Source organism: Amycolatopsis vastitatis (assembly GCF_002234595.1).
In the GTDB taxonomy this organism is placed as follows: domain Bacteria; phylum Actinomycetota; class Actinomycetes; order Mycobacteriales; family Pseudonocardiaceae; genus Amycolatopsis; species Amycolatopsis vastitatis.
Map to the genome: position 1 here is coordinate 1 of NZ_NMUL01000047.1, position 57671 is coordinate 57671.

Annotated in this window: 45 protein-coding genes and 3 pseudogenes (1 of these 48 running past the window's edge); 19 read left to right on the forward strand and 29 right to left on the reverse strand. The window is 66.8% G+C overall.

The features are described 5' to 3' along the window. Positions 1-149: 149 nt before the first annotated feature. From CF165_RS38325 to CF165_RS38340, 4 genes are all read right to left on the reverse strand, one after another. Entirely contained in the window at positions 150-824 is a 675-nt protein-coding gene (locus CF165_RS38325) for a hypothetical protein (RefSeq protein ID WP_093952501.1), read from the reverse strand. A gap of 300 nt (positions 825-1124) precedes the next feature. After that, a complete protein-coding gene (locus tag CF165_RS38330; RefSeq protein ID WP_093952502.1) occupies positions 1125-1886 on the reverse strand; it encodes a hypothetical protein in 762 nt (253 codons plus the stop codon). Positions 1887-1972: 86 nt separating this feature from the next. Continuing rightward, positions 1973-4765: an NACHT domain-containing protein gene (locus CF165_RS53510; protein WP_158226875.1), complete on the reverse strand. Its 2793-nt coding sequence runs from the start codon at positions 4763-4765 to the stop codon at positions 1973-1975. Positions 4766-5082: 317 nt separating this feature from the next. Beyond that, positions 5083-5355 (reverse strand): hypothetical protein, encoded by a 273-nt coding sequence (locus tag CF165_RS38340; RefSeq protein WP_143268741.1) that lies wholly within the window; start codon positions 5353-5355, stop codon positions 5083-5085. Positions 5356-5912: 557 nt separating this feature from the next. Between CF165_RS38340 and CF165_RS38345 the strand changes: the two genes are divergently transcribed. After that, positions 5913-6176 (forward strand): DUF1883 domain-containing protein, encoded by a 264-nt coding sequence (locus CF165_RS38345; RefSeq protein ID WP_093952505.1) that lies wholly within the window; start codon positions 5913-5915, stop codon positions 6174-6176. 294 nt (positions 6177-6470) lie between these two features. Here CF165_RS38345 and CF165_RS38350 read toward each other — a convergent pair. Together CF165_RS38350 and CF165_RS38355 are read right to left on the reverse strand one after the other, a co-directional pair. Beyond that, positions 6471-6743 (reverse strand): annotated as a pseudogene (locus tag CF165_RS38350) (Lsr2 family DNA-binding protein); the annotation flags it as partial. Positions 6744-6761: 18 nt separating this feature from the next. Next, positions 6762-10601, reverse strand: coding sequence for an nSTAND1 domain-containing NTPase (locus CF165_RS38355; protein WP_240521965.1), 3840 nt, complete (start codon positions 10599-10601; stop codon positions 6762-6764). Positions 10602-11182: 581 nt separating this feature from the next. Between CF165_RS38355 and CF165_RS38360 the strand changes: the two genes are divergently transcribed. Then, a complete protein-coding gene (locus tag CF165_RS38360) occupies positions 11183-11740 on the forward strand; it encodes a hypothetical protein (protein ID WP_158226876.1) in 558 nt (185 codons plus the stop codon). Between the two features lie 510 nt (positions 11741-12250). On the opposite strand, the gene CF165_RS38365 is transcribed toward CF165_RS38360, so the two are convergent. Then, complete coding sequence (locus CF165_RS38365; protein WP_093952508.1) at positions 12251-12655, reverse strand: histone-like nucleoid-structuring protein Lsr2; 405 nt, start codon at positions 12653-12655, stop codon at positions 12251-12253. A gap of 947 nt (positions 12656-13602) precedes the next feature. On the opposite strand from CF165_RS38365, the pseudogene CF165_RS38370 reads away from it, so the two are divergent. The 3 genes and pseudogenes from CF165_RS38370 to CF165_RS38380 all read left to right on the forward strand — a co-directional run. Further along, a pseudogene (locus CF165_RS38370) lies at positions 13603-14406 on the forward strand (IS30 family transposase); the annotation flags it as partial. Continuing rightward, positions 14387-14689 (forward strand): integrase core domain-containing protein, encoded by a 303-nt coding sequence (locus CF165_RS38375; protein ID WP_093952509.1) that lies wholly within the window; start codon positions 14387-14389, stop codon positions 14687-14689. The pseudogene CF165_RS38370 and the gene CF165_RS38375, both read left to right, overlap by 20 nt. A gap of 226 nt (positions 14690-14915) precedes the next feature. Then, positions 14916-15984, forward strand: a pseudogene (locus tag CF165_RS38380) (IS110 family RNA-guided transposase). Positions 15985-16173: 189 nt separating this feature from the next. Here CF165_RS38380 and CF165_RS38385 read toward each other — a convergent pair. From CF165_RS38385 to CF165_RS38395, 3 genes are all read right to left on the reverse strand, one after another. Further along, positions 16174-17037, reverse strand: a complete 864-nt coding sequence (locus CF165_RS38385) for a hypothetical protein (RefSeq protein WP_205661083.1) — start codon at positions 17035-17037, stop codon at positions 16174-16176. A 600-nt stretch (positions 17038-17637) separates the two neighbouring features. Next, entirely contained in the window at positions 17638-21804 is a 4167-nt protein-coding gene (locus tag CF165_RS38390) for a caspase family protein (RefSeq protein WP_143268742.1), read from the reverse strand. Continuing rightward, positions 21794-22513 carry a hypothetical protein gene (locus tag CF165_RS38395; protein WP_093952510.1) on the reverse strand — a complete coding sequence of 240 codons (720 nt, stop codon included), beginning with the start codon at positions 22511-22513 and terminating at the stop codon, positions 21794-21796. Before CF165_RS38395 ends, CF165_RS38390 begins: the two co-directional genes overlap by 11 nt. Before the next feature lie 926 nt (positions 22514-23439). Between CF165_RS38395 and CF165_RS38400 the strand changes: the two genes are divergently transcribed. Then, positions 23440-23916, forward strand: a complete 477-nt coding sequence (locus CF165_RS38400) for a transposase (RefSeq protein WP_158226877.1) — start codon at positions 23440-23442, stop codon at positions 23914-23916. A 223-nt stretch (positions 23917-24139) separates the two neighbouring features. Here CF165_RS38400 and CF165_RS50520 read toward each other — a convergent pair whose 3' ends face one another. The 5 genes from CF165_RS50520 to CF165_RS38420 all read right to left on the reverse strand — a co-directional run bounded on the left by CF165_RS50520 (position 24140) and on the right by CF165_RS38420 (position 29489). Next, on the reverse strand, positions 24140-24766 hold the full coding sequence (locus tag CF165_RS50520; protein ID WP_143268744.1) for a hypothetical protein: 627 nt from the start codon (positions 24764-24766) through the stop codon (positions 24140-24142). Between the two features lie 455 nt (positions 24767-25221). Further along, complete coding sequence (locus CF165_RS38405) at positions 25222-25872, reverse strand: hypothetical protein (protein WP_143268745.1); 651 nt, start codon at positions 25870-25872, stop codon at positions 25222-25224. A 243-nt stretch (positions 25873-26115) separates the two neighbouring features. Next, positions 26116-26934, reverse strand: a complete 819-nt coding sequence (locus tag CF165_RS38410; RefSeq protein WP_093952513.1) for an SAM-dependent methyltransferase — start codon at positions 26932-26934, stop codon at positions 26116-26118. Between the two features lie 547 nt (positions 26935-27481). Next, entirely contained in the window at positions 27482-27763 is a 282-nt protein-coding gene (locus tag CF165_RS38415) for a LexA family transcriptional regulator (protein ID WP_143268747.1), read from the reverse strand. Positions 27764-28034: 271 nt separating this feature from the next. Then, the gene (locus tag CF165_RS38420) at positions 28035-29489 is read right to left on the reverse strand and encodes a serine/threonine-protein kinase (RefSeq protein WP_093952515.1); all 1455 of its coding nucleotides are present in this window, start codon (positions 29487-29489) and stop codon (positions 28035-28037) included. A 732-nt stretch (positions 29490-30221) separates the two neighbouring features. On the opposite strand from CF165_RS38420, the gene CF165_RS38430 reads away from it, so the two are divergent. Then, the gene (locus tag CF165_RS38430) at positions 30222-30401 is read left to right on the forward strand and encodes a hypothetical protein (protein ID WP_093952516.1); all 180 of its coding nucleotides are present in this window, start codon (positions 30222-30224) and stop codon (positions 30399-30401) included. Positions 30402-30739: 338 nt separating this feature from the next. On the opposite strand, the gene CF165_RS50525 is transcribed toward CF165_RS38430, so the two are convergent. Further along, entirely contained in the window at positions 30740-31078 is a 339-nt protein-coding gene (locus CF165_RS50525) for a hypothetical protein (protein ID WP_143268748.1), read from the reverse strand. A gap of 753 nt (positions 31079-31831) precedes the next feature. Between CF165_RS50525 and CF165_RS50530 the strand changes: the two genes are divergently transcribed. Beyond that, positions 31832-32374: an immunity protein CdiI family protein gene (locus CF165_RS50530; RefSeq protein ID WP_143268749.1), complete on the forward strand. Its 543-nt coding sequence runs from the start codon at positions 31832-31834 to the stop codon at positions 32372-32374. A 266-nt stretch (positions 32375-32640) separates the two neighbouring features. Here the strand turns inward: CF165_RS50530 and CF165_RS38445 are convergent, their stop codons facing one another. Both CF165_RS38445 and CF165_RS38450 read right to left on the reverse strand, forming a co-directional pair. Further along, positions 32641-33111 carry a hypothetical protein gene (locus CF165_RS38445; RefSeq protein WP_093952519.1) on the reverse strand — a complete coding sequence of 157 codons (471 nt, stop codon included), beginning with the start codon at positions 33109-33111 and terminating at the stop codon, positions 32641-32643. Beyond that, complete coding sequence (locus tag CF165_RS38450) at positions 33108-34232, reverse strand: S8 family serine peptidase (protein WP_093952520.1); 1125 nt, start codon at positions 34230-34232, stop codon at positions 33108-33110. Before CF165_RS38450 ends, CF165_RS38445 begins: the two co-directional genes overlap by 4 nt. A gap of 401 nt (positions 34233-34633) precedes the next feature. Between CF165_RS38450 and CF165_RS38455 the strand changes: the two genes are divergently transcribed. From CF165_RS38455 to CF165_RS38470, 4 genes are all read left to right on the forward strand, one after another. Beyond that, a complete protein-coding gene (locus CF165_RS38455; protein WP_093952521.1) occupies positions 34634-43981 on the forward strand; it encodes a LamG-like jellyroll fold domain-containing protein in 9348 nt (3115 codons plus the stop codon). Between the two features lie 57 nt (positions 43982-44038). Continuing rightward, positions 44039-44722, forward strand: a complete 684-nt coding sequence (locus tag CF165_RS38460; RefSeq protein WP_158226878.1) for a hypothetical protein — start codon at positions 44039-44041, stop codon at positions 44720-44722. Next, positions 44719-45174 carry a hypothetical protein gene (locus CF165_RS38465; RefSeq protein WP_143268750.1) on the forward strand — a complete coding sequence of 152 codons (456 nt, stop codon included), beginning with the start codon at positions 44719-44721 and terminating at the stop codon, positions 45172-45174. The genes CF165_RS38460 and CF165_RS38465 overlap by 4 nt, the downstream gene beginning before the upstream one ends. Positions 45175-45288: 114 nt before the next feature. Then, the gene (locus CF165_RS38470; RefSeq protein ID WP_093952524.1) at positions 45289-45681 is read left to right on the forward strand and encodes an ankyrin repeat domain-containing protein; all 393 of its coding nucleotides are present in this window, start codon (positions 45289-45291) and stop codon (positions 45679-45681) included. A 259-nt stretch (positions 45682-45940) separates the two neighbouring features. On the opposite strand, the gene CF165_RS53875 is transcribed toward CF165_RS38470, so the two are convergent. Further along, entirely contained in the window at positions 45941-46213 is a 273-nt protein-coding gene (locus CF165_RS53875) for a DNA cytosine methyltransferase (RefSeq protein ID WP_143268767.1), read from the reverse strand. A gap of 727 nt (positions 46214-46940) precedes the next feature. Between CF165_RS53875 and CF165_RS38475 the strand changes: the two genes are divergently transcribed. From CF165_RS38475 to CF165_RS38490, 4 genes are all read left to right on the forward strand, one after another. Then, the gene (locus CF165_RS38475; RefSeq protein WP_143268751.1) at positions 46941-47645 is read left to right on the forward strand and encodes a hypothetical protein; all 705 of its coding nucleotides are present in this window, start codon (positions 46941-46943) and stop codon (positions 47643-47645) included. A 26-nt stretch (positions 47646-47671) separates the two neighbouring features. After that, on the forward strand, positions 47672-48007 hold the full coding sequence (locus CF165_RS38480) for a hypothetical protein (RefSeq protein WP_143268753.1): 336 nt from the start codon (positions 47672-47674) through the stop codon (positions 48005-48007). 2 nt (positions 48008-48009) lie between these two features. Next, the gene (locus tag CF165_RS38485) at positions 48010-48762 is read left to right on the forward strand and encodes a hypothetical protein (RefSeq protein WP_093952527.1); all 753 of its coding nucleotides are present in this window, start codon (positions 48010-48012) and stop codon (positions 48760-48762) included. Between the two features lie 61 nt (positions 48763-48823). Then, complete coding sequence (locus tag CF165_RS38490) at positions 48824-49393, forward strand: hypothetical protein (protein ID WP_093952528.1); 570 nt, start codon at positions 48824-48826, stop codon at positions 49391-49393. Between the two features lie 128 nt (positions 49394-49521). Here the strand turns inward: CF165_RS38490 and CF165_RS38495 are convergent, their stop codons facing one another. The 4 genes from CF165_RS38495 to CF165_RS50540 form a co-directional block, all read right to left on the reverse strand. Then, positions 49522-49923 carry a DNA cytosine methyltransferase gene (locus CF165_RS38495; RefSeq protein WP_093952529.1) on the reverse strand — a complete coding sequence of 134 codons (402 nt, stop codon included), beginning with the start codon at positions 49921-49923 and terminating at the stop codon, positions 49522-49524. Positions 49924-49984: 61 nt separating this feature from the next. Further along, entirely contained in the window at positions 49985-50212 is a 228-nt protein-coding gene (locus CF165_RS51375) for a hypothetical protein (protein ID WP_158226879.1), read from the reverse strand. Between the two features lie 313 nt (positions 50213-50525). Further along, positions 50526-50876 (reverse strand): DNA cytosine methyltransferase, encoded by a 351-nt coding sequence (locus CF165_RS38500; protein ID WP_093952530.1) that lies wholly within the window; start codon positions 50874-50876, stop codon positions 50526-50528. 672 nt (positions 50877-51548) lie between these two features. Next, positions 51549-51797 carry a hypothetical protein gene (locus CF165_RS50540; protein WP_143268754.1) on the reverse strand — a complete coding sequence of 83 codons (249 nt, stop codon included), beginning with the start codon at positions 51795-51797 and terminating at the stop codon, positions 51549-51551. 564 nt (positions 51798-52361) lie between these two features. Here CF165_RS50540 and CF165_RS50545 point away from each other — a divergent pair. Beyond that, positions 52362-52898, forward strand: coding sequence for a hypothetical protein (locus tag CF165_RS50545; protein WP_143268755.1), 537 nt, complete (start codon positions 52362-52364; stop codon positions 52896-52898). Positions 52899-53149: 251 nt separating this feature from the next. On the opposite strand, the gene CF165_RS52155 is transcribed toward CF165_RS50545, so the two are convergent. Next, positions 53150-53581: a hypothetical protein gene (locus tag CF165_RS52155; protein WP_205661084.1), complete on the reverse strand. Its 432-nt coding sequence runs from the start codon at positions 53579-53581 to the stop codon at positions 53150-53152. Positions 53582-53794: 213 nt separating this feature from the next. Here CF165_RS52155 and CF165_RS52160 point away from each other — a divergent pair, with 213 nt between their 5' ends. Continuing rightward, positions 53795-54244, forward strand: coding sequence for a DUF6283 family protein (locus tag CF165_RS52160; RefSeq protein ID WP_205661085.1), 450 nt, complete (start codon positions 53795-53797; stop codon positions 54242-54244). Positions 54245-54251: 7 nt separating this feature from the next. On the opposite strand, the gene CF165_RS38520 is transcribed toward CF165_RS52160, so the two are convergent. From CF165_RS38520 to CF165_RS38530, 3 genes are all read right to left on the reverse strand, one after another. Next, positions 54252-54461, reverse strand: a complete 210-nt coding sequence (locus CF165_RS38520; RefSeq protein WP_093952534.1) for a hypothetical protein — start codon at positions 54459-54461, stop codon at positions 54252-54254. Between the two features lie 324 nt (positions 54462-54785). Beyond that, positions 54786-55238: a peptidoglycan-binding domain-containing protein gene (locus CF165_RS53880; RefSeq protein ID WP_093952535.1), complete on the reverse strand. Its 453-nt coding sequence runs from the start codon at positions 55236-55238 to the stop codon at positions 54786-54788. Between the two features lie 390 nt (positions 55239-55628). After that, a complete protein-coding gene (locus tag CF165_RS38530) occupies positions 55629-56204 on the reverse strand; it encodes a phage portal protein (RefSeq protein ID WP_240521966.1) in 576 nt (191 codons plus the stop codon). A 21-nt stretch (positions 56205-56225) separates the two neighbouring features. Between CF165_RS38530 and CF165_RS50550 the strand changes: the two genes are divergently transcribed. Next, the gene (locus CF165_RS50550; protein ID WP_158226881.1) at positions 56226-56810 is read left to right on the forward strand and encodes a hypothetical protein; all 585 of its coding nucleotides are present in this window, start codon (positions 56226-56228) and stop codon (positions 56808-56810) included. A 68-nt stretch (positions 56811-56878) separates the two neighbouring features. Here the strand turns inward: CF165_RS50550 and CF165_RS38535 are convergent, their stop codons facing one another. Then, positions 56879-57283 (reverse strand): hypothetical protein, encoded by a 405-nt coding sequence (locus CF165_RS38535; protein WP_093952536.1) that lies wholly within the window; start codon positions 57281-57283, stop codon positions 56879-56881. Between the two features lie 352 nt (positions 57284-57635). Then, on the reverse strand, positions 57636-57671 hold the end of the coding sequence (locus CF165_RS38540; RefSeq protein ID WP_143268757.1) for a hypothetical protein. Its footprint extends 252 nt past the window's final position; only the last 36 of its 288 coding nucleotides appear in the window; its start codon lies beyond the right edge, outside the window; it ends in the stop codon at positions 57636-57638.

Below are 57671 nucleotides of genomic sequence, written 5' to 3' on the forward strand. Positions count from 1 at the left end.
TCAGAACCATCGTCGACTACGAAGGACCGAACCCCGTGAACCGCCACGGCACCAGCGGCGACGAGCTGTGGTCGCAGCAAGGTCGGCCAGTTGCGTTCGACGAGCTCACCTGAATGGTGCAATAGTGCGTCAGCACTGGTCACGCGAGATCAGTTGCCATCCTCGTCGCCGCGGTGGCCGTTGACGCAGCTGGTGGGTTTGTCGCGCAGGCACACCTTGCCGCCCGCGACGCGCAGGCCGACGGTGTCGAACGCGGTGACCCAGTTGCTGGCGATGGCCTTCTGGGCGGGGGCGAGCTGGATCAGGCCGGAGCACACGGCCGCGTGCAGCTTGTTCTCGACTGCGTCTTTGGGGTTGGGGATCGTGCCGGGTTCGACCCACAGGTTGCGGGGATCGTCCGGGGCACCGCCGAGTTCGAGGCTGACCAGGTGGTCGTACTCGCTCTTGGCGCCGGGTGTCAGGTTGTAGGAGCGGGCGGACGCGGCCTTCATCGTGCTGGTTTTCGAGGTCGACGGACGTACGGTCTTGGTCCACCCGGTCTGGCAGATCGTGTCCTTGATGGTGTCCTGTCGCACGGCGGGGTTCACGGCGCCGGGGGTGCAGTTCGGGTCGGGCATCGGCTGGCCGTCCCGGCTGCCCAGTTTGCAGGTGCCCGGCCCGGGCATGGCTGCAGCGGAGTCTCCGACCGGCAGGTCACCCGAAGCCGCCGTCGACGTCGTCGGGGCTGGGGTCGCCGCGTCGGATGCGTGACAGCCGGCGACTGTCAGCGCGGCGGCGAGCGTGGCAAGGGCCCATCGGCCTGTGCCGGACTGGGAAGAGGGCACGGAAATCTCCTGCGTGAGCGACTGTGGTGGGGGAGTGAGATCCCGTCTTGGAGTGGACCGAGATCTGACAGCTGTTCAACTTCTACCGGCTGCGTGCGCGTTGATCACACCGCCACGCCGTACCTGCCGGCGGCCGGCCCGTCGAAGGTCGGGATGTTCCGGACGGTGCGGCAGCAACCCGGCGTGGTGAACGGTTTCGCTGTGGCGTCGACATCTCCTGATTTCTTGAGTGTCACGTGTCGTCGTCGACCCCTGCGATCCGCGATAGCGTGTCCGCACCTCATCTGAGTGCGAACTCCGCTAGATACCGTTTGTCACGTCGCGGATGAGCTGAGTGATCTCGGGAGCTGTGGCCACGTGCCGGACGTTCCGCAGGGTGATCGACTTGTCGTCGGATGCGAACGCTTGGTCCGGATGTGACTTGGCGGCAGCGGTGACTGCGTCGTGCATGTCGCTGCCGGTGGTGATGATCAGTCGGCAACGGAGGGCGAGGACGCCGTTGAGGAAGGGCGCGATCGCGTCGGGTTGCCGGTTTGGGGCGATGAGGTGTTGGGCGTTCACCGGCTTGCGGTTGGTCTCCGCCTGGATTGCTCGCCAGATGTCCGGAGCGTCGCCTGAGGAGGTGCTGGCGAGGCAGATGCGAGCGTTGCGCGAGATGTTGGCGTAAGCGATCGCCGCCTGATGGGCACGCCGGCACACCGCGTGCTCGGCGAGGCAGTCGCAGCGCCGGCGACCCGGCGCTCCGACTTCGATCAGCATTCCGCGCCGGCGCAGCCGATCCAGGACGGCCGGGTCGACGAGGGAGGCGATCACGTCGGTCTCGGCCGGTTCGGCCAGTGCGACCAGCCGCACCGCGGACAGCTCGTCCTCGGCCAGGCCGGCGAACCGGTCGCGGACGAACTCGTGCAAGCTCGCGTACTGGCCCGCATCGGTCCGGACCAGGACCACTCGGTGCTGTGCCGGCGCAGCCCGACCGGTCGTGACCAGCTGGTGAACCAGGATCGCAGAGCCCTCGGCGAGGCAGGCCTGCCGTCCCCGGAACGGCCAGTCCTTCGTCTCCACGACGACTCACGACAGCGCTCCGAAGTCGGATAACGAACTGGCCGTTCGGGTACTGCCCTCCGACACGCACCGGCAATTCCGTGCCCTCACGTGGTGGCGAGCACGATCCGCTCGACCGGCGGGGCCTGGCCACCGGCCCGGCGCTGCACCAGCGTGATGCCCGCGGCGATCGCGTGGAACGTCTTGGCCGACTGAACCTGCTCGTGCGCTCGCATCTCGGCCGCGAGGCACACCGCCGCGAGGCGGAGCGCGGTGGCCGCGCTGGACGTCAGGACCTTTTGCCGCGTTAAGACGGGCAGCGACTCCCGCTCGAGGTTCGCGGCGACCCGGCGCGCCCAGGCCGAGCAAGGGACTTCTTCGACTTCGGCCTGGATCCGGCACACGTCGGATTCGAGTTCCTCCGGGGGTTTCGGCGCGGTGGCCTCGGCGATTCCCGCTTTCGCGGCGAGGGCGGCGGCGAGATTCCTCGCCCACGCCGCGGCCGGCGCGCCCGACCGGAGGACTTCGGCCGAAGCGTCGGACAGGGCGCGGCCCATCACCTGGTCGAGGGGCATCGTCCGGATCCGGACGATTTCCGGGGTGAGGAGGTGGACCAGCATGCTGTCGAGCTCCCGGTCGACCTCCAGGCCGAGGTTCGCCGCGAGATCCAGGACCTCGATGTGTTCCACCGCGAGGTCGTGGGCCAGGTCCCGCAGGCCGGCCGGCATCAGGGTGTGGCCGATAGAGCGGACGCGGTCGTTCGGGATCAGCTTGAGCAGCAGGGGCCGCAGCAGGGTCGGGGCCGCCCGTTCGATGTCGTCCCGGACGTAGTCGACGAGCGTCTGCGCGCTGACCAGGTGCGGGTGCGCGGTCCCCGGAGCCAGCCACAGCTCGGTGTCGGCCAGCCAGGCGCACCGGGCGATCGAGCGGCCCACGACCGGATTGTCGAGCTCGGCCCGGCGGGCCAGCCGGTAGACCGGCTCGCCGACGACGACGTCGTTGACCCAGCGGACGAAGGCGGTCGCGTCGCTGCCGCGCACGCCGGTGACGGGAGCGTCCGGAGACGGCGCGGGGCCGTCCGGAGCGGGTGCCCCGGTGTCCAGCCGGTACAGGTCGTAGATGGCACCGGTGATCGGCCGCGCGCAGAGCCGGCTGCCGTTGCCCAGCTGGATCTGCTGGCGCAGGTGGCGAGTGAGCGCGACGGCCGCCCGGAGCCTGCGGTGGTCGGCGTCCTCGCCGGGCTGGGGGGACGGGGCGAGGAACTCGTCGAGCCGGTCCCGCAGGTCGGGCGCGAGCTCGCTGCTCTGCTCCGCGCAGTCGACCGCGAGCGACAACGCGGTGACCTCGCCGATACGCAGGCATGCGCGGACGATCGGGTCGGCGTCGGCCTGGGCGGCGTAGAGCAGGATGGTTTCCCGCCACCACAGATCGTCGACCGCGGCCGTCAGGACACGGACCAGCCCCTTGTCCCGCGCGTGGACGGCGGCGAGGTACTCCTGGAACGTCGGGTGTGCGAAGGAATAGAGGCCGCTTTCCCGCTCGACGAGCAGCCCGTTCGAGCCGACGTCGTCGAGGAACGCTTCCGCGCTGAGATTCCGGGACACCCGCTTCAGCGCCTTGCCGATCTCGGCGACGACGTCGGCGCGTTCGAGATCGCGCACCCGGTTCCGCATCATCGAGAACGCCAGGGCGCGCAGCACCAGCTCCTTCTTGTCGCCGCCCAGCTCGATCGGGAGTTTCTTGGCCTCCTGGCGCCGCCACAGCATCACCTGGCAGATTTCGCTGTAGAGATCGGCGCGGCTGCCCGGCAGGGCCCCGCGGTAGCGGTGCACGTTGGCGATCATGGTCAGGAGCAGGGGGTTGACGGTCAGGTCCCGCAGCGCGACCGCCTGGTCGAGCCGTTCGAGCAGGTCTTCCGTGGCCGCCGCCGCGTGCGCGAGCACGTCCTCGGCGCGGGCGCCGGTGCGGTAGCGCTCCACCGCCTGGTACCAGCCGCCGACGAAGCGTTTCACCTGTTCGTCGGTGAAGCTGCGCACCTGCAGCACCGCCGCGCCGTTGATGCCGGTGGTCCGGTAACCCTGCGGGCGGGACGTGATCACGAAGTCGTTGGTCGGGTGGTGGTGGATCTGCCGCTCGATCCAGTCCGCGACCTTCCGGCGGTCCTCCTGCCGGGCGACTTCGTCCAGCCCGTCCAGGAGCACGACGCAGTTCCCGTCGCGCAGCCGGTGTTCGAACCAGCCGGGTGGTTCTTCGCCGCAGTGGCGTCCGACGGCGCGGCGGACGAGCTCGGCCAGGCCGATTTCGGGCTCCGACACCACGGCGTCGACGTGGTCGCGCAGGTGCAGCAGGATCGGCACCCGCCGGTGGTGACGCCGGTGGTCGAGGCAGATCAGGCGCGCGGTGTGCCGCAGCAGCGTCGTCTTCCCGCTGCCGGGCGCGCCGACGAGGGCCAGGACCACCGGCCGCGGGCGGCACAGGAACTCCTGCAGCGAACGCCGGTCGGCGCCGGTCGGCCGGCGGTCGGGGAGCAGGCTGTCGGTCACGTCCTGCGGCGGGCGGAAGGTGAGGCTGACGTCGACGAAGACCTCGTCCAGCTCGGGGGTGTGGAAGCCGATGGTCGCCAGGCCCTTGAGGTCGATGAAGCGCAGGCTGCCGAGCAGGAAGTCCCGGTAGCGGCGCCCGAACAGCGAAAGCCGCCGGACCAGCCACCGGTCGACGCGGTCCACGATCCGCGCCCGCCACCGTCCGCGAAGCTCCCGCGCGATCTCCCCGGTGACGGCGAGCACCCCGGCGACCAGCGTGTATCCGGCCAGCAGGAGCACCGCCGGCACCGGCCGGCCGGCCCAGGCCGCGACGGCGATGGGCGAGGCCGCCAGCGGTACCAGCACGAGCTTGCCCACCGTACCTGCCCGGCTCCCCATAGTGACATAAAGGATACGGGCCCGGCTGGAGCTTCGCCGCGTTTTCGCCGAAGAAACGGTTCGCCTTGAGGCTGTCGCGATTCTTGACCAGGATTTGTCCGGCATTCCGAAGATCGACGAAAACCCGATTGCCGACGACACGCGGCCGGACGGTCCCACCGGAGCGTCGGTGCGGGCTGCACGGGCAGGGCCCAGGCGTTCCGGCCGGATTCCCCGGTGGGATGCCCGTTGAGGGGTGAAAATCGGTGCTGGCTGCCCGTTGACGCCTCGCTTCTATGGTCGTGTGAGGCCGTGGGTTAGGTGGGTACCGAGGTCGGCGGGCAGCCGTTCCACGGCTCCAGGACGCCGGACCCGGGTGAGGTGGCTACCGCGATCCCGGTGGGCGTTTCGTAGGCGCGGTAGCGGTACTGGTTCGGGACGCGGCCGAGGACCACCGGCCCGCCGAGGCGCCACACAATGACCTCGCCGTTCCCGCCGATCACCCCCGGATTGGCACCGCGGGGCCACAACTGCAGCCAGACGTCGCCCCTCTTCACCGATCGTGGCCGCACGGCGGGCCACTCGGGCACGAAACATGCCTCGCCGGAGCAGGTCAAGGGTGCCCTCGTGCTCGGCGCCGGTAAGGGTGGCGAAGGCGAGCCGGCCGGTGCGGCTGTGGAACGGAGTCTCGACGACGTCTTCCCACTCCGCGAGGGCGATCTGCGGTGGCTGGTCGTGGGCTTCCAGCCGTACGGCTTGATAGGGGCCGCCGGTTTCCCGTGTACCCAGCCGTCACCGGCGGTGGCGATCGTGCCGGACAACGCGTCGGTCGCAGCTCGCCGAGCAGTGCGTGGCCCCACGGCTCCGCTGCGTCGGCGGCATAGCGGTCGCGGATCACCAGCATGCCGTGGTCGGGCGGGTACTCGTCGTCTTCGAGAACCCCCAAGAGCGTCACTGCACCAACATATCGGGCAACACCGACAGAATCCGGCCACACCTGGGTCGCCGGGCCGATGACCGCGATCCCTCCAGGGCAGAGCAACATGACCGCGACCGGAGCGGTCGCGTCCGGTGATTGCGACGCCGTTGCCCCTCCGAACTGCGCGGGCGATTCCGTCGGTGACCGATCGTCGCTACAAATGTTCGTATGGAACACTGGTGGCACGAGATCGGGTCCTGCGCCGGCGGCGCTCGCTTCGAGCTGACGCTGCGCGGCTGCGCCGCGAGGATCTGCCTGATGAACGCCGAGAACTACCAGGCGTACTGCGACGAGGACGAGTACGAGTGCTACTACGGCGGCTTCTGGGACACCAGCCCTGTTGAGCTGGTGTTGCCCCACGACGACTTCTGGTACCTCGTCATCGATAGTTACCCAGGTCGAATCAAGTACTGGCTCACAGGACCTTACTGACCCGGGCGAAAGTTCGTCAGGTCGGCCTCGTTGAACCGGCTGACCTCCACCCGTCGTCCGACTTCGTCTTCGAGGTGGACCAGGCCTTGCCCGCGATGGTCTGCCAGACCGAGACCCTCTTGCCGTCCGCGTCGGTGAAGTCGTCTTCCTCGAGGGCCGTCGCCTAGCGACGCGGCATCGCGTGGAACTACGCGCGACAGACGAACGTCCTCCGTCGATGGCGAGGAAGAACTCTCCTCGCCGCCGACGGAGTAACCATGGCGATCTCTCCCCGGTGATCGGCTGCCATGGGCGTTACTTCTTCGCGGCGGCGACCTTCCTGCGCGGTGCGCGCTTGCGGGCCGGTGCCGGGGCTGGTTCGGCGGCCTGCCGCTGTGCTTCGTCGTAGGCGGTGACGATCTCGGAGGAGAGACGGCCCCGTTCGGAGACCTCGTAGCCGTTGTCGCTGGCCCAGGCGCGGATCGCGCGCGAGCGTTCACGGTCCGTCGTGCCGGCTGTTGACTGGCCGGTCGCGACGCGCAGCTTGCGACCACCGGTCCTGCGGCCTGCGCTAGTACGGACGGCAAGTGCCATCAGAGTCATCTATCAACGGCTTGAGGCTAGATATCTCTGACGTTCTTCGGCGGTGAGGTCTCGGGTGACGTGACGGTTTGCCTGAGCGAGGACTTCTGCGATAGGGCCACAGGCGGGGCATCGCCAGATTCGGATGGTGCCGTCGTCGTGGGCAGTGACGTATCGACCGCCGGTAAGGAAAGCAACAACCAATGCGGCGGCACGGAATCCGTTTAACACCAATGGTTCACTGGTGTCGATTGTTTTCCAGATTCGGACGGTGGCGTCGATGCCGATGGTGGCCAGCTGGCGACCGTCTTGACTGAAAGTCACTTTTGTAACCGCGCCTTGGTGGCGGCCGTGTAACGCGACCGGGCCGGGAACGTTAGCTGGGTCGGCGATGTTCCAGATGTGGACAGTGCCGTCGTCATCTCCGCCGGCGAGGTGGTCATCGTCACGGCTGAAGGCCAGCGTCTTAGTGCGGCTGGCGTCGCCGGGCAACGCGGTGAGGCTGCTCGGGACGTCAAGGTCCCACAGCATGACGGTTTGGTTCATAACGACGGCGATGCGGCGTCCATCGGAGCTCCACCCGACAACAGACGCCGTCCACACTCCAATTGGTGCTTGACCGTCCACCACTACGGCAAGCGGTTCAGCTGATGAGGTCTCGGGTGTGCTCCATATGTACCGCGTCGGTCCCATGTTGATACCGGCGAGTCGATTGCCGTCCGCGCTAAAGGCTACTTGCAGCATCGGATTGCCAGGGTGCGGCTCCCATAGTCGAGTCGGCGCGGCAGGATTGTCGGTTTTCCAGATATTGACGCTCCCGTCTTCGTTGACGGCGGCGACCTGCCGCCCAGTAGGGCTGACGGCCACGTCAACCACCGGTGCCGTGTTGCCGGCCAGGACGATCGGTGCGTGGCTACCAGAGACCTGCCATATTCGAACGGTACCGTCCTGGCCGCCGCTGACCAGACGTCCGTCCGGGCTGGCAGCGACGCTGAGGACCCGTCCTTGATGACCACGCAGCACCGTCAGGTCATCGACCTCGTCGATGTCCCATATCTTGGCTGTTCCGTCGTCGGCCACGCTTGCGACGGACCTCCCGTCGGGGCTGAACGCGGCAGACCAGACAGCACCGCGGTGGCCTCGCAATACCGTCGGAGCGGCAGAGCGGTCGGGATTCCAGATTTCGACCGTGCTGTCGTTGCCGGTGCTGGCGATCGAGTGCCCGTCAAGGCTGTAGGCGACGTCGAGGACGCCGCTGTCGTGTCGGCCGAGCACCACCGCGTCCGCCGTACGGGTGAGATCCCACATCCGGACCGTGCCGTCGGCACCCGCCGACGCCAGGTGGAGGCCGTCCGGACTGAACGCCACGCCTGTCACTGAGCCCTCGTGACCTCGTAGCACAGCCGGACTGCCGCCATCGGCGAGGTTCCAGAGCCGGATCGTGCCGTCCTCTCCGCCGCTGGCCAGCCATTTCCCGTCGCGGCTGAACGCCACACCGTAGACCGATCCGTCGTGGCCGTGGAGCACAGCAGGGTGATCGTCGCCAGCGGGGTTCCAAATACGGACAGTGCCATCGTCGCTGCCACTGGCCACACGTTGACCGTCCGAGCTGAACGCGATCTTGTCCCGCCAATCACCCCTGATCCTGCGCGACATCATCGGCTGTGCTCGGCCAGCCAGGACTTGCTCCCAGTCCCACACCCACAGGCCTTCACTACCGAGCACCGCGATACGACGGCCGTCCGGGCTGAACACCGGATTCCACAGCTTTGTGCCTTTCCACTCAACACGCAGTGTCTGCGTCGCGGGTCCAACACCGTGTTCGGCATCCCAGGCCCGCACTTGGAGCATGCCATCCTCGCCATCGAAATCACTCGTGACGACGTGTTTCCCGTCCGGGCTGAAGGCTGCACCGGTCAGCGCGGCTCTTTCCGCATAGTTAGTGATGGTGCTGCTGCTCTCCGCCAGTGTGGTACGGATGTGTGAGTTGGCGGTGGCTTGCCGGAGCACGGCTTCGGTGTCCTCGGACGGCGCCATGTTGTATGCCTCGCGGGCCAGCAGTAGGCCGAGTTCGGGATCGACTTGGAGCTGCGCGCGGGCGTCGGCGACCAGCTGACGACCCACCGCCAGCTTCCGCTGGTCATCAGCTCGAGTAGCCATGACCAGCGCGACCACCGCGAGCACCGTCACGACGACAACGGCCGTGCTCAACCCACCGACGGTGAACCGGACCCGGCGCCGCCGAGCCCGGCGCTCCCGCTCCGCAGCGTCGCGGCTGGCGGTCAGGAATGTGCGCTCAAGGTCGTTGAGCCGGTCGATCGGGCGCCCTTCCCAGGCATCCAGGCGTGCTCCCCGATACAGCAAGCCGGCCTCCCGCTCGTGTCGGTCCCACTCAGCGGCGGCTTCGGTGAGCCGCCGGTGGAGCCGGTGACCGTCACGATCGTCGGCCAGCCAGGTACGCAACCGAGGCCAGTGCCGGATCAGGGCCTCGTGCGCGATCTCCACACTGTCGTCGCCCAATGTGATCAACCGTGCCCGCGCCAGCGTGTCCAGCACCACGGCGGTGTCGGGGTCGTCGAGGTCGAATTCCTGCCGGGCGGTTCGGCGTTTGGTGTCTTCGGTGCCTTCACCGAGGGCGGTGAGGCGGAGGAAGATCTCGTGGGCGAGGATCTGTTGGCCGGTGTCGAGCGCCTGGTAGGTCTGTTCGGCGGTGCGGGCCAGCGCGTGCTCGATACCGCCTACTGCCTCGTAGCCGGCGACGGTCATGACCGCGCCTTGCCGGCGCAACCACGTCTGCAACAGAGCATGGGACACCAGCGGCAGCATCCCGGCTTGGCGCGCGGCATCCCCGACCAGCCGAGCGACCAAGGCGGTTTCCAGCCGGTATCCGGCCTGCTCGGCAGGCCCGACGATGGCCTGCCGTAGCTCGTCGGTTCTCATCGGGCCGACCAGGACCTGCGTGTCGTACAACGCCGACGCCAGGCGGTGATGGCGCCCGCAGTGCTCGAGAAAGTCCGCCCGGACACCCAGCACCACCCTGGCCCGGCTGGCCGGGTCGGTCGCGGCAGTCACCAGCGCGTCGATGAACCGTGCCCGCTGCGACTCGTCTGCGCACAGGGTGAAGAGTTCCTCGAACTGGTCGACGATCAGCACGACATCGGTTTCGGCAGCGGTGCCGGTCACAGCCTGACGGATCCGCAGATGAAGATTGCGCGGGTCTTCGGAAAACTCATCTCGAAGCGTTCCCGGCGCTGCGCCGAGGAGCTGCGCCAAGTGGACCGCGCATTCCTCGAGCGGGCGGTGTCCGGGAGTGAACACGACGACCGGAGCGTCGTTGTCCTGTTTGTGCTCGGCGGTCAGATGGGCGGCCAGTCCCGCGCGGAGCACCGAGGACTTGCCGCAGCCGGAGGGGCCGAAAACTCCGAGAAACCGGTACTGGTGCACCCTGTTCGCCAGGTCGGCGACCAGTTCATCCCGGCCGAAGAACCGGTCGGCGTCCTCCCGTTCGAACGCGGCCAGCCCCAGATACGGCGCCCGGGCCTGGTCATTCGTGCTGGACGGTTCGGCGTTGGCCGCGGCCAATTCGGCCGCGACCGCCCGCCACCGCGTCGCCCACTCCGCGGTATCGCCGCCGCAGGCGGCAACATAGGCCACGGTGACCGACAGGGTGGGCAGTTTTCGTCCGCCGGCCGCCTCCGACAGCGCCGCCGCGGAGTAGTGCGCGCGGGCCCCGAGCTCCCGATACGTCGGGCGCCCGACCTTCTCCCGCAGTTGCCGCAGGTCACGAGCGAACCGCACCACCACCCCGTCCCCGCCCTCCAGCGGTCGCTCGCCACGCGGCACCGCCACCACCTCCCACGCCATTGTTCAGCGACCGTTGTCCAGAGTCCAGCAGCAGACACTGAACAACCCACACGACGTACACAGGCATGGCAACTACCCGCAAGATTCAGCACGCTCCGTTCGAGGCCGCAGCCGGTTGGCCTGCTCGGAGCCGCCAGGCTTGCGGAATCAGCACTGACAGAACGAACCATGGTGCGGGGAAATGGGGGAGGTGGAGTGCCGGTGACCGGCTCCTGGTCAGCCGGTCACCGGCACTTCCAGCACCAGCGTCGCCCAAGACGGGAAATGTGGTGGGCAATGACCTGGAAGGCGAGGTCCGCGCATCGGGACGTATGCGTGTCGTAGCAGTGCGATCAGCGGGATGGTGGCAAGGATATGGCGGCCTCGCGCCCATTTGGGCAGACCATCGCCTCGTGGTACAGGATGGCGAAGTGATTCACCTGAGCAGAACATTCCCCGGAAAGGCGTACGGCTGTCGATGGCATGACAGCGTCTGGTGACCAACCGGATCAGAGCAACTCGTCAACGCGGACGGGCTGCTTCGTCGCAGGCTGCTTACCGCACTTGTCGGTTCCATCTGAGAAAGGAGAACGATGATCAAAATGAAGATTATTGCAACTGTTGTGAGCGCGGTGATCGCGCTCATCGGCACGGTGCTGATGTCGGTACCCGCCGTCGCGGCAGACGGTCCCGCGGACTTCGTCGCGCAGGGGCAGGCCGCAGGGTTGTCCGCCGGGCAAGCCAGAGGCCTGCAGAACAAGGTCAACGGGTACCTGGCGAAGCTGGGCGGTCAGGCCCACCAAGTCGCGCCGAACCGGATCGAGTCACCGGGGGCGGTGCTGAACGTCACCGTTCCCGGTGAGACCGAACCTCGCGCGCTGGGAGCATCGTGGATCCCGGAGTGCCAGGGCGGGGCGAACTTCGGATGGTTCTGCGCCTACGAGTACGGGTCGTTCGGTGGCGACAACATCGGCTTCTACGACTGCGGCCAGTACAAGGGCATTCCGTGGTACACGACGGGCTCGTGGGAGAACAACCAGACACGCGGCACACAACCGTACGTCTATTACGGCAGCGGATCGGGACGGCTGCCGGGGGCCTACTCCGTGCAGCGCGCGGGCATGAACTGGGGGCCGGTGTACGGGATTGTCGCCTGTTAGTGATCGCGGCTGGCTGCGGCGGGAGCGCCTGGGACGCACGCGACGTCCAGGCGCTCACCGCCGCGCCAGGTACCTCGGCCAGGACACACCGTATTCGCCCAGGAGCCGACGGCCACGCGGTCGCGACTCCAGTCGCCGGCGCTGCCGTGCCCCCAGCATGGCCATCGCCGCGGCGACCTGATCGTCGGCGACGCCCGCCACCGGCCGGTCGGACCGAGCAAAGCGCCGAGCGCGTTGGCGTAGGCGCACAGCGTGTTCGCATTGCCGGCGACCTTCGGGGCCGCAACCGGTTGGTCTGCTCTGGGCCGCCAGAGCTCGCGGAATCACGCTGACAGAACAAGCCATGGCCGGGGGGATCGGGGGAGGAGTGCCGGTGATCGGCTCATGGTCAGCCGATCACCGGCACTTCCGGCGCTACAGAGGTTGAGTGGCTGGGATTGCGATCAATTCAGCTCGCCGTCGACGGAGGAACCATGGCGAGCTCTCCCCAGTGATCGGCTGCCATGGGCGTTACTTTTTCGCGGCGGCTACCTTCCTGCGCGGTGCCCGCTTACGGGCCGGGGCTGGTTCGGCGGCCTGCCGCTGTGCGTCGTCGTAGGCGGTGACGATCTCGGAGGAGAGACGGCCCCGTTCGGAGACCTCGTAGCCGTTGTCGCTGGCCCAGGCGCGGATCGCGCGCGAGCGTTCGCGGTCCGTCGTGCCGGCTGTTGACTGGCCGGTCGCGACACGCAGCTTGCGGCCACCCGTCCTGCGGCCTGCGTTGATGAAGCGGGCGAGTTCGTCGCGCAGGGCGGCGGCGTTGTCGTCGGAGAGGTCGATCTCGTAGCTGATGCCGTCGAGACCGAACGGAACGGTGTGGGTGGCGGGGGTGCCGTCGAGGTCGTCCAGCATCTCGACGAGGACCTTTTGGGCCATGGGAATTCTCCAACTGGTCGGCTGTGCGTCTGCTGTGAACAGGCGCACGATCTGCAGGGATCCACTGTGGATCATACATACTGGCCGGTATCGCGGCAATTATCATCCTCAGCGTTGAACGATATCCCCGCCGTGGGGTGCATGAACTTCGGGCAACACTTCGTGGCGATCTTTCGGACGACAAGCCGCCGGGTGCACGGAAACACTACGTGCAGCGACGGAATGTCAGTGTTATCTCGTCACGTCGCACGTGCTGAACTTCGCGCTCGTCGGTCCGGCGCACCTACCGCAGCCGGCATTGCGGGGTCCATCCGGACGATCCCTTGCGTGCCAGGGTGGCGAACGCCCTCGGCGACATTCGCCCCGAACGTGGAGAGACCGTCCACGTGTGTCTTGACCTGGTGACATCTGCCTCTGAACGTATTCGCTGCCACGCGCGTCGCGGCGAACGCGAGATCTGGGCTGCGATGTCGGGTACTGGTCTGTTCGGCGCAATCGCCGAACGGTGCTCCGAAATCACGGGCGAGTTTCTGTCCATCGCTCGCGGCGCGGGCAGGCGGTGGCCGGCTCGTCAGATGAGAAACGCGGGCGGGGGTGAACAAGTCCGTGATCGAGAAGCTGGGATTCGCTGTTCAGGTCCGCGTGGGGGCGTGAGTCCGTCCCTGACGGGGGCGGGCCGACCACTGCGATGTGCGCGTGTGGCGCCGTTCAGGGGCGTGCGAAGAAGCGCCGCCACCATGCGTCACGCGGGCCCGTCGGTAGTTGGTTGCAGCCCGGGCCGATCCTCGCTCGTTGTGTCGTCGGTCTGGCGCCGGGCTCGTGCAGGATGCGGTGGGCGTGTCACAAGTCGTGGGTGAGCTGCGACTGTGGGGGTGGGGTTGCCCCCTTGGGGTCGGACACCTTGATTCCAGACGGTGGTCTGGAGGGAGGATGTCCTGGTGTCTCGCAGGTCGTGGAGCCCGGAGCAGATCTCTCACCGGCTCCCGGTTGATTTCCCCGATGATGAGTCCATGCGCATCAGCCACGAGGCGATCTACCAGTCGCTGTTCATCGAGGGACGCGGCGCGCTCAAGCGAGAGCTGGTCGCGTGTCTGCGCACCGGGCGGGCCCTGCGGGAACCGCGAGCCCGATCACGCAACAAGTCACAGGGGCATGTCAGCGCGGACGTCGTCCTCAGCGAACGCCCCACCGAAGCCGCCGATCGCGCCGTTCCAGGGCACTGGGAGGGGGATCTGATCATCGGGACGGGCCGGTCCGCGATCGGCACGCTGGTCGAGCGCAGCAGCCGGTCCACGCTCCTGGTGCACCTGCCCAGGCTGGAGGGCTGGGGAGAGAACCCACCGGTGAAGAACGGGCCGTCGCTCGGCTGTTACGGCGCCGTCGCGATGAACGCCGCGTTGGCTGCCTCGATCACGCAGCTACAGGAGCAACTGCGGCGGACGATCACGTGGGACCGCGGGAAAGAACTGTCCGGGCACGCACAGCTGACCCTCGAGACCGGGACGAGGGTTTCTTCGCCGACCCGCACTCACCATGGCAGCGCCCGACCAACGAGAACACGAATGGCTTGCTGCGCCAGTACTTCCCGAAGGGCCACCGATCTTTCCCGGTGGTCAGCTGAGGAGCTCGAGGCTATCGCCTTCACGATCAACAACCGGCCCCGCAAGTTCCTCGGTTGGCGAACCCCGGCCGAAGCCTTCGCCGAACAGCTACGCTTACTCCTACAACCCGGTGTTGCATCGACCGATTGAACTCGCCCAATACACCTCCGGCCAGTTCCGCACCGCCCTCGCCGAACACAGGATCCGTCCCTCGGTCGGGCGGGTCGGATCCTGCTACGACAACGCCGTCGCCGAAGCCTTCTTCGCCACCCTGAAAACCGAGATCGGTGTCTCGATCTGGCCCACCCGAAGCGAGGCCCGCCAGGACATCTTCACCTACCTACGCTACTACAACCACTGTGAGTGTTGGGGGTGGCTGGTCTGGGACTGGCCGACCAGGGTGGGCGGCGGCCGCCCCGGCTCGAGGTCGTGACTCATACAATCACTGGCCCGTGTGGTGCCTTTCGGTTGGACTTGCCCGTCCAGCAGCCGGAGCGGCCGACGCCGTCCTGGCCCACCTCGGTGTCCTGATCAGGAGATTGCCCGATCTGCAGATCGTGGCCCGTCACAGTGCCGAACCGGGGTGACCTCTTCCCAGACCGGCGCCGGCCGTCTGCGGCCGGACCGCTGTTCCTAGAGAGGAAAGTAGCCCGACCAGCATGACCATCGTCGCGCACAATCACTCCTACGTCATCGGCGTGGACACCCACGCGCGCAACCATGTTTTCGCGATCTTGGCCGCCACCGGGCAGCCCATCGCCTCAGCCGAGTTCCCCGCGACCAAAGCCGGCATGGCCCGCGCGATCGCGTGGGCCACCCGACGCACCGGCGAGAACCGTGCCGTTCTCTGGGTCGTCGAGGGTGTGGCGACATACGGCGCCCGGCTCGCAGGCGCCATTGCCGACTCCGGATACCAGGTCGTCGAGGCGCCGCAGATGAATGCCCGCGCCCACCGAGGGGTCGGGAAATCTCATTCGCTAGACGCTCGCCGCATCGCCGAGGCCGCGCTGCCGCTGGAGGAAACCCAGCTCCGTCACCCGCGCTCTGACGAGGGCGAACGATCCGCACTGCGTGTCCTGGTGACAGCCCGGGACCACATGACCGGTGAACGCACCGCGACCGTCAACGCGCTGACCGCACTGGTGCGTGCGATCGACCTGGGCATCGACGCGCGTCGCCCACTACGCAGCATACAAGTACTCGAGATCTCCCATTGGCGCACCCGAGACGAGCCACTCGGCAAGGCGACCGCTCGAGCCGAAGCCGTGCGCCTGGCCACCCGCATCGTTGCCCTCAACGACGAACTCACCGCCAACCGACAGACGATCGCCACCCCTCGTGCGCACCACACCGGCCGCCGGGCTGCTCGAGAAAACCGGAATCGGACCCGTCACCGCGGCTGTCTGCCTGACCGCCTGGTCCCACCACGGCCGGGTCCGTTCCGAAGCCGCGTTCGCCTGCCTCGCCGGGGTCAACCCGATCCCAGCCTCCTCAGGAAACACCGTCCGCCATCGCCTCAACCGCGGCGGAGACCGGCGCGTGAACCGCGCCCTGCACATGGCCACGACCACCCGCATGATCCACGACCCTGCGACCCGCGAATACGTCGAACGCCGACGCGCCGACGGGCGCACCACCAAAGAGATCCGCCGCTGCCTCAAGCGCTACCTCGCCCGCCAGATCTACCGCCACCTCAACGCAGCCAGCGAAACACCGATCCGAGCTTGACGGGACATAGGAGAGTCCACCGGCTGCACTCCACCAACGGCCAGAACACCCCAGCCGAAACCCGAACCAACCACTACGCTCAACCCGCAGCTGCCTAAAACCCCGTGTCCGCCTCAACGGGGCAACTCCAGGGCGTTCGGATAGTGGGCGATAGCGGTGGCGATCAGGTAGCGGGGCGGGCCGGCGGTGTCAGCGGGCATGCAGACCGTCCGCGATCGCCGTCCCGGTGAGTTTGTCGGTGAGGTAGGCGGCGACGGCGTGGGCGCGGGCACCGTTGTGCACCACCGCATTGACCACGCGCGGCCCAAACCGCGGCCGCAGGTCCTTCTCCAGCGCGACGACGTCCCCGCGATCGGCCACGTTCGTCCACACCAGGGTGTCCGATCCTGGCCAGGCTCCGAGCCCGTCGTGTGGGGTCGGGTCCAGCCGGTCGAAGATCAGATTCGCGATCCCGAGCGGTGACCCGAGAGTGACCAGCGCCTGCACCTGGTGGTCCGGCATCGCCGCCAGGACCTCATACGCGACCACGGACCCCAGTGAGTGCGCCACCACCACCCGCGTCTCTGCCGTGATCAGCTTCCGGACCGCCGCTCGCGCCGCGTCGCGCAGCCGAGGGTCCTGCAGGTAACGGCGGACCTGTTTGAGATCGAACACCATCGCCCGCAACGCTAGCCCCCCGAAGAACCGCGACCGGGACAGCTGCCGCAACGCCGCCTGCACCGACCCCGGCGCCCGCACCAGCGTGTCCGCCTCCGGCGGCGCAACCTTCGGATCCACCCGCGCGGCCTCTCGCCACCACGCCAGCAGCAACTCTTCTTCCAGGCCGGGATCGACGTCGGCCGCGGTGAACATCGGGTCCCCGACCGTCAGCAGCTCCCCGGCTGGGCGGAACAGGTCGCCGTAGAACCCCATTGCCACGTCGTCGGCGGTAGCTGCGTCGCCTTGGTCGGCGCGAGTGAGCCCGTCCAGCAGCGCGGGCACCCAGGTCTGCGAAAGTGACTGCTCCCCGGCAGCCTGCTGGCCGATGCCGTGCACGCAGGCGATCCGTCCCACCACACCTCCCAATGCGAGAGCTCACCGTTTCACCGCAGGCTACGGCTAGTGATCGTCGGTCACGCTGGTTCCGTTCCGGCGCGGACTGCCGACCACTCGGATGGCCCAGCGGTTCTGCGATCGAAGGCCCGGACCGTGCGGGCAGCTGAGACAGGCCGATGCGAACCTGGTGGTCGGCGCCGTAAACTCCAGGATCACCCCACAGAGTTCCCTCGGTTTCGCCGTGACCGGGGTACGGGTAGGCGACCGCAGCAGGGCCCCGCGTTACGTGGACGCGGCCGGGGTGAGCCGGTGGTGTATGGCGAGCCGGGCGTCCTCGCACGCCGTGGCTGTCTCGCAGGGGGTCTCGGCCTGCCCTCTTCGGTATGTACGACGCAGCTGAAGCGAAAGGGGATCCCACAGCGGCAGTTCCGGATCGTCAATTGGGCCAGTGAGCGCCCCTGCGGTCAGGACGAATTTTTCATCTCATTGCGATGACAAGTTCACCGTCAGGTCCGGTGGTCAGGTCGCCGATGCCACGAATCTCTTCATTGCGCCCGTATTCCTCCATCGATCGCGGCGCCCGTGAGCTGGTCATACTCTTTCCTTCATTTACCCGTATCAGTGGCTCGCAACATGGTGAAAGACGATGACGTCCCAGCCTAATGCGAGGATGAGTTCTCCAGTTGGCCCAGTTGCTACAGTGCCGACTTGCTGGAAGTCGAAGACGGCAACCTCGTCTCCCGTGGCAAGGTCCCAGGCTCGCGTGGCGTAGTAGCCGACGGTGACGGCGATGGGGCGGTCGTCGAGGTGGGTGCAGGCCACTGCTCTTACGCCCTTGGTGAGTTTGGTGAGTTCGGTGCCGGTGGCGAGGTCCCAGATCCGCGCGACGGTGTCATTGTCGGTAGTGACGGCGATGGCCCGGCCGTCGAGGTGGGTGCAGGCCACAGCGCGAACCCGGCTTTTGTGGGTGAAGGTGGCGAGTTTGGTGCCCGTGGCGAGATCCCAAACCTGGGCGGCGTCGCCGTTGGTGATGACGGCGACGGGGCGGCCCTCGAGGCGGGTGCAGGTCACGGCATTGTCCATCCCGGCGTAGAGGCTGAATGTGGTGAGCTGGGTGAGTTCGGTGCCGGTGGCGACGTCCCAGAGTCTTGCGGCGTCGGTGCCGGTGGTGACGGCAATGGCGCGGCCGCCGAGGTGGGTGCAGGCCACGGCGTTCACCGACCCTGTGTGCATGGTGGTGAGTTCGGTGCCGGTGGCGAGGTCCCAGACTCGTACGAATTCGTCGCGGCCGGCGGTGACTGCGACGGGACGGCCGTCGAGGTGGGTGCAGGCCACGGCGTTCACCCACCCTGTGTGCTTGGTGAAGGTGGTGAGTTCGGTGCCGGTGCTGAGATCCCAGACTCGCGCGGTCGCGTCCTCGCCCGCGGTGACGACCACCGACAAGCCTTCTAGCACACCGGATGCCCCGGCCAAAACCGCAGCAGAATGACCCGCTGCTGCGGTCAAACGCGTGATTTCGATCGGTAGTTGCCAGACTCGTGCGATGTTGCCGCTGGCGGTGACGACGACGGGGCGTCCGTCGAGGTTGGTGCAGGCCACCGCCATCACCGATCTGATGTGTTCGGTGAAGGCGGTGAGTTCGGTGCCGGTGGCGAGGTCCCACACTCGGGCCGTGTTGTCATTAGCAACGGTGACGGCAACTGGGCGCGCGTTGAGGTGTGTACAAGCCACGGAATAGATCCACCCGGTATGCCCGGTGAAGGTGGTGAGTTCGGTGCCGGTGGCGAGGTCCCACGCACGTGCGGTGTCGTCGTCGGTCGTGACGGCGATGAGCCGGTCGTCGAGGTGGGTGCAGGCCACCGCCTTCACCCACCCGGTGTGGCTGGTGAAGGTGGTGAGTTCGGTGCCGGTGGCGAGGTCCCACACTCGGGCCGTGTTGTCATCGCTGGTGGTGACGGCGACCGGGTGGCCGCTGAGGTGGGTGCAGGCTACCGCCCTCACCCGGCCGGTGTGCCCGGTGAAGGTGGTGAGTTCGGTGCCGGTGGCGAGGTCCCACACTCGTGCGGCTTCTTCGTCAGCGGTGACGGCGACGGCGCGGCCTTCAAGATGGGTGCAGGCCACGTCGTTCACCCATCCGGTGTGTTTGATGAAGGCGGTGATTTCATCGCCGGTGGCGATGTCCCAGACCCGAGCGACGCCGTCGGAGCCGGCCGTAACGACGTGGGGGCGGCCGGCGAGGACGGTACAGGCCATCGCACTCACCCATCCCATTTGGTCACTCAAGGTGATGAGCTCGGTGCCGGCGCCAGTGCCGGTGGCGAGATCCCATACTCGTACGGCTTCTTCGTCAGCGGTGACGGCCACGGCGCGGCCGTCGAGGTGAGTGCACGCCACCGCCATCACGTCGCTGACATGTTCGGTGAAGGCGGTGAGGAGGGTACTAGCAGCTTGCTGTCCCGTTGCCCAGCGCGGTCGCCAAGTCAATGACGCGGACAGGTCCTGTTGGAGCCGCGAGGCTCGAAAGCGAGCGGCATCGGCAGCAAGGACTTGGCGGCGTCGCGAGGGTGACAGATGACGGTGTATGTGCGAGGTGCAGCGGTAGACAGCGGCGGTGAGTGCGCCGGTGTCGGTGGTGGTCTGGTGTAACGCAGGTAGGAGGGCGTCTGGTTCCGCGTGCACGAGGTAGTCGGTGTCGGTGAGCAGCGCGTCGATTCTGCCTGCGAGGGCGGCGTGGGTGGCGAGGTGGCGCAAGGTGTACGGGTGGGCGCGCGTCCAGTCAAGACGGCCGTCGAGCCTACGCGCGACGCGGGAGGCCAGGACCTCAGCGATGGCGCCATGGAGGGCGGCAGCATCGACGCCCTTTCGTAAGTAGTCGGCGAGAGCTTGGTGGTAGAGCCGGTAAGTGGAGCAGCCATCCTCGGTAGCTTCGACGACATAGGAACCTGCGTGTTTGCGAAGCCAGAGCAGATCGTCGTCAGTGTAGGTAATTCCGGCAGCGCGCGAGGCAACGGCGGCCCAGATGTCCTCCCACGGCAGACCCTGCCCTTCGGCGAACGCGAGTGGGCGGAGCAAGTCTCGGACCTTCTTGGCCTTCTTACTGAAGCGTGTTTCGAGGTCGCGGTGCATTGCCTCGCCAGGCAACCGGGGAAGCGCCCGGCGCCAGCCTGAATCCTGCGGGTCGACGGTTCGGTCTCGGGCAGCGAGTGTCGCGCTGGTGATCCGCGCGACCAGAAACGAGGGACTAGCGGCTGCGGCGACGGCTTCCGCGACCGCGCGCAGCCGTTCAGGCTTCTCTTTGCGGTAGGGGCTGTTGGGGCTGGCTTCGAGCAGGCAAGTGGCGGTGTAAGTGGTGAGCGCCTGCAGGTCGGCGTACCGGTCGGCGTCCAAGTCGATTGCGGTGTCGCGTCGGTGGCCGAGACGGTCGAGGAGGAAGTCTCGAGTGCCGACGAGCAGCCGTATTTTCCCGGCGGCGTGGTCGAGGAGGGGGCGTAGCAGGTGGCGGGTCAGGTCGTCGGGGTCGGCCGCTTCGTCGAGAGCGTCGATGAGCACGGTCAGCGGCGCGTCTCTGTCGACGAGCTCCTCCAGGAGCTGGACGGGGGTGTCGGCGCGGAAGCGGGCGGCGGTTGCGATACCAGCGAGAACATGGTGGGTAGTCAGACTCTGGGCATAGATCGCGACGTCCACTGAGGTGAGCGCCGGGACGACTGCTGCCGGAAGTCCGAGGGAATGCACGGGAACTGTGCCGCGGCGCTGGGGATCAGTCAGGGCAGCGATCAGGCCCAGCACGGCGGTCTTGCCCGATCCCGGGTTGCCGGTGACGACCTGCAGCGGTCGGGCCGGGTCGGGGTGGTGTAGCCAGGCGGTGATGTCCAGCAGTGCGGTGTGGCGGCCGGCGAACCACCAGCCGCCGGTGCCGCTGCTGTTGCCGCCCATCGCCCGGACTAGGAACCGGTTCCGCAGTTCGGTGTCGCGGCGTTCTTCGTGAACTTCGAATTCGCTGGCGTGCTGGAAAGCCAGGTCGACCCTGGTCATGCTCGGACGGTGTCGCGGGTTGGGAAGGAACGGTGGAACTTCGCCGGTCAGCCCGGCGACGCTGTAGCCGATCGTCTGGTGACCGGGCTTGTCGCTGTCGGCGTTCATTGCCCGGACGATCGAGTCGAGTGGTAGGACCGCGGGAGTGGTTCCGGCGGTGGTCAGGGAGCCGACGGCGTCGCGCAGCAGTCGCGGGAACGCACCAGTTGCGGCTTGCTCAGAAGATTGGGCCGAGGTGATGACGGCAAGACCCGATCCATGGGTATCGCCCCACTTACGGGTCATGGACGTGATGGCGGCGGCGGTGAATTCGTCGCCGCCGTGGCTGGAGTAGCAGGTGTCCAGCATCAGCAGCACCCGCCGGATCCGCGTCCCGCGGAGCATCTTGCGGGCCAGTTCGACGGTTGGCAGCGCATCGTCGACGTCGTCGGGATCGGCGTCCACGGTCAGCAGCATGTGCTCGTGGGCGTCATCGAGAACCTCACCGTGGCAGCCCAGGTAAACGGCGACGATGTCGTCGGGGCGTCGGGCCTCGTCACGGCAGAACGCCCGCAGCTGCGTGGTCAGCTGCTCTCCGGTCGGGTCGAGGCCGAGGGAGCGGACATGCTGATAGCCGAGCTCTCGGGTGAACAGGGTGACGATCTGTTCGCAAGCCTCGATGAGTCCGGGCCGGTTCCACTGCGGCGCCTTGGGGTAGTGCGCGACTGCGGTGGCAACCAGGTAGCGTCGGGGTCCGTCCGAGTCAGCCGGCATGCATGCCTCCCGCGATGGCTGCGCCGGTGAGCTCGTCGGTGAGGTAGGCGGTGAGGGCGTAGGCGGGAGCACAGTTGTTGGCCACGTCGTTGATCTCCCGAGGCCCGAAACGTGGTCGGACGTATTTCTCAAGCGCGACGTCGGAGCGGTCGGCTACGTTCATACCTACCAAGTCGTCGGAACTAGGCCACGTCCCGGACCGGTCGCGTGGAGTCGGGGCGAGCCGGTCGAAGATCAGATTGGCGATGCCGAGCGGTGAATCGAAGATGACCCGTGCGCGGGCCTGGTGGTGCGGCATCGAAGCGAGCGCTTGGTCGGCGATCACCGACCCGACCGCTTGCTCTGTCACCACCCGGCTCTCCGCGGTGATCAGCTTGCCGACCGCGGTGCGAGCCTCTGCTCGCGGATGCGGACCCTGTTGGTAGCGGCGGAACTGTTTGAGGTCAAACACCAGCGCCCGTTGAGCCAGGCCACCGAACAAGCGCGAACCGGACAGCTGCGGTATAGCCGTCTGCGCCGCGCCTAGCACCCGGACCAGCGTCGACGTCTCCGGCGGCCCCACCTTCCGATCCACCCACGCCGCATCCGGCCACCAGGCGAGCAGCCGATGCACCTCGAGGCCCGGGCCGATGTCGTCGGCGGTGAATATTGGGTCGCCGACGGCCGACCGTTCGCCGGGTGAGCGGAGAAGGTCCCCGTAGAAACCCATCACGATGTCCTCGGCCGTGGCCGCGTCGCGGTGGCCGGCCCGGGTGGGGCCAGCAGTGCAAGTGTCCGGTCGCGAAGCAGTTTCCGCTTGCCGGCGACCGGCTGTCCGATGCCGTGCACGCACACGATCCGCTCCACGACGCCTCCCAACGCGCGAGCGCACGAGTCTACGGGTGCGCCACGGCTAGCGATCGCATGCGACACTGTGGCCGTTCCGGTGCTCCTCGCGACCACTCAAACGGCCTAGCGGGGTAGGTGCCGACCGCAGTCACGCCGAAGGGCGTATAGAAACGATCAGGCCGATGGACGACGGAAGACGATGAGGGTCGTGTGCCGACCACAGTCACGCCGAAAGGCGTATAGAAACCGGAAGTTCTGCTGGATGTCGCGGCCCGTGAAGTTGTGTCGACCACAGTCACGCCGAAGGGCGTATAGAAGCCCGACCGCAACCACGGTAGCTGCCAGTCCGGTCTCGACGTGTCGACTGCAGTAACGCCGAAGGGCGTATTGAAACTTGGGCCGGTAGTCAGTTACGCACGGATTCGCGTGTGCTGACCACATTCACGCCAAAGGAGCGTATAGAACCGGTGCTGCTGCTGTCATGCCGTCCGAATGACAAAGGCGCCGACCGCAGTCACGCCGACTGGCGTATAGGACCTGCTGCCGAACGCCACGATCAGGTATTCCCAAGCCACCCCGAGCCAGCTCCCGTCCCCGCTGCGGCTTGACAACCACTGTGAGACTGCGCGGGCGGCCTGGTGGTCGCTGTCAGGATGGCCCGGCGGTGCGGGATGACTCGTTGACAACTTGGCCGTTTCCGAACGCGCCTTGCCTATGACACGTCTCCCACGCCGTTCGGGCCGGCCTGGCCCACCCAGTGGCCTGATAAGCAGCCCGTCCCTCGAGCACCGCGCCACCATCCGGGCGATGCGGTCCACCGCCCACCGCATCCAAGCACTCAAGACCGAGGCGAACGAGCTCGAACGCGACATCGCGCGCCTGGTCGACGACGTCCACCCCGAGCTGGCGCAGCTGCCCGGCGTCGGCGCCCTCAGCGCAGCACAAATCCTGATCAGCTGGTCCCACCACGGCAGGCTTCGCTCCGAAGCCGCGTTCGCCAGCCTCGCCGGCGCCGCACCGTTCCCCGCCTCCTCAGGCCTGACCAACCGCCACCGCCTCAACCGAGGAGGCGATCGTCAGCTCAACCGGGCGCTGCACACCATCGTGCTGACCCGCAGCCGGATCGACCCCGCGACCCGCGCCTACATCACCCGCCGACTGGCCGAGGGCAAGACCCTCCGAGAGATCAAACGCTGCCTCAAACGGATCATCGCCCGCCAGTTCTTCCGCACCCTCCAGCAACACCACACACCAACCACGCCGGCAACCCTTGACGCCACATAGCAGCGTAATAGGGACACCCCCCGCTCATCCGCAGCATCGGCGGCAGGTGGGAATTACGGCTGCCCGGGAGGCCCTGCAGCGCCGGGCACACCGGAGGCCGATGAGTCGGGCGTTCCCGTGCAGGACGTCGTGCACCCGTTGGATCGGACCTCGTTGGACAAAATCGATTTCTCGGTGGAGCATCGACCTTGTTCTGGTGCGCGCAAGAAGCTGGGATGCAGTGTCAGCGAGCATTATTCATACTGCATGTGAAGTTGGCCACCTGGACATGTGGCGGATGGGAAAGTGAGATCGTCGTGCCGAGATGATGGGACTCCACGCCTGCTGGGAGTGTGTCGAGCTTCTGTCCTCTGGACTTGGTCAACTCCTTTGCTTGTGCAGAGTCGGCGTAAAAGAGATCAATGGCATAGTCCAGGCTGTTTTCTGCGCGGGTATCGTCACCAAGTTGCACTGTCGTTACCCACGGTTGGGAGTTGGAATCGACCCGATGAGCGGCCTGCAGGTCACTCTCGCTAGGTGGATAATTCGAATCAGCCCGAGCGACGTATAAGACTGGGTCGCCTATGGCGTGGACGGCGATCCACAAGGATGAACTGCCTGGCAGGTTCTTCTGGTATCCGTGAAACCGATAGCACAAGCCATCGGATAGTTTTGGGGGCTCAATGATGCCGCCTATGACAGTGCTGGCGTCAGCTTTGTTCTTTGTGTCATTTGCGATGTCAAGGGCTTCCTGTGACGTGTGGTAGCTTAAGATCACGCCGGCTACCGAAACGAGCAGCGCTGCGGCAGCAAGCAGATGGGCGATGTTGCGTGTCCAAAAGTTGGTCGCTGAGGAGCCGCCTGTCGTCACCTGCCACCTGCCAGTTCGCCTGCTTGTGCTGCTTGATGCTCCAAGAGTCGCCCAATAAGCGCGATATGTTACGCGTTAGCCTGAAGAAGCCCGATTTGCAACCCGCAGACGTCCGAGAAATTCATTCGGAGGCGGCGCCACGCTCTCGTCGTGCCGGCGCTGCGCTCGTTCGGGCGAGTATGGAGCGGCTGCGCCGGCATTTCGATCCGACCGCGGTGAGGTGAAGCTGTGTTCGACGACGAGCACACCCGTCGGGTCGAGCTGACCGCCGCAGTTGCCAGCTTTGGTCCTCGGCGGCGGCGTGCCAGCGCCAACTGGAACACGGCCACCGTGGCCGGACGACCACGCGCGGCCCCGGGGCGACCTCGTGCACGTCGACGGCGGGACGCTGAGGCTCGGCTTATACCGCGCCGCACGCCCGCCGGTTGGTGGCTCCGCCGGCCGTCCGGACCGAGTCAGGGCAGCGGCAGGCCCTGCTGCTGCGGCCGGTCACCGGCGAACAGCGCTCGGAAACGAGCCCACGTCCGCGCGATCGACGGCTTCGCGCTTCCGGCGTCCTCCTCGGCCGTGCTCGGGGCGTCGGGCTCTGCGGTGGCCACGGCCGCGAGTGGCGCAGCTTCCTCGGCGCCCACATCCGCCAGCCTGGTCACCAGCGCGCCCGTGCGGAGCTGGCGCCAGCGACGCAGGACGTGCTCGATGTCTTCGGTAGTGAGGCCGCTGACGCTGAGCGGGCTGATCAGCTGGTCCGCGTTGCGGGGCATGCGCTCGTTCCCGGTCAGGCTGTACAGCTGCGCTCGGGGGATTCCCGCAGCGACGGCGAGGTACTTCAGGGGGATCCCGGACCGGCGGGCCACGGCGTTGAGGACGGCGGCGAGCTCGGCCGGGGTAGTGATGTCCTGCTCGTAGTCGGACAGCCAGACATGCTTGGGACGGAAGATCCCGACGACGTCGGCGTCGTCGTCGAGGAACTGCATGACCTCGGCGGCGCGGATCTGTCGGGCCCCGGGAGGTGCTCCCGGCCGGTCCGCCGCCGCGAGCACGACGAGGCTGACCTGCCTGCCGTCGGCGTACTGGTCGATCACGTGCTCCGCCGGCGTCAGGGCCACGCCGAAATTCTGCTGCAAGGAGTCCCCGACCGGAGCGAAAAGGTACCCGCGGCGTCGAGAACCGCCTCGCACGCCATCGGCAAGGTGACCTCATCGGCGACACGGAGTGCCGCGTCGATGTCGGAATATCGGTCCGCGCGCCCCTTTGCCAGCGACCCGCCCGGCTCGATGTTGAGCAACTGCGCGAGTCGGACAGCGGGAGTTCACCAGTGCAGACGCCACGCGGCGCGCGGTCCGGGGCATCTACCGCTTCAGCGCGACGCCGCCGAGCGCCGCCCGGACAGCGACGTCCGGGTCGTCCGTTGGGTCGGGCCGCCACTGCTCGACCGGGACCAGCCCGGGGTCGAGGAGCTCGAGGGTGCCGAAGAAGGCCATCAGCTCGTCGCGGCTGCGCAGGACGCCCGGGGTGCTGCTCTGTTTGCTGACCTTTTCGAGGTTCTTCAGCTGGTCCTGCTCGATCTCGTCGACGTCGGCCGGGCTGATGTGCGACAGCACGTACCGGGAACCGGACGGCAGCAGTTCGCGATAGGTTTGCGCCGCTTCGCGTACGCCGGTCGAGTCTGGGAGGAAGTGCAGCACTGCGACGGTCAGCAGGCCGATCGGCTTGCCGGGATCCAGGACGCCGGTGGCGAACGCGGCGTCCCAGACCTCGTCGGCGTCGCACAGGTTCGCGTGCAGCACGGCGTGCCGGTTCGGGTCGCCGTTCTTCTCCAGCAGCAGCCGCGCGTGCGCGACGGCGACCGGCTCGATGTCGACGTACACGCATCGGCTGTGCGGGTTGACCTCGTCGGCGACCTCGTGCACGTTGCGCATGGTCGGGACGCCGGAGCCGAGGTCGAGGAACTGCGTGATGCCCTCGGCCAGGCAGTGCCGCACCGCGCGGCCGAGGAACGCCCGGTTCGCGCGGGTCGCCTCGCGCAGCAGGGGGTAGGCCTTGAGCGCCTGCTCGCCGTACTGCCGGTCGATGGCCCAGTTCGCGGTGCCGCCGAGTGCCCAGTCGTAGGTGCGGGCGGCGTTGGGCCGGTCCAGGTCGATGCCTTGCGAGGCGTAGTCGGGGTCCACGCCGTCCTCCTCCGTGCTGGGGTGCCCCGCAGAGTATTCACCACGGCCCGGTGCCGGGCGCGACCATTGGCCGAGGCAGCGGCCGGAGGCACGGTGCGATCGTGCCGGGTGAAGATCACCGATCCCACGGGTGGCAAGTGGACGGTCGTCCGGCAGGTCGGCGCCTGGCGGCGAAAGTGCGGGGCGATGTGGGCGGTGGAGGTGGTGCCGGGCGGGCTGGGCAACGACCCTGTCTCGGCTGATGGAGGAGGACGAGCGCGAGCAGATCGGCCATTGTCTGGCCGAAGGTAGGCACGGCATCGTCGCCGGGGGCGCGCGGGGCGCGCGCAGGCAGACTCGCCCGGAGGGTCTGTTGGCCGATGGTCAGTAACGCCCGTATGACCAGAGACGTCTCTCTGTGAGCGGTGACATCGAGCCGCGTTCGGCCTGGCGGCGAGCACGCCCCGCCTTGCCTCCGGGTCTGTGACAGCCGATTCGCGCGTCTGCCCGCGATGGGGTTGCTCAGGACAGCAGGTGCCGGCGCCGCCAGCGGCCGTCTGAGCGGCGGCTATTCCCAGGGCAGGAGGGTGGGATCAAACGGGACTGTCGGGACCACGGTCAGGTAGCGGCCGTTTCCCGGGTCTACCCGAAGCCAGCCTTGCGCGGCGAGCTTTCGCGTGAGGTTTTGCGCGGTGTGCTTGCTGTAACCGGTCAGCGTCGCCAGCGCGCGACGGTCGGGGAACGGCAGACCAGCTCCCTGGCGGCTGATCTCCTCAACGATGGTCTCAGCGATCGACCGAACGGAAAGGCCGATGAGGACCGGAAGCTCGAGGTCAGGCTTACTGGTCACGTGCCACGCGCGGCCCGCCTGGCAGTAGTAGCTACGGATCGGGACCAGCCCACGCAGCCCCGGCCGAAGACGCCGGTCAGCAGCTTGCTTCGAGGAGTACGCGACCTTTCCGCACGAGGCGCACAGCAAGGACCCATCGGCGCTGTTCGCGCCGTGCAGTGTAGGTCGACACAGCAGAAATCCCGGCGAGGGCCATTCGGTCCGCGACGCCTGCGCGGTCAGCTCGACCCTGTCTCGTCCGACTTCCGAACCTCGTCCGTCTGGGACGGGCTCAGCAGGTGATCGCCTGTGTCGGCGGAGTCGTGTTGTCGAGCCGCTTGACGTAGGCGTCCCCGCTGCGCCGCGCGCACGCGGAATCCCTGGTGGCGAACGGTCCACTGTAGACGGCGTAGATGTCGGTGCCGTTCAGCTGCTGCCGCAGCGAGCCGCAGCCGGTGGTCGGCGCGTGCAGGTAGGCCGCGCCGGGGTGGGCGTCGAGGACCCGCTGGACGTCGGCGCGGTAGCGGGCCGGGGTGACGGCGGAGCCGAGGATCACGATGAAGGACCCGTCGCACGCGGGGGTGCTCATCGCGGTCGCGAGCCTGAGGTCGGCGCCGGCGGAGACGCTGGTGGCCACGGACGTCCGGATGGTCATCTGGGTGGTCGTGACCGGCGGGGCCGTCACCGGCGGCGTGGTCGACAGTGGCGTGGTCGACGGTGTTGACGACGTCGAGGGCGGTGTCGTGCCGGCCGTCGTCGTTCCGGCCTGCGAGGAGGGCTTCAGGATCGTGAACCACCCGGCGACGGCCACCAGAGCGAGCAGCGCGACCGCGGCGACCAGCCAAGGCGCCTTCGAAGCCCGCCGCCCTCCGGTCACGGGCGCGACTCGGGTGGCCTGGCGCGTCGGGGGAGCGGTGGCGTGGACCGGGATCGTGCCGCCGAGCGCGGCCCGGGCGGCGTCTGCCAGTTCCGTGACACTGCCGAACCGCGCCGCGGGATCCTTCGCCATGCCCTGCGCGATGACGGCGTCGAACGCCGCGGGCAGGCCGGGCCGCAGGTCGCCCGGCCGGGGCGGTGGCTGGTGCAGGTGGGCGCCGATCAGCGACGCGGCCGTCGTCGCCGCGAACGGTTTGCTGCCGGTCAGGCACTGGTGCAGGACGCAGGCCAGCGAATAGACGTCGACGCGGTGGTCGGTGGGCGCGTCGGTGAAGCGCTCCGGAGCCATGTAGTCGAGCGTGCCGACGGCGGCGCCGGTCGCGGTGAGTTCCGTGCCGGGCCCGGCTGCGCGGGCGATGCCGAAGTCCACGAGGTAGGCGAATCCGGTCGCGCCGACGAGCACGTTCGACGGCTTGACGTCCCGGTGCACCAGGCCTTCCGCGTGCGCGGCGGCGAGGGCCTGGGCGACCTGCGCGACGACGTCGACTGCCTCGGCGGGGGCCAGTGCGCCGCCCGCGGCCAGCCGGGTGCCGAGGTCGTCGCCTTCGACCAAGCGCATGTCTAGGTAGAGGCGGCCGTCGATCTCGCCGTAGGCGTGGATCGGGATCACGTGCGGCTCGCGTAGCCGCGCCACCGCGTGCGCCTCCCGCCGGAACCGCTCCTGGAACTCGCGGTCGGTGCCGAACTCCGGCGCGAGCAGCTTCAGCGCCACGACGCGGTCGTGGCGCGTGTCGTAGGCGCGCAGGACCTCGCCCATGCCGCCGCGGGCGATCAGCGACTCGACGCGGTACGGCCCGAACTGCCAGCTCACGCGTTTCCCTCCGCCAGGCACCCGGACACCGGGAAGTCGTGTGCCCCGAGTCCGGGCGTTACACCGGATCCGCGCGGCAGGGTATCGCGAGGTCGTGCCGTCCGAGGACGTTCGGGTCGGCTGGAGCCTCACAGTTTGTCAACCGGGAGCGGGTGCCCTGTCACCACAGGTCGTCAAGACCACTGACGTGTTTGAGGTTGGTTCGTGCGTCTTCGGTGAGCAGGCATGTGCGAGGGGGGATCTGGAAATGGAATGTCAGTCCTGGGTGCCATGATCTGTCCATGAGTTACGACTTGGCGGTCTGGGAAGGCCAACGGCCGGACGGTGACGACGAAGCCAGTGAGATTTTCGCGGAGCTCGCTGAGCGCTACCTGGAGGAAGACGAGGTACCGGCGACTCCGAAGATCGCACGTTTCATCGAGGCTCTCGTGCGGCGCTGGGGGACCTCGAAGACACCGAGGACTCTCCGTGGGCCACCGGCGGGACCGGAGACGCGAGCGGCCCGGTGCTTCACATCAACATCAGGTTCGGCGATGAGAGGGTGGGGGAAGTGTCTGCCTACGTCGCCGGGCTGGCACAGGAGCACGGTCTGGTGTGTTACGACTTCCAACAGAACCGCGTCCGCCCGTGACTTCCCTCCCGAGACAACTCTCCACCTCCCAGCCTCCGGCGGCCATACGGGGTGGGTGAGCGAGCCGATCCCGCTGTTCCCGGGTCGCCCGGGTCGACCCGGTGCAGTTCGCCGCGGCGCAGCACCGGCTGTTCACCGGGATGCGGCTGCACATCGGGCGCTCCGACATCGCCCACCAGGTCGCCTGGGTGCCCTGGATCAACAGCCTCACCCTGCCCGCACCCGCCTGCCACCAAGGCTGGTCCGGGCTCGGCGCCGGCGGTGAGATCACCCCCACCTAACAGCAGGTCAGCTGCCGCAAGTGCCTGCGGTTGGTCGGCGAACCCGACGATCTGCGCAGCACGCCCTGTTCGCTCTGGCCGAGCCTGGCGCTCCCAAGCCGTTCTGATCTGGCTCGACTGGCGCCCTGGTCGGCAACGCTGACCAGCACGCCGTGCGGTTGCTGCAAGCGATGGGTCTCGAATAGCGCGGGCCGCTACCGTTTTCCGTAGCGTCGAGCACGCGGGCCGGCGCGCTCCCTACCCTTCGGCGCGCCGGCCCGCCTCGTCCATCCTTGTTCGGAGATTCTCGGTTACCGAGCAGCAGAACTCTCCTTGATTACCTGCTAGTAGGACTCTGGCTACCTGCCGTAGTGCTGGCGGGTAGCTGGGGGGTTCGCCGGAGAGCTTGCGAACTCTGTCAGGACCTGCGGGTGCGCGATCAACACAGCGCCCGCGATGGCGACGACGAGCACGGTTCCAACGACGAGCCATCGCGTCATCTGGAGCAGGCGTTCGCCCGTCTCGGGGTCGGCCAGCAGGTTGACGATCCGGCCGGGCAGGCGCTCAGAGTTCACCTCCTCGCTGTCTTCGAAGTGGCGCCAGATGATCTCTGCGGCGCGACGCCAGGCTTGTGACCAGCGGCAACGGCCACCGCCGTCACCGTGACGTCTGCTGCCTTGGCCTGTACTCTTGCTCATTGGAACGAACTTCCTTCCGTGTTTAGCCGCATCGGTGGAGTTTGTTTCGCCTGCGCCCGGCTTGTTCCCGCAAGTCGGGCGCTTACTACGTTGCTTCGCTCGTGCATCTCACTTTCAATCACTGCTTCCATTGGATAATCAATTTCGTCGTATTTTTCGTTTTGTCACTTTGGTGTTTTCCAGTTCGAATCATCTTCGGTATTGTCGTTAAAGACTGCGACGGAACTTCGCGCGCTTCGTATCTCTGGCGCGCCACACGTGTCTAAGCTGTCTGATCTGGGCAAACGTACGCGGGGTCGGTGTGCATGCTCGTGAAGAGCTACCTCCTGATGGCTGTGTGATCTCCCGAGTCGGGCTGGTGCAGCACGGGTTCACTGACGGTCGCGATGGGGTGAATGGTCACGACCGGCAGCTTAGTTGGACCCTTCTGGTAGACCTGCATCAGACCGTGACGCGCCGACGCGGATGACCAGGTCGGCGGCCGATTCCGTGGTTGAATGGCGCCCGCGGAACAGCTAGGTCTGATCGCCACGACTGGTCACGCGACCCGCGTAGCAGAGCGTGCGTCTTATCGATTGAGCGTTTGAGACGCTTGCGCTCAGGAGGCCAGGCTCGCCTCTGGATGCTTCTCGCCTGGCAGGAAATCGTCACATGGGAGATCGAACAGGCAGTTTCGTGCCGCTCATGCAAGGGTGATCGCCGGAGGTGAGGCCAGGACTTGGGCACTCAATGAGGTCACCCGGGAGGGCCACCGTGTTCGTGCGCGACGGGCTGAATCTGGCCGTGGGCAGCACCTCAGCGCCGGCGAGTCCGCGCGCGTATAGTCGGCTATCAGGGCAAGGGGACGGGGCGGCCGATCTACCAGTTCACCTACAAAGGAAAGGAGTATCGGTTGAGCATTACGGTCGGGAGCAATGGGTTCATTGTCGGATCGAATCCGAAGGGTTCGTGGTGACGGTGGAGAGGACGATCAGGGTACTGGCGGACTACGATTGCTGGGCGTTGTGGGTTTTCGCACCGCCGAGGATGGAAAACGTTGATCCTGCCGATCCCGAGCTGGGGTTGAGTCCGGCTCTGGTGGGCGAGCTGAACCGCTGGGCGGACAAGTACACCGCGACCTTGAACCGTGACGACCCGAAAGCCTCCAGCTTTCTGTCCGGAGTAGAGAAGCGAGAGTTCGTCGCCTGGGGCCGTCGCTTGGCGGAAGAGGTGCGAGCCCAGGTGAGCCCCGGCTGGCGAGTCACGTACTTTGACAGCGGCCTCGGCCGTGACGTCGAAATCCAGGTTCCCGACTGAGTCCAGGTTCCGCGGATTCGTCCAAGGCTGCCTGAACTCGCTCGTGCCGTGCGGTCGGGACACGAGCGTTCCGCAGCCCGGTCAGCGACGCATCCAGGGCTGCCTGCCGGGGCGGCGTCGGAACAGTTGCCGGAGGGAGCAGCTCACGGGCTCGACCTCGCTGCGGCGTCGACATCTGGTGGCTTCTTCACTGCCACCGTGTCGTCGCCGGATGCTGCGCCCCGCGTTAGCGCGTGTCCGCAGCTCATCTTGAACGCGAACTTTCGTCAGTGGCCGTTCGTCACGTCGTGGATGAGCTGAGCGATCTCGGGAGCTGCGGCCACGTGCCGGACGTTCGGCTGGGTGATCGACTTGTCGTCGGATGCGAACGCCTGGTCCGGGTGCGATTTGGCGGCGGCGGTGACTGCGTCGTGCATGTCGCTGCCTGTGGTGATGATCAGGCGGCAATGGAGGGCGAGTACGCCGTTGAGGAAGGGCGCGATCGTGTCGGGTTGCCGGTTCGGGGCGATGAGGTGTTGGGCGTTCACCGGCTCGCGGTTGGTCTCCGCCTGGATTGCTTGCCAGATCTCGGGAACGTCGCCTGAGGAGGTACTGGCGAGGCAGATGCGAGCGTTGCGCGAGATGTTGGCGTACGCGACTGGCTGCGGAGCAGACTCACCGGGCCAGAGCAGAACGGTGGCCGCGACTCCGACGGCAGCCACCAGGACACCGAGGGCGGCCCAGTGCAGTCGTTTCACGATTTTCCCTTTCCGTTGACGGCTCTCCGGCGCAGCAACCAGCCGACAGCCACCGCCGTCACCACGACAATGGCGACCGCGGTCGCCGTCCAGGGCCATTGGGACGTTTTCGTATCGGTTGTGACGACAGGAAAGCCGGAGGCTGTCGTGGGTGACGAGGTCAAGGCCTTGAGCGGGTTCACGATGCCGAACCCGTAGTGGTCGTCATGGGTGGCGTCGCCGTGACGGTCGGCTGTGTCGATCAGTTGCCGGATCACTCGGCCTGCGGGCAGATCGGGCCATTTCGACCAGACCAGCGCGGCGGCTGCCGCGACGTAGGGCGCGGCGTAGCTGGTGCCGTCGCCGCGGAGGTATCCGCCGTGGTTGTTCGCGGACACGATGTCTGCGGCCGGCGCGGCCAGTGTCACTTGTGGGCCTGATTGGCTTTCCGGCCAGAAGTTGTTGCTGGAATCGACTCCGGTCACGGCGACAACGCCGGGGAAATATGCCGGATACGACGGAGGGTTTCCGTCGTGGCCACTGTTTCCGGTGGCTGCGACGACGATGTCTCCGCGGTCAAGAGCGTGTTCGACCGCCGATCGTACGTTCGGGTCGGGTACCGAGGTCGATTCGGAAATCGTGATGATCCGGGCGCCGTGGTCGACGGCGTAGATGATGCCTTCGGCGAGGGAAATCGGTTGTGTTTCGCCGTCGACCGTGACTCGCACGGGTAGGATCCTGGCATCTGGGGCCAGGCCGATCACGCCGGTTCCCGCGTTGTTTCTTCCGGACCCGGCGATGAGCGCGGCGATCGACGTTCCGTGCGAGTCCTGTGAATGGTCCGACTGGCCGGTGTCGCCGGCGACACCGGCGAAGCCGGTGCCCGCTAGGACTTGCCCGGCGAGGTCCGGGTGGTCAGCCTGGCAGCCGCTGTCGAGGACCGCGATGGTGGTCCCGTGACCTCGGGTCGTCGTCCATGCCTGTTCGGCGCGGAAGTGCTGGGTGTCCAGCGGCCATTCAGCCTGGCGCTCGCCGCCCGCCCATGCGGGCGTCGCGAGGATGAACATCATCCCGGCAAACAGGACGAGAAACAACTTTCTTCGCACCACTGAAGACCCTCCCGCTTCGGCGGTGCGAAGCATAACCGTTCGGGTACCTCAATGGACTAGTCCAAATCGGATCTTCGGGACAAGCCGGTTCCGCATATTGACTTTCTGATCCCGCGTGCCGGATTGTTGCCCTGCTGCGCCTCCGGAGGGGGAGTGCGCCCGATCCTGGGGACGTGGTGGGCGTGAGCCGCTGGCGTGTGCGATTTTCTGGAAGTGCCCAGAGAACTGTTAGTTGGTTTCTCGCGGTCGTACTGATCGTCGGGCTGGCCGAGTCGGCGGGCGTCGCCTCGGCGAGCGTGTCGACGCCGCACCAGGCTTCCGGAACTGCGGCCGGCAAGTCTCATCAGGCCCCTTCCGCGCTGTCCGCGAAGCAAAAAGGACGCCAGCCTGGAGCCACTCCAGGAGCCCCGGAAGCCGGTCCGAAGCTGCCTGCTGTGACCCCGCAGCTGTCGAACTCCGAACGGGCGATGCCCACGGCGGGGACCGCCGACGCGCGCACGCCGGCCCGGAAGCCGAAGCAACAGTCCGAAGTCGTCGCGGACCGAACTCCGACGACGAAAGTCTTCGCCAACGACGACGGCAGCTTCACCGCCCACGTCTACAGCACCCCGGTGCACTACCAGACGGCCACGGGGGCCTGGAACGACATCGACGCCACCCTGGTCCGCGGCGACGACGGTGCCTGGCACGAGAAAGCGAACTCACCGAGCGTTACCTTCGCCGCGACCGCCAACGCGCCAGAGCTGGTCTCCGTGCCACTGAGCGGCGGCGCGTCGATCGGATTCTCCCTGCAGGACACGGCATCCGCGGCCGGCCAGCCGTCCGGCAGCGCCATCACCTACCCGGCGGCCCTGCCGCACGCGGACCTCAAATACCAGGCGACCGCCGTCGGCGCCAAGGAAACCCTCGTCCTGCACGACGCATCCGCGCCGACCAGCTGGAGCTTCCCGCTGCACCTGACCGGCGTCACCGCGAAGCTCGGCGCTGATGGTCGCAGTGTCGAGTTCTCCGACGCGACGGGCCAGGTGGTCGACACGATCACCAACGGCTTCATGGAAGACGCCAAGATCGATCCGCGCTCGGGTGACGGCGCGATGTCCACCGGCGTCACCTACGCCTTGGACACCGTCGGCGGGCAGCAGGTGCTGCGGGTGAGCTTGGACCCGGTGTGGCTGCGGGACCCGGCCCGCGTCTTTCCGGTCGCGGTCGACCCGACGGTGTCCAATCTGAACACCACGTCCTCGACGTACGTGATGAGCCCCTACAAGAACAACTACAGCAGTGACGCCGAACTCAAGGTCGGGACGTTCAACGGCGGGGGCAACGTCGCCAACTCCTACCTGAACTTCAACGTCGGCGCCGCCCTCACCAACGACTACATCGAGGCTGTCACGCTGGACCTGGACGAAATCTGGTCCTACTCCTGCTCGCCCCGCCCGGTGTACGTCGCGCCGATCACCAGCGGCTGGTCGGTGTCGTCGATCAACCAGTACCCCGGCCTGTCCTACGGGGGAGTGATCGGGAGCAACAGCTTCGCCGGCGGCACCAGCTGCGGCGGCCCGGTGTGGCAGTCGATCGACCTCGGCGACAACCCTTCGGCCGCCGGCACCCAGCTCGTCGAAAGCTGGGCCCACGGTGGCGGAAACCTCGGCCTCGCCCTGTACGCCAGCGGCAGCGACAGCTACGCCTGGAAACGCTTCGACAGCGTCAATTCGCCGTATCCGCCGTACCTGTCCATCACCTACAGCTGGTTCGGCGCGGATTACCAGGTCGCCAACAGCTATGTCCAGCCGACCGGAACGGCCGCCGGTTCCCAGCAGGTCACCATGACCAACCGCAGCGCCGGGACCTGGAGCTCACCAGGCATCACGCTGTCCTACCAGCTCTACACCACCAACTGGCAGCGCGTGTCGGTGACCGCGCCGACGACCTCGCTGCCGCAGTCGGTCGGCCCCAACGGATCGATCACCGTCAACGCCGCCATCGGTGCCGTGACGCCAGGGCAGTACTACCTGTGCTGGGACATGCAGAACGGAACCACCTCGTTCAACAGTGCCTACGGGGTGCCGACGTCCACGTGCAGCTTGATCAACTCGGCCAACACGCCACCACAGATCGACTTCACCAATCCACCATCCAATGTGGTCGTCGGCTCACTGACCCCCCAGCTGATGGCGACCGGACACGACCCCGACAACTACCCGGCGAGCGGACTCGACTACGACTTCGTCGTCTACACACCGCCCGCCGCGGGAAGCACGGCTCCGACGACGCTGGCCGACTCCGGCTGGGTGCAGACGACCAACTGGAGCGTGCCCGCGAACAAACTGGGGTGGAACCAGTCCTATTCCTGGACCGTCACCGTCCGCGACCACCTCGGGCAGAGCGCGCCGTCGGTGCCCGCGTACTTCTCGACGGCCGTGCCGCAGCCACTGATCACCTCCCACCTCGGCACCGCGGCCGCCGGAACAGGCCACGATTTCGACGCCGGCGTCGGCGACTACACCAGTACCGCCACCGACGCGAACGTCGTCGTCGCCGGGCCGGCCCTGACGATCAAACGCTCGTACAACTCGCTCGACCCGAGAACCACCAGCATGTTCGGCAGCGGCTGGTCCACCGCCTACGACATGGCCGCCACACCGGACAACGATGGCTCCGGCAACGTCGTGGTGACCTACCCGGACGGCCGGACCCTGCGCTTCGGCCGCAACGCCGACGGCACGACCTTCGCGCCGCCGCAAGGCACCTACGCCACGTTCAGCCCGATCTCCGGCGGCGGCTACACCCTCACCGACCGAGGCGGAACGGTCTACAGCCTGAACCGGCAAGCCGCGACGAGTTGGAAGCTCACCACCATCGCCGACGCCGACGGCCGGACCGAAACCCTCGGATACGCCGCCGACGGCACCCTCACCACGATCACCAACACCGCAAGCAACCGCGCACTGCACCTGACCTGGAACGGACACCACGTCAGCCAAGTCACCACCGACCCGGTCGCCGGCGGAGGCGCAGCGCTGACCTGGACTTACAGCTACGACAGTGACGCTCTGGTCACGGCGTGCCCACCGACGTCGACCACGCAATGCACGACATACGGCTACACCAGCGGCACCGCGGAGGGCTCGCACTACCGATCGGCGGTCCTGGACGCCCAGCCCTTCGCGTACTGGCGGCTGAACTCCACCGACCAGGGAACCGTCGCCTCCGACGAAGTCACCGCGAACGTCGGAACCCAGAACGGCACCTTCTGTACCTCCTCCAGCGGGTTCGGGCACCACCCAGGCCCCGTCGCCGGCTCGCCCACCACCGGCGACTACTTCGGAGCGAACTGCAACGTACGGCTGCCGGACAACCTAGTCTCCTCCGCCACCTACCTCAGCGTGCAGTTGTGGTTCCAGACTCCGGCCAACGGACCGGCAGGCGTCCTCTTCTCCACCGGCCACAGCCCCATCGGCTCCGCCAACCCGAACTCAGGTGCGATGCCGGTGTTGTACATCGGCACCGACGGCAAGCTGTACGGGCAGTTCTGGACCGGCGCCGTCGCACCGATCGTCTCCGCAGGCAAAGTCAACGAAGGCGCCTGGCACCAGGTGACCCTGACCGGGCAAGGCACCACCCAATCGCTCTACCTCGACGGCGCGCTCGTCGGCACCAAGACCGGGCAGCTGGGCAACTACGACCCCGAAGACTTCCTTGGCGCCGGCTACGTGAACACCAACCCGTGGATCAACGCGCCCGCCGCCGGATGGAGCCAATTCACCGGCAACCTCGCCGAGGCCGCGTTCTACACCCACACCCTCGGCGCACCCGCCATCGCCCAGCAGTACGCCGCCGCAACTCAACCCGCCCGCGAACTCACGACCATCACGACCCCGAACAGCAAGGCCGCTGCGCGGGTCGACTACGACAACGTCGTCGACCGCGCCACTCACCTCACCGACCTCAACGGAGGCAACTGGACGATCGGTGTCCCGACATCGGCCGGCTCCAGCGCCCAGTACCACGGCGCCGTCCTGAATTCCTCGCCGATGGACTTCTGGCCGCTCGGAGAGTCCTCCGGTGTGCAAGCGGTGAACCTCATGGCGAGCAGCAACGCGCGCAACGACTGGAGCAACAACTCCCTCGCCGGCAACGGCTACGGCAGCTACAACAACGTAATACTGGGCCAGCCAGGGATGATCCCGGGCGCGCCGGACACTGCCGCGGGCTTTAACGGCACCAACTCCACCGTTGCCCTGCCCGGTCCTGGTGACCACTCCGGTCAGAACGTCGGCCTGTGGTTCAAGACCTCTACCGCCGGTGGCGGCGTACTGCTGTCCTGTCAATCCCAAGCCCCGGGAACCTCGGGCACACCGGCGGACGCACACCCACTGCTGTACGTCGGCAGCGACGGCAAGCTGTACGGCGAAAACTGGGACGGCATCTACACACCGATGAGCTCCACAGCATCGGTCGCCGACGGCAAATGGCACTTCGCTGTCCTCACCGACGAACAAGCTCTCTACCTCGACGGAACGCAGATAGCCGGCCGCAGCAACGGCTACGTCGGCTGCGACGCTTTCAATGACACCTACTACCTCGGCGCCGGTTACACCACCAGCAGCTGGCCCCACGCACCGACCAACCAGCAAGGCTTCTTCACCGGCTCGATCGCCAACGTCACCCGTTTCTATGACACGCCTTCCGCGACCACGGTCAAGGCTCTCTACGACGCCTCCCACGCCGCCGCGACCAGCACGACGCCCTACACGACGGTCAAGGTCACCGACCCCGGAGCGGCCACGTTGGCCACGGTCTACGACCCGAACGGCGGCGGACGGCGGATCTCGGCAACCGACGGCCTCGGAAACACCACCGCCTACACCTACGACACCAATGGATTCCCGTACCGCGTCACCGACCCCGACGGCGCCTACACCCTCACCACCCACGACGCCCGCGGCAACGTCCTGTCCGTCACGACCGGCGATCAGGACACCCAATATCAGCAGCGCACCAGGTACTACACCTACCCCGCGCCCGGCATGTACTCGAGCACCGACCCGCGCGACGACGAACCGACCGACTACCGCAACCCCGACTCCGCCGACCAGAACGACAACACCTACCGCACCGCCTACAGCTACTCGCCCGGCGGCCACCTGCTCAGCACCACCGACCCCGTCGGCGGAATCGTCACCACGTCCTACACCACCGGCACCGAGACCGCGATCGGCGGCGGCATCGAGCCGAAGGGACTCCCGGCCAGCCGCACCGACGCGGCCCACAACACCACGCGATACAGCTACACCAGCGCCGGCGACCTCGCCCAGACCGTTCTGCCAAGCGGCCTGACGACAACATTCGCCTACGACAACCTCGGCCGCCGGACCAGCAGCACCGACGTCTCCGACGCCTTCCCGACCGGCCTCACCACGGCCTACACCTACGACGGCAACAGCCGCCTCCTCACCCGGACCGACCCGGCCACCACCGACGCGATCACCGGGAAGAACCACACCGGCCGCACGAGCTGGACCTATGACCCCGACGGCGACCTGCTCACCACCACGAAGTCCGACTTGACCGGTGGCGACGCACCCCGCGCAGACGTCACCACCTACGACAGCCACGACCATCCCGCGACCCACACCGACCCGCTGAACCGGCAGACCTCCTACGGGTACGACGCCTACGGCAACCTCGCCGCCCGAACCGACCCGGCCGGCACCACGCTCGCCTTCGCCTACGACCCCAACGGACGACAAACCACCGCGACACTGCGGAACTGGAACGGTGATCCGACCAGCCCGTCAACACCCACGGATGTGGTGGTGGACTCGCGCGCCTACGACCCGGCCGGACTGCTCGCCACCGACACCGATGCGATGGGCCGCGAGCACACCTACACCTACAACGCCGCCGGGCAGGAAACCTCCGACATCCTGTTCGGGCCGGGCGACGGGTATTCGTTCCGGCTGGCCTACAGCTACGACTTCGCCGGTAACCTCACCGAGTCCGACCAAGGACCGATCCGCGACGACGCCCAGACATGGTTGAAGCTCGACGCGGCCGGCCGCGTGATCCAGACCGCGCTCAACGGCGACAGGGTCACCGACTACACCCGGGACACCGCCGGACGTATCAGCTCGCAGAAGCTCGCCAACGGCTCGGTCACCGAGCAAACCGACTTCACCTACGACACCTTCGGCAATCCGACCTCTCAAACCGTCCACAACGGAACAACGAACCTCACCACCACGTGGACCTACGACCAGCGGGGACTGTCCACATCGACGACCGACCCTCGCGGCACCGGCTATACGACCAACTACAGCCACGACGCGATGGGCCGGCTGACCACCACAGTCGCGCCGACCACGAATGTCGAAACCGGCGGCTCGGCACCGATGCCGGCCCGCCCGATCAGCCAGACCGGCTACGACACCTTCGGGGAGCCGACGGCGACATCGGATCCCGATGGCAACATCATCACCAACAGCTACGACGCCAACGGCGAACTGCTCGCCGTCTCCGCACCCGCGTACACCCCGCCGGGAGCGACCACCAGCATCACCCCGACCACGAGCCGGACCTACGACCCGGCCGGGAACGTCGCGACCACCACCGACCCGCTGAGCAACGTCACCACCAACACCTATGACCAGTTGGGCCGGCTGGTGCAGACGGCACTGCCTGCCGTCGGCGGTACGACACCGATCCGGCACTACGGCTACGACCTCGACGGAGAACTGCTCTCCTCGATGGACCCCACCGGTGCCCGTACCGAAGCGACGTACAACGCGCAAGGGGAGCAGCTGACCTCCACTGCCGTCGTCCGCCAGCCGGTCAACGCCGCCTATACGACCACGTACCACTACTACAACGAGGGCCGCACGCTGGGTGCCCCCACCGCAGTCATCCAGCCCGGAGGTCAACAAGAAAAATTCCAGTATGACAACGCCGGTGACGTGACCTCCGACACCGACGCCCTGCAGCACACCACCACCTACCGCTACGACGAGGCGGGCCGCCCCACCGGTACCACGTTGCCGGACGGCACGTCGACGACGCGCAGCTACGACCCGGCCGGTCGGCACACCGGTTCGGCCCAGCTGGACGCCGCCGGCCACACCCTGGCGACGACCAGCGCGACGTACGACACAGCGGGCAACCTGGCCAGCAGCACCGATCCCCTCAACGCGACGACCACCTACAGCCACGACGCCCACGGCCGGCTGACCCAGCGCGTCGACCCGGTCTCAGCCGGATCGACGATCACCACCAGCAACGGCTACGACGCCGCCGGGCACCTCACCCGCGCCACCGACGGCGCCGGCCACGCCACCACCTTCACCTACAACAGCCTCGGGCTGCTCGAGTCGAAGATCGCACCCCACGTCGCCGGCTACACCACCGCCGCCGACAGCACAACGACCCTGACCTACGACGGCGCCGGCCGGCCGACGGCAGTCTCGCTACCCGGCGGAGTCGGCACGTCCCTCACCTATGACGCGCTGGGCCGCGTCACCGCGGAGACCGGCACCGGCGCACAAGCCCCGACGCCCAACCGCACCTTCGGCTACGACGCCGCCGACCGGCTCACCTCCGTCGGCGCTCCCAGCGGCACCGAGACGTTCACCTACGACGACCGCGGCGACCTGCTCACCGGAGCCGGTCCCGCCGGCACCAGCAGCTTCAGCTACAACAGCAACGGACAGCTGGCCACCCGCACCGACCGGGCCGGCACCGCGACCTTCACCTACGACGCCGCCGGGCAACTGGCCACCGCCACCGAACCCCAGACCGGCACCACCGCCACCTACGGCTACAACACGATCGGGCAGGTCACCTCGATCGGGTACGGCACCTCGGCCGCCACCCAGACCAACACCTACAACGACCAGCACCAGCTCACCAGTCAAGCCCTGACCGCCCCCGGCGGCGCGAGCGAAGCCTCGATCACCTACGGCTACGACACCGAGGGCCGGACCACCAGCCGAACCACCACCGGCACCGCAGGCGCCGCCAGCACCACCTACGGGTACGACCAATCCGGCCGACTGACCGCCGCCACCAACGGCGGCACCACAACGACCTACGGCTACGACAGTGCCGGCAACCGCACCCAGGCCGGAACGGCAACGGCGACGTACAACGAACGCAACCAGCTGGTCAGCGCCGGATCCACCAGCTACAGCTACACCGCTCGCGGAACCCTCTCGTCGAAGACGTCCGGCGGGACGACGACCAGTTACGGCTACGACGCCTTCGGCCAGCTCGCAACCGACGGCACGAACAACTACAGCTACGACTCCCTCGGCCGCATGCTGACCAGCGGAGCCAACACCTTCAGCTACGACGGCACCACCAGCACCCTCACCGGCGACGGCACCGACGCCTACAGCCGCGGACCGGACGGTGAGCTGGTGTCGGTCAGCCGGGGCGGCCACGCCGCGCTCGCGTTCACCAACACCCACGGCGATCTCACCGCGACCTTCACCGCCGGCGGCACCTCCCTCGACGGTTCCACGGCGTTCGATCCGTACGGCCAGCCGACCGCGGTCTCGGGAAACAGCTACGACCTGGGCTACCAAGGTGGCTGGACCAGTCCCACCACCGGGTACGTCGCCACCGCGTCACGCTGGTACGACCCCACGACCGGAGACTTCACCAGCCAGGACACGCAGCTGTCACTCGGCGGACCGGCGGTCACCGGCAACGGCTACACCTACGGCGACGACGACCCGCTGGACAACCTCGACCCCACGGGCAACAGCTCCTGCGGCGGCCGCGCGAAGCCGAAACCCAAGCCCAAACCGCAGCGGCCGAAACAACGGGGCAAGGCCAAGTCCTCCACTGCTCCGGCGTCGTCAGCCTCCTACAGCTACGACGACGGGCACGAAGCCTGGGCCCTGTACGACCTCCAGTACCGTAACGCGCACCCTGACGTGCCTGAGCCCGTACCAAACGGGTACGACGAGTTCGGCGGCACGATCCCGTACTGGAACAACGGAACGCTGCTCCCGGGCCGCGGCGCTTTCGGGGCCAACCCGTTCGACGATCTTCTGGACCTCGTCTTCGGCGGTGGTCTCGTCCCGGAGTCGGGAGACAGCTGCGAGGAGCCCACCAAGCCGTCCCGGCCCACGGCCGAGCAGGGCATCAACGAGAAGCCGGTCAACGAACGACCGAGCGGGCAGAACACGTCCCCGACCCAGCCGGGTACGAAAAACGGTGACAGTGGCCCCGCCGTCGAACCGGTGAACACGGCAACCGCGGCTGAAGTCAATCCTGCGGCCGACCAGGCGCCGTTCGAAGGCGCCACCCAACCGGGTGGGGCGTCCTCGGAACCGGCGGCCGGCGGGAGCCGGATCAGCGACCTGAGCGACGACCACCAAGCGAGCATCCAGAACCTGAGAGACGCCGCCGACCGCGCCCGCGACGGAACGATCGACGACATCGAGCGGACTTTGACCGAGCCCGAATTCGATCAAATGGAGCGAGCGTTCGACAAGAAACAGTACTGGCGTGTGAAGCAGTTTTTCGGCAAATACATGGAAAAAGCCATCGCGCAGGACCGGTCAATCAATGATGACCAGAACATCACCCGACTCGGGAGGCCGTTCCGGGCAGAGCCGGATTTTCGGGTCGGGAAATTCAACATCGATATCACAACTGATACTGAATACTCCGAAAGGATCCATCTCAGGCGTGAGTACATTGACTCGAAGGAGAATCTGCTGACCTACCGGAGGCTGACCGTCCCGGAGATGATCGAACTATTCGGTGAGGCATGACGGACGCCAGGTATGCTTCGATCGTTCGCAACCGGCCCGACCTTGTGAGTGCACCAGATGACTCGAGTGACCTACGAAAACCAGGAGTTTCAGCACCTCCGGCTCGTCGACCGGCAGCGTACGCTTGCGGGTATCTCGGTCCGGGGCGGAGAGCTCTTCGACTGTGTGATCGTGCAGGTCGACGACCCGGCGTACCCCATCCGGATCGTCGACTCGGAGATCGCCGGGACGCGGCTGGTGAACAGTGCCGCGTTCGGCGTGCGGTTCGAGGACGTCACGGTGACCGACTGTCCCACCCCCGCAGATCCGGTCTTCTTGGACGGGTGCTTGTTCCGGCATCTCGTTCTGCGTGGGCGGCTGGGCTCGTGGCTCTTCCGTGAAATGCCGAAGTCGATCCCCGACGACCTCCGGAAAGCTTTCGCCGAAGCCGAACAGCGGTTCTACGCGGAGGGCGAGTACGCGTTGGACATCACCGAGGCGGTGTTCGAATCCGCGTCGATGTTCTCCTTGCCCGGAGACCTCGTCCGGCGCGATCCGGAGACGCAGTTCCTGGTCCGCAAGGAACGATTGGCAGGGGCGGACCTCTCGATGTTGCCGCGAGCCACGCAGCGTCGGCTCAAACGTGCGGCCCGCAGCCCCTTCGACTCCACTGTCCTCGTCGTCGGCCGGGACGAGCCGGACTTCAAGGAAAGCCTGGCGAGCCACCGGCAGCTGGTCGACCTGGGTATCGCCGAGGCTTGAGGACGAAGGGCAAGGTTACGGTGCTATACACGTACTTCGCGGCGCAAGGAGACCGAGAAGCGGCGACGACCGCTGCCGGCATCGACGCCGAACTCGCCGGGGTGGTGGTCAAGGGAGTCGATCCGCTGGACGAACTCGTACGACTCGAATCAGTTCTGACGGGGCGCTCCCTTGAGGAGATCCGATCCGACCCGAGGCACGGCTGGGTGGTCGCAGAGTTCGACGAGGGCGACTGCGTCGTTCTGTCGTTGACTGACTCGCTGACGAGGGCTCTCGCGTCAACGGAGCCGGACGTCCTGCGGCGGACGGTGTCGAATGCCGCCGGCGCGGGCGGTTCCCTCAGCATCGTCGCCGATCGGCCGGCGCTGACGGACTTCACGGCGGCGCTGGCAGCGCTGGCTCGTCGCGGCGTCTCGGATGGTCACAAACTGTACTGTCGAATCGCACCTTGAGACTTCTCCCGCCGTTGGCCGTGTCGCGGTTTAGCCGGCGGGTACTCGTGCCGCCCTGCATCGGTGGTGGGTGGGAATCCGTGCTCTACGGGCAACGTGTTAGGAGACATCGACATGGTTGACCGCCAAGGGCGCTCAGAGTTGCACTACTGTGCGATCGAGGGCACCGCTGAGCAGGCCCGCGCACTCTTGGCGGCAGGGCAGGACCCGAACCTCGCGGACCGTGACGGCTTCGCGCCGCTCCATGCGGCGGCGCAGCAGGGTAATCTGGCGGTCGCCGAGGTGCTGCTTGAGGCTGGGGCAATCGTTGATGCGGTCAACAAATACGGAAACACGCCGCTGTTCGTTGCAGTCTTCAATTCGAGGGGGCGCGGTGATGTCATTCAGATACTTCGCCAACGCGGAGCCGATCCACGCAGGGCGAATGCCTCAGGTCAGACTCCTGTTGGGCTTGCTCGACTCATTGCCAACTATGAAGTAAGGCAATTCTTTGATGACCTCGAGTAGGTTTCAACTCGCATTGTCGTGGCTCGAGTCTCCGGTGCACCACCGGATAAAATTCAGGTGGCGAATCGGAGATTCCGCACCGTAAAGACGGTCGCCGCGGTTCCGTCGATCAGAGGCGGTCAGAAGGTTGCGAGGCTCGGCCGCCATTCGCGGCGGAACCGGGACCTTCGTGGGCGAAGTTTGATTTCGAAACGGCCACTGACTTCAACAGCAGCGCGTTCGCCGCGCGCACAGTGTGCCACGCGACACCGTCACTAAGCTATGCGCTCACCTCGGCGAGGATCACGCGGGCCAGAACCGGCGGGATCGCGTTGCCGATCTGCTGGAACGCCTTGGTCCAGACGCCCTGCCACGGGTAGTCCGCCGGGAAGGTCTGGAGGGCGGCGGCCTCCTCGGCGGTGACGCGGACCGGCTCCGAGTCGACCCCGCCGTCCTGGGGCCAACGGAGCCAGCTCCGGGCCTTCTCGGTGACGGTGAAGCTCGGCTGGTCGGTGCCACGGAGGTCGCGGGCGCGGTACTCGGTGCCGTTGATCGTGCTGGCCCGGGCCGCCCGGGTCGACGAGCCGCGGGAAGCCGACGAGCCCGGCGGGCCTGCCGAGCGCCTCGGCGATCGAGACCCTGGGCAGGAGGGCCGGCCCGCCGTCGGCCTGTATAACGTCCTTCACGATGGGGCGGTATGTCAGCACCGGGAACGCGCCGGTGCGGGAGCGCTTCGCCACGAGGAGCGCGCGGGAACGGGTCTGGGAACGGCGAACTCCCCGGTGGAGAGGGGTCCGGTGTCCACGGGGGTAGCCCTCGCGGCGTACTACGTCGGCGACGGCTTCCCAGACCGGTCACGCCTGTCCGCAGACTGGAATGCCAACGCGCGAAAAGGGCGTCGACACATGCAGCGGAGAATCCGCTGCGAGGGCCAGTCGGTAAACCATGACACTTCCGCAGCCAGGGCCAGAACGGCGCCGTCGAGGCCACCATCCTGAACGGTCTCGCGGAGCTGCTGTCAGGTCACCGGTGCGGCTGAGTGAACCACCTTGTAGCGAGCGACGTCGCAATCGTGCTGCCGTCACTGATAGGCGTAGGGTGACCGCGCAACGCGGCGGATTCCAGCAAGCTTCACGGCGACATGCCAGCGGCCAAGACCCATCCCACGGGATGAGCACCTCGCCTCGGATCACTCGTCCGGGTGAAACTCTGCGCGCAAATGTGCCTGCCTGTATCGTCGTCGCGACGGTGAGCCAGTCATGGCCGCAAGGGGAGGACCGTTGGCGTTCAGTCTTGACCGCGTCGTGCTCGCGCAGCTCGACATGCCCGATGTTGCCGCGGTGGACGCGCGGCTGAACGAGCTACTGCAGCCCGGAGGCGAACGAGTCGAGCCCGCCGCCGAATACGAAGCCCGCGACGCCAGCGGCACCATCAGGGTCGTGGTCGACGCCCACCGCAAGCTGGTCGACGTCGGCATCCAGCCCAGCTGGGAAGCCCGGATTCCGGCCGCCCAGCTCGCGGGGGTGCTGTTCCAGACCTACGTCACGGCCATTCAGCGTGCCATGGTCGTCGAACTGGCCAACACCAGACAGCCGGCCGTCGCTCACGCTGCAGAAGGTCTTCCCCTCCTTGACGAATCCCTGCCGCAGGAGGAGTGGATGGCGGCGGTCCGGGCGCGGGTGGACGCCGTCGACGCGCTGCTGGCGGACATCCATCGACTCGATGCGTCCCGGACGCCGCCCGCTGGCGGTGAGGTCGGGAGCCCGCGGGGCTTCTTCGTGCTGCACCTGCGTGGCGGCAGCCCCGCAGGTCTGACGGGCTCGGTCGACGTGTTGCCGAGCGCCGGGGCGGACCGGCTCCGGCCGGACGTCCTCGAGGTTTTCGCGTCCGCCGGTCTGGCGGCACCTGCCGCTCCGGCGTCGCGCTCGACCCGGCGTCCGCCGGAAGACGACGAGGATGTTTTCGAGTTCCGGTACGACGTGTAGGGGGTGGACAGGTGGTTGGCTACAAGGTGATCACCTCGGCGGTGCGGGCCGAGGGCACGAAATGGCGGGGTTTCGCCGATACCGTCGGCAGGGTGAACCCGGTCGTGCGGAACGCGACGCTGGGGCCGATGGCGTTTTTCGTCGGTGATCCGCTCACGTTGGCCACGGAATCGTTCAACGCGTCACTGTTGAGCGATACCTACGAATCCCTGCGCTCCTATGTGGAAACCGCCCTGGACGGCGCGGTGGTGGAGTTCGATCAGATCGACGACGCGTTGCAGAAGACGGCCCAGCTGTACGACCTGGCCGAGGAAGTCACCGAAATCGACCTGAAGACGATCTACGGAACGGCACCCCGGTAGCCATGACCACCCCCGCGGGCCCCGAGACCTACACCGGCCCCCTCGACGAGATGTTCGCCACGATCGAGCGTGAAATCCGCACGATCATCGACAAGTACAACGCCGCGGTCGATCACATCAACGACTGGAAATACGTCCTCGGCCCGGCCTTGATCTGGATCTCCGACGCGCTCAACACCGTCCGGGACGGCTTGGACAAGGTCGTGAAGCTGGTGAAGTATGCCGTCGAACACCACATGCCGGTCGTGTCGCTGATCGTGCAGAGCTTCAACTGGCAGGACCACGTCCAGAAGGACGTCTCGGCCATGGTGGGCTCGGTGGAAGCTCCCGCCGACCCGAATCTCGCGTACTGGGAGGGTGCGGCCGCGACCGAGTACCGGAACCGGGCCAAGGTCCAGCGTGACGCGGTGGAGGCGATCGGTGGCCAGGGTGGGAAGGCGGATGCGATCAGCGGCTGGCTGATGAAGATCGCCCAGCTCAACGTCGAGTTCATGACCGGCCTGGCCAAGATCATTGCCGACTTTCTCGGTGCGTTGGTGACTGCCGCGCTCGAAGGTGCCACCGTGGTCGAGATCCCCTTCGCGGTCAAGGACCTCGCGGGTGCGATCGGCGGGCTGGTCACCGGGGGGATCAACCGGCTGGCCGAGATCGCCACGAGGCTGATGGGCACCCTGGCCAGTGTCCGGGACGCCAAGGGGCTGATGAACGACCCCCGGCTGCCCGGCGGCAAGTGGCCACAGGCGGTCAACCTGTGACCCGGGAGGCACAGTCGTGAACGCACCAGCTCCCCAGGGCTTCCCGCCGTACCCCTACGGAGTGCCTCGACCTCCGAAGCGTGGCCTCGCGGTCGGCTGGATCATCGCGATCGTCGCTCTCGGGATGGTCGTCGTGGTCGGTGCCGCCGTGGGAGTGTTCGCGCTGCTGAACCGGGGCAGCGGCTACGACGCGGTCGAGGGCAAGTACGGGGCTGGCCCGCTGGCCAGTTGCGACGACTTCGCGGCCCGCGTGGGGAACTTGCCGCCGAAGAGGTCCGACATGCCGCTGCAGGGCAGCAAGGGCTGGCTGTGCACCTTCACCGACGAGGCGAGCACGGTGACGGTCCACTTGGACGTGGAGGTGACCAACGCGGCACGGCAGCGCAGCGGATTCGACACCATGACCGCGTCGGCCGGCTATGTGGTGGACCCGGCAGTACACCTGGGGGAGCGCGCCGCGTGGGGATCGATCGCCACCGGCAGGTCGTGTGACCTGATCGTGCTGGACAGCAACGCCACGTTCAAGGTCGGGCTCGACGACGGGAACGCCGCCAGGGATGCCACGCAGGCCTGCAAGGACCGGGTGAAGGTCATCGCGGAGGCGCTCTACGACGTGATGCAACCGCGGTGAGACCCTGTCGGGGCCGACTACTTCGACAGCGCAACATGATGCTGATGTCATGTGTCGATGGCTTGCCGTGCCCGTGTCGGTCAGCGGCGTACGTGAGAAGTAGGAACGCAGTCGACCGTTCGACGTGATCAGCTCAGGAGACGACGGACAACTGGGCGGGCATACAATTTCCTGATCACACCGCTCGTCGGAGAAGACGGAGAAGTCGACCGACTGGCGGCCTCCAGCGTCTTCGTGAGCTGGTAGACGGTGTCGAGTGCTGCGCGGCCCGCGCCCTTCCCTGCCGCGGAGAAGGTCTGGCAGGGCGGGGACGCGATGAAGCCGGGGACGCGGTCGAAGTCGAGCGGGTGGAAGTCGCGGACGTCGCCCTCGACCGTGAGGAGCCCGGCCGCTCGGCGGGTCATGCACGCGGCGGCGTCCCATTCGACGCCGAGCGCGTTGAGGCCGAGCTGCCGGGCTGCTACGTCCCATCCTCCGGCGCCGCCGAAGACGTCGGTGGCGTGGGGGTCTTCGCTGTGAAAGTCAGGCATTCCTGGGAGGTCTGCGAGACTTCCCGGGAATGCTCAGGCGATCTCCGGCTAGCTCGGCGAGCTACTTCTCAAGGGTTCGTGGTGTCTCATCCTCGTCGCCGTCACTGGTCGGCTGTTTGTTGTCTCGCTCGACCTGACGAGCTTCGGCTTGCGACTTGCCGTACTCGAAGAGGAAGGGGCCAAATTTGATCCGTACACTGTCGTTACTCTGCCCCTTGGATACGTGAAGCGTGAGCAAGGAAATGCACAGCAGCGACAACAGTGCAACTAGGGTGATTGTCTCTTGCATGAAATGCCTTAACCGGCCGGTCAGCCCCGGAGCGTACTTGCCAGCCTTTTGGTCGAAGGCCGTGACAGGTGAGCTTGCGTCTCGGGATTACTCCACAAGCGCTGCCCTGCGTCACCTACGCGAGGGATCGCTGGGCTTCTAGATCGTGATCCGGCTCCGGGAGCTCCAGGAAGCTAAGCGGTTCACGTCAGAGCTCAAACGTCCTATAAGGCTTTTCCTCTTCCGCAACTGCTGTAGACAAGTCGAGTCAAGTGTGCCACGTGAGCGAGGTCGAAGCTAGCTCCAGCGTCGGCGCCCCTTGTAACGTGACGCGTTAGACCGCAGCCTCGGTGAGGATCGCGCGGGCGAGGATCGGTGGGATCGCGTTGCCGATCTGCTGGAACGCCTGGGTCCGGACGCCCTGCCACGGGTAGTCCGCCGGGAAGGTCTGGAGGGCGGCGGCCTTCTCGACGGTGACGCGGACCGGCTCCGAGCCGACCCCGCCGTCCTGGGGCCAGCAGAGCCAGCTCCGGGCATTCTCGGTGACGGCAAAGCTCGGCACGTCGGTGCCGCGGAGGTCGCGGGCGCGGTACTCGGTGCCGTTGATCATGATTGCCCGGCCGCCCGGGTCGACGAGCCGCGGGAGGCCGACGGGCCCGGCCGGCCAGCCGAGCGCCTCAGCCATCGAGACCCAGGGTAAAGGGTCGGGTCGCCGTAGGCCTATGTAACGCCCTTCGCGAGAGGCGGTGGGTCGGCACCGGGAGCGCGGCCGGGCCGGAGCGCTTCGCCACGAGGATCGCGCGGGAGCGGATCTGGGGGACGCCGAACTCCTCGCGGACAGGAGCCCAGGGTCGACGGAGTAACCCTCGCGGCGGAGGACGTCGGCGACGGCCTCCCAGACCGGGAGCACCGTGGCGACCTGCTCGAACGCGACCCACTGGGCCGGGAAGCCGAGGTCGAGGACGGCGAAGAGCCGCCGGAGCGGTTCCAGCACGAGGGCGATAAGCTCGTCGGTGAAGGTGGACGTGTCGACGGACTGGCGAACTTCGAGGCTCTTGATGCCGATGAGGACGAAGTCGGGGGTCTTCCGCCCAGCGTCCTTCCCAGCGGGGGAGAAGGTCTGGCACAGGCGAGGCGATGAAGCCGGGGACGCCGGCGCCGCAGGACTGTTCGCCGGGCCGACGGCCACGCCGATTGCGGCCAGGATCGCCGAGGCGAAGGTCAGGATCGACGTCGTCCGTAAGAAGGTGCCCGAGTTCCAGCCGTGGCCACCTCCGGTGTGCCGGAGGCGTAGCTGAGCACGAAAAAGCCCCTCTCCAGTCCTATTACGGGGCCGGGGAGGGACTCATTTCGTGTTTCAAGGGTTCTTGCGGAGTGAGGTGACGAAACCGCCCAGGCCGAGCCCGCCGCCGAGGGCGCCGATCCATCCCCCGGCTACCGAGGCGACGCCGACGACTGCCAGTGCAAAGATAAGCATTGCGCCAAGAAACCACGCGGGACCGATCTCTGTCGGCAGGCGGTCGATCAGCTTGTCGAAGTTGCCACCAGATCTAGGTGCGTCCGAGCCGTCGGTCGGAGGCGTCGGGGACGGGAGTGTCGCGCTCATGGCGACCATAATGCGCGTCCACGACCGAATACAGCAACTCCCCAATGGGGGAATAATTAACGTAGCGCCTCCGGGTACCGACGAGAAGTGATCTCCGTATTTTTCACCTGATCGGAGGACGGTGCGATCGGCCAACAGACTGCCAGGTATCCGTGCGATTAGTTTCGCCCTCAGGCGCGATCCTGGAACCAGGAGTTGACGATCTCGGTCGGGGCCCGATCAGGGATTTCACGGAGTCTGCCTGTCGACACATGCAGCGGTGAAACCGCTGCGGGGGCGGTCGGTGAACCAGGACACTCGAAGACGTCGGCCAAGTCGCGTCGATACCCGTAGCCGGGCCCGCCGCCTTGGGCGCCGCCAAGGGGCACGTAGCCACAGGATAGACACCACCACTGGTGCACTTGTGGTCCCGACAGACAGTCGGATCGGCCTTGATGACCGAACACATCAGGTCCCAGATCCGTGCGGCCATGCCGCAGGTGCCGATGTTGGCTCGGTTAACCTGCGTCTCGGTCGTGGCGTCGGCCGGCAGCGGCCGCGGGCATGGAAGGTGGGGGAGAGTACGTGACGGCGGACGTGCAGCTGTGGGCTCTGGGCCGCGCAGAAGTCACTGATGACGACGCAGGCGAAGGGCGATGGCCTCGGCCTCGCACCCAGTGCACCGCTGACCTCGACCACGCTGGTGTTCTGTTGCCGCGGCGTCCGTGGTCGCGGCCGCAGCCGTGGCTGGCCGCCAGCGGACCGGGCACGCGGGGTGGTGGCTGGGATCCGTGGAAGTTCGACGGCCACCGAGCCGGGCGCATGCGCACCGCGGACCTGTGCCAGGTCTGCGGAACGCCGCGGATGGACACCGTCTACATGCTGGCCCCGGTCGATCAGGTCAACACCATGGTGGAAATGTACGGCGGTGCCGTGTGCTCGCTGCGCTGCGCGCGGCTGACCGCCGCAGTCTGCCCGCACTACACCGCTGCCGGCTCACCGATCGCGATCTACGCCGTTCCCCGCCACGAACGGGTGGATCTGGTCGGCTGCGACCTGGACAATGACGACGAGTACGACGTCGACGGCCTCGAATCCGTATGCGTGTTGACGACCTGCTGAATCGCCGCCACCGCCTGCCCCCTGCCGACGCGCGAATACCCCAGTCGACGAGCCGGGTAGCCGTTGCGACCACCTCGCTGCGCCTGCGGCTACGCAACCTCGGCCTGACCAGCCTCACGGCTTGCACCGCCGCGATCCGCCAGCGCACCCGCAGGCGTCTCAAGGTGCCGATCTCGCGGGGTTCGCGCCGTCCTTAACCGGCCGGTTGGCGACCGCTAACCTCCGCCCGAAAGATCGGAGTCCCGATGTCTTCACACGCTGAGCGGCCTCGACACCACGTTGACGACGGCAACGACGCATGTGCGAGCGGTGCAGCCCTCCTCCGAGCAGCGCAGGCCCTGGGCATGCCGATGGACAACACCGGAAGCCCCGCCGGGTGGCCACGGCCACAGATCGAAGGACGACCCGTTCCGTGGCTCACGCCATGTGTCGGCGACTCCGTGGCCTGGGCTGATGTCCTCGAACGCAGGCTCGTACAGTGCGAGACGGATTGGCTTTGTCAAGTCTGCGGGGAGATGCTTCCAACCGCAGCTTGGGTGGTACTCGAACGCAGTGACATCATCGTCAGCGGCGCTGCGATGCACCGTCGCTGCCTTGTTCTCGCGCAACGCTGGTGTCCACGGCTGTCCGACAACCGTGAGCATTACGAAATTGCTGAAATCGCTCGCGACGAGCTCGGTCACGTTGACCACGGGCACTGAGCTGGCAACCATACGCGGCATTCCGTCACGAGCCACTGCTGTCAACGCTTCGGGAACCTTGACGCCGGGTGGTCTCGTTCGCGTGGCTGGACATCGCACCTGCATGTTCGTGAGAACGCTGCGATGGCAGACTGCTCCGTGGCGACTGGAGGTGCGCGCGAGACCGTCGATGCGCCCATGATAAGGAGTCTGAGCGTGGACGATAAGCAGGTAGGCCCTCCTGCGCCGAGACCATGTGCTTCTTGCCCTTATCGGCGTGATGTCCCATCGGGCATCTGGTATGCCAGCGAGTACGCGAAACTTCCTCGCTACGACGCTGAAACCGGGGCACAGCCTGGCGGCCTGTTCCACTGTCACCAGAACGACAGTGACGGCTCTCGTCGGCGCATTTGCGCTGGCTGGGCGGGTTGCCACGACGGTGACGAACTCCTTGCCCTGCGGCTGGCGGTTTTTTCCGGTCGTATCAGCTCGGCAACAGCACAAACTACGGTGAACTACCGATCGCCGGTACCCCTGTTCGATAGTGGCGCCGAAGCGGCTATACACGGCGTACGCGGCTTCGACGCCGCGGATTCAGGGGCTTTGCAGGCGATCGAGAAGATCCGGCGAGTTCGCGGCGACATCATTGAGGACCAGCCGTCCTAGCGTGGCTTCAGGCGGTTCCGGCGCGATCGCGACAACCGGGCTCCACGGGTCGGTCATGTCGCTCGCCGCCGAGTTCGCCGTCGTCGGCGTCGATGCCATCGGGGTACCCGTCGGACTGGCTCGGGGCGATGGTCCGGGCGAACTCGGCACCCTCGCGGGCGTGGTCCATGACGAGCCGGTGGGCCTCCGGCCGGTACAGCTCAATTGTCTGCACCATCTCCCGCTGGTCGATCAGGGCGCTCCGTGTCTTGATTAAGGAGAAGCCAGTGGAACCTTTGTCGTCAGGACATTGGAGGCCCGTGTGTCCGTGTACAGAGTCGTCGACTTCCGACGGACTTTCCCCGGCTCGTTGGGTTGGTAACGGGCAGGCAGTGACTGCGGCTGTCGTGTCGTATCGGCGGCGGTTCACGGCTCCGCGATGTGCGTGATCGGCAGAGGCGGGGTAGAACCGCTCAGCAACCTAAAATCGCTGATAGACACCTTCCGACGTGTTGGGCAACTCGTGGTTACGTCCCGAAGAGTCGAGAGTCGCCTGTTGGCTTCAGCCCATCAGAGGCCATATTTGTGCCCCGCAGATGCCGTCGACGATAATTTCTGGAGCACCCGTCTGCTGGTATCGTTTGAGCGCTGCGGTTGTTTCCGGACCAAAAACGCCATTAATCGGGCCGGGATCATATCCCTGGCGTCGCAGGCATCGCTGGAGCAACGCCACGGCACCACCCGACGATCCCTCTCTGATTACGGGTATCCCCTGCAAAGTTTCTGCTGGGAGCGCATTCCACGTCGCGGGTCCGACGATGCCGTCGGCAGTAAGACCCCGCGCGGCCTGGAAGTTCCTTACCGCTGCGACTGTCGCAGCAGTAAATCCGCCGTTAACAGGGCCGCCGTAGAAACCCTCTCTCTGGAGCACTCTTTGAAGAAGCTCCACGATGCTGTTTGGACCTGGCCGCTCGACGCCTGGTATTCCCCCAGGAAGAGTGTGGTAGGGGAGCATCTCTCTCCTCCATGCTCGCAGTTATGGGTGTTAAGAGTATGCCACGGAAGACAGCGGGTCGCATGTCGGCGGGTGAAATTCCAGGCAGCCTACCCAGACGTTCGCCGCGCCCCCAGGAAGCAGGTCAAACTGGCCAGTTATTTCAGTCAATGGGGCTCCGCTGCCCGATGCTGCACGTCAACCTCAAGATGCTCGCCCGCTCGACGAACTCGATGTCGGCCTGGTTGACCGCCGCGCCCGCGTCCAGGCCGAGGGTTGGTCGGCGAAATTGAGGGCATGACCTTGACCTTCCCATGAGCCAAGCGCGACGACGCCCAGCGTTGGTTACGGCGACGAGTCGTCGACCTGGGTATCCCCCTTCTCACGTGAACCGCTGACCAGCAGGACAAGTCAAATGACACCCCCGAGCGCCCAGCCAGTCGTAGTGCAGATAAGCGTGAGGTAGTGCCGGATCGCGCCGTCCGGTGCGAGGTCGTGCCGCCGCTTGATCGCGGCCACGACCCGCTTGGTCGCCGGGTCGAGTTCGACGTGCACCTCAAGCGGCGACTCGATCGTCACCAGCGGGTACTTGGCCTCGCCGGGGCGCGGGTTCGCGCCGACGATGGCGTAGGCGCGCTTCATGACCATCGCGGTGACGTGCGCCTGCTGGTAGCCCGCGTCCAGGTCGTTGTACTGGGCGACGTGGTCCAGCTCGGTGTCGTTGGCCGGCTGGCCGCCCAGCCGGAAGCCCTGCAAATCGATCCGTTCTTCCAGCGCGTCGACGACCAGGCGCGGCCAGTTGATCACAACCTGCCGCACTCGCTCGTCGAGCGTCGCTTGCAGCTCCGGGTGCATGTACGACAGCCGCTGGCGGCCCTCGTAGTACTCCAGCAGCCGCCACAGCTCCGGCAGCTCGTAGTTGTGCGCCAGGATCAGTCGGTTGATCCATTGCCGATCAACTTGGGAAGGCACGCCACCGACTGCCATGCCACCTCCCCATATTGTGCAGTGAACGTGGTAGAAGCAAGCATGCAAACTGCACTGATTAGCGCACTGACGGCGGCAGCAGTCACCTTGTTGATCGAGTACTTTGCAAAGCCTGCACTGGAGATGCGGAAGGATCGCTTGGTAAACGCGGCGCGCGCTCGGCGAGATATGGTCGCGACGCTCGGTTCTTTCGGAAATATAATGCTAAGAATAATGATGGCTGCCAGGAATGGAGACATGACGAGCATTGCTTCGTCATTCAAGACGCTGGACGACAAGGCTGCAAAACTGAGTGAACGCCACTCCGAAGCCGGGCAAGTTCTCACTTCTGAAGCATCTCTGATAGTCGACGAAGCCATTCGACATTTTCAAATTTCCATAATATTCATGGAATCGGTACTGAACGCTCTTCAGAAGGATGTCTGGACACCAGAAGGTCAGGAGCAAATTAAGCGCATCACTGGTATTCAGCTAGAAATGAGTCAAGCACTCAATATTGCCGCAATTGTATATCGGCCAAGAATACTGCGGCGAATAGGCTTTCATCGCAAAGGAGATCTCGCATATGCAAAGAAGCTATTGGTCGATCTTCAACCGAAAGAGTAGTTATCGAACGACCATGCGTCCCGAGCGGTCGTGCTTACGTGCTAGTTCTCGCCATCGAGTGATAGACATTACGGCGGTCGGCACGGCATCAATCCGCTTGCCGACGGCCTGACGGTCGGGTTTGTCGGGCCGCAGCTGGTCCGCGTCCCCGGCGGGGTGGCGAACCTCAACCGCGCGAAGCACCACTCGGCTACCGGGTTGGCGTGGTGGCTCCAGCCTCGGGACTTCGTGAGCGCCATCAGCTCGGTCATGCCGTAGGTGAGGCCGCGGTAGGTCTGCGGGATCGGCGCAAGGTCGAGCCGGGTCTTCTTAGGGATCGCCTGCCGGACCGGTTCCCCGGACCACTCGTCGTACCCGGCGGCCATGACCTTGAACGTGGCGCAGTCAGCGGCGATGTCCGCGTAGATCGCGTCGTAGTCGATGACGTCGCCAGGCGTGACGGTGATCCAGCCGCCCTCGGCCCATTGGGACACCCGGCCGTTGGTCCGCCGTCGAGGAACTTCACCGCGGCCTCGGGCAGCAAGAACCGCCACATCATCGACGGCGCGCCGTTCAAGCAGTCCGGGGCGAGCAGCGACCACGCGGTCATGTCCAGCTTGGCCGCGAGGTCGAGCCCGCCGTAGGCGCGGCGGCCGACCAGTTCGGTGCGCAGCCAGTCCGGCGCCGGGGCGACCGTGCCCGCGCACTGGCGGTAGAGGTGCTCGCGGGTCTTGAAGCAGACGGCGATCCAGTACTCGGAGTCCGTCGCCAGCCGGAACCGCTCGGCCCGCTCGGCGAGCCCGGCGTCTTGTTGGCGTCCAAGCTACTACAGCGATGACGCTGAGATCACCAAGCGGCCGACCGTACGCGCGGACGAAAGCC

Excerpts from the sequence above, each read along its gene's own strand:
- CF165_RS38345 (WP_093952505.1), top strand. The coding sequence starts at position 5,913 with ATGGAACACTGGTGGCACGAGATCGGGTCCTGCGCCGGCGGCGCTCGC.
- CF165_RS38355 (WP_240521965.1), bottom strand. The coding sequence starts at position 10,601 with ATGGCGTGGGAGGTGGTGGCGGTGCCGCGTGGCGAGCGACCGCTGGAG.
- CF165_RS38360 (WP_158226876.1), top strand. The coding sequence starts at position 11,183 with ATGAAGATTATTGCAACTGTTGTGAGCGCGGTGATCGCGCTCATCGGC.
- CF165_RS38365 (WP_093952508.1), bottom strand. The coding sequence starts at position 12,655 with ATGGCCCAAAAGGTCCTCGTCGAGATGCTGGACGACCTCGACGGCACC.
- CF165_RS38390 (WP_143268742.1), bottom strand. The coding sequence starts at position 21,804 with ATGCCGGCTGACTCGGACGGACCCCGACGCTACCTGGTTGCCACCGCA.
- CF165_RS38395 (WP_093952510.1), bottom strand. The coding sequence starts at position 22,513 with ATGGGTTTCTACGGGGACCTTCTCCGCTCACCCGGCGAACGGTCGGCC.
- CF165_RS38400 (WP_158226877.1), top strand. The coding sequence starts at position 23,440 with ATGCGGTCCACCGCCCACCGCATCCAAGCACTCAAGACCGAGGCGAAC.
- CF165_RS50525 (WP_143268748.1), bottom strand. The coding sequence starts at position 31,078 with ATGAGCAAGAGTACAGGCCAAGGCAGCAGACGTCACGGTGACGGCGGT.
- CF165_RS38450 (WP_093952520.1), bottom strand. The coding sequence starts at position 34,232 with ATGCTTCGCACCGCCGAAGCGGGAGGGTCTTCAGTGGTGCGAAGAAAG.
- CF165_RS38460 (WP_158226878.1), top strand. The coding sequence starts at position 44,039 with ATGACTCGAGTGACCTACGAAAACCAGGAGTTTCAGCACCTCCGGCTC.
- CF165_RS38470 (WP_093952524.1), top strand. The coding sequence starts at position 45,289 with ATGGTTGACCGCCAAGGGCGCTCAGAGTTGCACTACTGTGCGATCGAG.
- CF165_RS38485 (WP_093952527.1), top strand. The coding sequence starts at position 48,010 with ATGACCACCCCCGCGGGCCCCGAGACCTACACCGGCCCCCTCGACGAG.
- CF165_RS38495 (WP_093952529.1), bottom strand. The coding sequence starts at position 49,923 with ATGCCTGACTTTCACAGCGAAGACCCCCACGCCACCGACGTCTTCGGC.
- CF165_RS51375 (WP_158226879.1), bottom strand. The coding sequence starts at position 50,212 with ATGCAAGAGACAATCACCCTAGTTGCACTGTTGTCGCTGCTGTGCATT.
- CF165_RS38500 (WP_093952530.1), bottom strand. The coding sequence starts at position 50,876 with ATGGCTGAGGCGCTCGGCTGGCCGGCCGGGCCCGTCGGCCTCCCGCGG.
- CF165_RS50540 (WP_143268754.1), bottom strand. The coding sequence starts at position 51,797 with ATGAGCGCGACACTCCCGTCCCCGACGCCTCCGACCGACGGCTCGGAC.
- CF165_RS38520 (WP_093952534.1), bottom strand. The coding sequence starts at position 54,461 with ATGGTGCAGACAATTGAGCTGTACCGGCCGGAGGCCCACCGGCTCGTC.
- CF165_RS53880 (WP_093952535.1), bottom strand. The coding sequence starts at position 55,238 with ATGCTCCCCTACCACACTCTTCCTGGGGGAATACCAGGCGTCGAGCGG.
- CF165_RS38530 (WP_240521966.1), bottom strand. The coding sequence starts at position 56,204 with ATGGCAGTCGGTGGCGTGCCTTCCCAAGTTGATCGGCAATGGATCAAC.